54 protein-coding genes and 2 pseudogenes (2 of these 56 running past the window's edge) are annotated in these 55,767 nt (G+C 59.8%); 33 read left to right on the top strand and 23 right to left on the bottom strand.

Annotated features, from left to right (window positions below; genetic code table 11):
* Both NKH52_RS21080 and NKH52_RS21075 read left to right on the top strand, forming a co-directional pair.
* A protein-coding gene (locus NKH52_RS21080; protein ID WP_352733066.1) for a GNAT family N-acetyltransferase crosses the window boundary here: on the top strand, positions 1–465 show its 3' portion. The gene continues 111 nt to the left of window position 1, outside the view; 465 of the gene's 576 nt are visible here — the last part of the coding sequence; its start codon lies off the left edge, out of view; the stop codon is at positions 463–465.
* Positions 466–565: 100 nt separating this feature from the next.
* Complete coding sequence (locus tag NKH52_RS21075; RefSeq protein ID WP_352733063.1) at positions 566–2,089, top strand: hypothetical protein; 1,524 nt, start codon at positions 566–568, stop codon at positions 2,087–2,089.
* A 17-nt stretch (positions 2,090–2,106) separates the two neighbouring features.
* Here NKH52_RS21075 and NKH52_RS21070 read toward each other — a convergent pair whose 3' ends face one another.
* The gene (locus NKH52_RS21070; RefSeq protein WP_127296143.1) at positions 2,107–2,760 is read right to left on the bottom strand and encodes a hypothetical protein; all 654 of its coding nucleotides are present in this window, start codon (positions 2,758–2,760) and stop codon (positions 2,107–2,109) included.
* Positions 2,757–3,056, bottom strand: a complete 300-nt coding sequence (locus NKH52_RS21065; protein ID WP_127296144.1) for a DUF3572 domain-containing protein — start codon at positions 3,054–3,056, stop codon at positions 2,757–2,759. Before NKH52_RS21065 ends, NKH52_RS21070 begins: the two co-directional genes overlap by 4 nt.
* Positions 3,057–3,281: 225 nt before the next feature.
* Between NKH52_RS21065 and NKH52_RS21060 the strand changes: the two genes are divergently transcribed.
* The 9 genes from NKH52_RS21060 to NKH52_RS21020 all read left to right on the top strand — a co-directional run bounded on the left by NKH52_RS21060 (position 3,282) and on the right by NKH52_RS21020 (position 13,459).
* Entirely contained in the window at positions 3,282–3,653 is a 372-nt protein-coding gene (locus NKH52_RS21060) for a response regulator (RefSeq protein WP_013531932.1), read from the top strand.
* 33 nt (positions 3,654–3,686) lie between these two features.
* Positions 3,687–5,060 carry a PleD family two-component system response regulator gene (locus tag NKH52_RS21055; RefSeq protein WP_023810534.1) on the top strand — a complete coding sequence of 458 codons (1,374 nt, stop codon included), beginning with the start codon at positions 3,687–3,689 and terminating at the stop codon, positions 5,058–5,060.
* A gap of 525 nt (positions 5,061–5,585) precedes the next feature.
* Positions 5,586–7,058, top strand: a complete 1,473-nt coding sequence (locus NKH52_RS21050) for an FAD-dependent monooxygenase (protein WP_352733060.1) — start codon at positions 5,586–5,588, stop codon at positions 7,056–7,058.
* Between the two features lie 118 nt (positions 7,059–7,176).
* Positions 7,177–7,911: a FadR/GntR family transcriptional regulator gene (locus tag NKH52_RS21045; RefSeq protein ID WP_352733057.1), complete on the top strand. Its 735-nt coding sequence runs from the start codon at positions 7,177–7,179 to the stop codon at positions 7,909–7,911.
* Positions 7,908–9,095, top strand: coding sequence for a PLP-dependent transferase (locus NKH52_RS21040; protein WP_127296147.1), 1,188 nt, complete (start codon positions 7,908–7,910; stop codon positions 9,093–9,095). Before NKH52_RS21045 ends, NKH52_RS21040 begins: the two co-directional genes overlap by 4 nt.
* Positions 9,096–9,124: 29 nt before the next feature.
* A complete protein-coding gene (locus NKH52_RS21035; RefSeq protein ID WP_127296148.1) occupies positions 9,125–10,402 on the top strand; it encodes an ABC transporter substrate-binding protein in 1,278 nt (425 codons plus the stop codon).
* 213 nt (positions 10,403–10,615) lie between these two features.
* Entirely contained in the window at positions 10,616–11,539 is a 924-nt protein-coding gene (locus NKH52_RS21030) for a carbohydrate ABC transporter permease (RefSeq protein ID WP_128303391.1), read from the top strand.
* Entirely contained in the window at positions 11,539–12,387 is an 849-nt protein-coding gene (locus NKH52_RS21025) for a carbohydrate ABC transporter permease (protein ID WP_027036797.1), read from the top strand. The genes NKH52_RS21030 and NKH52_RS21025 overlap by 1 nt, the downstream gene beginning before the upstream one ends.
* Before the next feature lie 4 nt (positions 12,388–12,391).
* A complete protein-coding gene (locus NKH52_RS21020; RefSeq protein WP_352733052.1) occupies positions 12,392–13,459 on the top strand; it encodes an ABC transporter ATP-binding protein in 1,068 nt (355 codons plus the stop codon).
* Between the two features lie 1,117 nt (positions 13,460–14,576).
* Here the strand turns inward: NKH52_RS21020 and rpmG are convergent.
* The 8 genes from rpmG to NKH52_RS20980 all read right to left on the bottom strand — a co-directional run bounded on the left by rpmG (position 14,577) and on the right by NKH52_RS20980 (position 23,672).
* Positions 14,577–14,744 (bottom strand): 50S ribosomal protein L33, encoded by a 168-nt coding sequence (rpmG, locus tag NKH52_RS21015; protein ID WP_006201775.1) that lies wholly within the window; start codon positions 14,742–14,744, stop codon positions 14,577–14,579.
* Between the two features lie 153 nt (positions 14,745–14,897).
* Positions 14,898–15,356 (bottom strand): YqfO family protein, encoded by a 459-nt coding sequence (locus NKH52_RS21010; RefSeq protein WP_352733050.1) that lies wholly within the window; start codon positions 15,354–15,356, stop codon positions 14,898–14,900.
* Between the two features lie 111 nt (positions 15,357–15,467).
* On the bottom strand, positions 15,468–16,646 hold the full coding sequence (locus tag NKH52_RS21005; protein WP_023810543.1) for an MFS transporter: 1,179 nt from the start codon (positions 16,644–16,646) through the stop codon (positions 15,468–15,470).
* A gap of 78 nt (positions 16,647–16,724) precedes the next feature.
* Positions 16,725–17,465 (bottom strand): NUDIX hydrolase, encoded by a 741-nt coding sequence (locus NKH52_RS21000; protein WP_352733047.1) that lies wholly within the window; start codon positions 17,463–17,465, stop codon positions 16,725–16,727.
* Positions 17,466–17,551: 86 nt separating this feature from the next.
* A complete protein-coding gene (locus NKH52_RS20995) occupies positions 17,552–17,986 on the bottom strand; it encodes a DUF983 domain-containing protein (RefSeq protein ID WP_352553077.1) in 435 nt (144 codons plus the stop codon).
* A gap of 11 nt (positions 17,987–17,997) precedes the next feature.
* Entirely contained in the window at positions 17,998–20,304 is a 2,307-nt protein-coding gene (gene rnr / locus NKH52_RS20990) for a ribonuclease R (protein WP_352733044.1), read from the bottom strand.
* Positions 20,305–20,310: 6 nt separating this feature from the next.
* A complete protein-coding gene (topA, locus tag NKH52_RS20985; protein WP_352733041.1) occupies positions 20,311–22,944 on the bottom strand; it encodes a type I DNA topoisomerase in 2,634 nt (877 codons plus the stop codon).
* Positions 22,945–23,294: 350 nt separating this feature from the next.
* Positions 23,295–23,672: a COG4315 family predicted lipoprotein gene (locus NKH52_RS20980; RefSeq protein WP_352733038.1), complete on the bottom strand. Its 378-nt coding sequence runs from the start codon at positions 23,670–23,672 to the stop codon at positions 23,295–23,297.
* Positions 23,673–23,858: 186 nt separating this feature from the next.
* Between NKH52_RS20980 and NKH52_RS20975 the strand changes: the two genes are divergently transcribed.
* The gene (locus NKH52_RS20975) at positions 23,859–24,605 is read left to right on the top strand and encodes a cytochrome c biogenesis CcdA family protein (RefSeq protein WP_352733036.1); all 747 of its coding nucleotides are present in this window, start codon (positions 23,859–23,861) and stop codon (positions 24,603–24,605) included.
* Between the two features lie 62 nt (positions 24,606–24,667).
* Here NKH52_RS20975 and NKH52_RS20970 read toward each other — a convergent pair whose 3' ends face one another.
* Entirely contained in the window at positions 24,668–25,543 is an 876-nt protein-coding gene (locus tag NKH52_RS20970) for a trypsin-like peptidase domain-containing protein (RefSeq protein ID WP_352733033.1), read from the bottom strand.
* Between the two features lie 272 nt (positions 25,544–25,815).
* On the opposite strand from NKH52_RS20970, the gene glmU reads away from it, so the two are divergent.
* The gene (gene glmU, locus NKH52_RS20965) at positions 25,816–27,183 is read left to right on the top strand and encodes a bifunctional UDP-N-acetylglucosamine diphosphorylase/glucosamine-1-phosphate N-acetyltransferase GlmU (protein ID WP_352733030.1); all 1,368 of its coding nucleotides are present in this window, start codon (positions 25,816–25,818) and stop codon (positions 27,181–27,183) included.
* Positions 27,184–27,189: 6 nt separating this feature from the next.
* On the opposite strand, the gene NKH52_RS20960 is transcribed toward glmU, so the two are convergent.
* Positions 27,190–27,564 (bottom strand): ADP-ribosylation/crystallin J1, encoded by a 375-nt coding sequence (locus tag NKH52_RS20960; protein WP_127296180.1) that lies wholly within the window; start codon positions 27,562–27,564, stop codon positions 27,190–27,192.
* Between the two features lie 223 nt (positions 27,565–27,787).
* Between NKH52_RS20960 and glmS the strand changes: the two genes are divergently transcribed.
* The 4 genes from glmS to NKH52_RS20940 all read left to right on the top strand — a co-directional run bounded on the left by glmS (position 27,788) and on the right by NKH52_RS20940 (position 31,183).
* Positions 27,788–29,611 carry a glutamine--fructose-6-phosphate transaminase (isomerizing) gene (gene glmS, locus NKH52_RS20955; RefSeq protein WP_127296161.1) on the top strand — a complete coding sequence of 608 codons (1,824 nt, stop codon included), beginning with the start codon at positions 27,788–27,790 and terminating at the stop codon, positions 29,609–29,611.
* Between the two features lie 118 nt (positions 29,612–29,729).
* A complete protein-coding gene (locus NKH52_RS20950; RefSeq protein ID WP_352552951.1) occupies positions 29,730–30,011 on the top strand; it encodes a type II toxin-antitoxin system RelE/ParE family toxin in 282 nt (93 codons plus the stop codon).
* A gap of 37 nt (positions 30,012–30,048) precedes the next feature.
* Positions 30,049–30,348, top strand: coding sequence for a HigA family addiction module antitoxin (locus NKH52_RS20945; protein ID WP_352552953.1), 300 nt, complete (start codon positions 30,049–30,051; stop codon positions 30,346–30,348).
* A gap of 79 nt (positions 30,349–30,427) precedes the next feature.
* Positions 30,428–31,183 carry a DUF502 domain-containing protein gene (locus NKH52_RS20940; protein WP_027036784.1) on the top strand — a complete coding sequence of 252 codons (756 nt, stop codon included), beginning with the start codon at positions 30,428–30,430 and terminating at the stop codon, positions 31,181–31,183.
* On the opposite strand, the gene recG is transcribed toward NKH52_RS20940, so the two are convergent.
* Positions 31,135–33,243 carry an ATP-dependent DNA helicase RecG gene (gene recG / locus NKH52_RS20935; protein WP_352733025.1) on the bottom strand — a complete coding sequence of 703 codons (2,109 nt, stop codon included), beginning with the start codon at positions 33,241–33,243 and terminating at the stop codon, positions 31,135–31,137. The genes NKH52_RS20940 and recG overlap by 49 nt on opposite strands.
* A gap of 310 nt (positions 33,244–33,553) precedes the next feature.
* Here recG and NKH52_RS20930 point away from each other — a divergent pair, with 310 nt between their 5' ends.
* The 3 genes from NKH52_RS20930 to NKH52_RS20920 all read left to right on the top strand — a co-directional run bounded on the left by NKH52_RS20930 (position 33,554) and on the right by NKH52_RS20920 (position 38,919).
* Positions 33,554–33,841 (top strand): succinate dehydrogenase assembly factor 2, encoded by a 288-nt coding sequence (locus NKH52_RS20930; protein WP_352733023.1) that lies wholly within the window; start codon positions 33,554–33,556, stop codon positions 33,839–33,841.
* Positions 33,842–33,913: 72 nt separating this feature from the next.
* Positions 33,914–37,411 carry a transcription-repair coupling factor gene (gene mfd, locus NKH52_RS20925; RefSeq protein WP_352967731.1) on the top strand — a complete coding sequence of 1,166 codons (3,498 nt, stop codon included), beginning with the start codon at positions 33,914–33,916 and terminating at the stop codon, positions 37,409–37,411.
* Between the two features lie 134 nt (positions 37,412–37,545).
* The gene (locus tag NKH52_RS20920; protein ID WP_352733018.1) at positions 37,546–38,919 is read left to right on the top strand and encodes a class II 3-deoxy-7-phosphoheptulonate synthase; all 1,374 of its coding nucleotides are present in this window, start codon (positions 37,546–37,548) and stop codon (positions 38,917–38,919) included.
* 67 nt (positions 38,920–38,986) lie between these two features.
* On the opposite strand, the gene NKH52_RS20915 is transcribed toward NKH52_RS20920, so the two are convergent.
* The 3 genes from NKH52_RS20915 to NKH52_RS20905 form a co-directional block, all read right to left on the bottom strand.
* Positions 38,987–39,754: an RES family NAD+ phosphorylase gene (locus NKH52_RS20915; RefSeq protein ID WP_352733015.1), complete on the bottom strand. Its 768-nt coding sequence runs from the start codon at positions 39,752–39,754 to the stop codon at positions 38,987–38,989.
* Complete coding sequence (locus tag NKH52_RS20910; RefSeq protein WP_352733013.1) at positions 39,714–40,088, bottom strand: MbcA/ParS/Xre antitoxin family protein; 375 nt, start codon at positions 40,086–40,088, stop codon at positions 39,714–39,716. Before NKH52_RS20910 ends, NKH52_RS20915 begins: the two co-directional genes overlap by 41 nt.
* A 99-nt stretch (positions 40,089–40,187) precedes the next feature.
* Entirely contained in the window at positions 40,188–41,258 is a 1,071-nt protein-coding gene (locus tag NKH52_RS20905) for a GGDEF domain-containing protein (protein WP_352733010.1), read from the bottom strand.
* A 408-nt stretch (positions 41,259–41,666) separates the two neighbouring features.
* On the opposite strand from NKH52_RS20905, the gene NKH52_RS20900 reads away from it, so the two are divergent.
* From NKH52_RS20900 to NKH52_RS20890, 3 genes are all read left to right on the top strand, one after another.
* Positions 41,667–42,083: a GFA family protein gene (locus NKH52_RS20900; protein ID WP_027036778.1), complete on the top strand. Its 417-nt coding sequence runs from the start codon at positions 41,667–41,669 to the stop codon at positions 42,081–42,083.
* Positions 42,084–42,164: 81 nt separating this feature from the next.
* Complete coding sequence (locus tag NKH52_RS20895; RefSeq protein ID WP_352733007.1) at positions 42,165–42,524, top strand: diacylglycerol kinase; 360 nt, start codon at positions 42,165–42,167, stop codon at positions 42,522–42,524.
* A gap of 40 nt (positions 42,525–42,564) precedes the next feature.
* The gene (locus NKH52_RS20890; protein WP_127296166.1) at positions 42,565–43,152 is read left to right on the top strand and encodes a hemerythrin domain-containing protein; all 588 of its coding nucleotides are present in this window, start codon (positions 42,565–42,567) and stop codon (positions 43,150–43,152) included.
* A gap of 3 nt (positions 43,153–43,155) precedes the next feature.
* On the opposite strand, the gene NKH52_RS20885 is transcribed toward NKH52_RS20890, so the two are convergent.
* Both NKH52_RS20885 and NKH52_RS20880 read right to left on the bottom strand, forming a co-directional pair.
* Positions 43,156–43,743 (bottom strand): DedA family protein, encoded by a 588-nt coding sequence (locus tag NKH52_RS20885; protein WP_352733004.1) that lies wholly within the window; start codon positions 43,741–43,743, stop codon positions 43,156–43,158.
* Positions 43,740–44,303 (bottom strand): DUF1003 domain-containing protein, encoded by a 564-nt coding sequence (locus tag NKH52_RS20880; protein ID WP_023810564.1) that lies wholly within the window; start codon positions 44,301–44,303, stop codon positions 43,740–43,742. The genes NKH52_RS20885 and NKH52_RS20880 overlap by 4 nt, the downstream gene beginning before the upstream one ends.
* A gap of 92 nt (positions 44,304–44,395) precedes the next feature.
* On the opposite strand from NKH52_RS20880, the pseudogene NKH52_RS20875 reads away from it, so the two are divergent.
* The 5 genes and pseudogenes from NKH52_RS20875 to NKH52_RS20855 form a co-directional block, all read left to right on the top strand.
* Positions 44,396–44,572: pseudogene (locus NKH52_RS20875) on the top strand (DNA-3-methyladenine glycosylase I); the annotation flags it as partial.
* An 81-nt stretch (positions 44,573–44,653) separates the two neighbouring features.
* On the top strand, positions 44,654–46,621 hold the full coding sequence (locus NKH52_RS20870; RefSeq protein WP_352605368.1) for a recombinase family protein: 1,968 nt from the start codon (positions 44,654–44,656) through the stop codon (positions 46,619–46,621).
* Entirely contained in the window at positions 46,537–46,737 is a 201-nt protein-coding gene (locus tag NKH52_RS20865; protein ID WP_352733084.1) for a recombinase family protein, read from the top strand. Before NKH52_RS20870 ends, NKH52_RS20865 begins: the two co-directional genes overlap by 85 nt.
* Entirely contained in the window at positions 46,707–46,835 is a 129-nt protein-coding gene (locus NKH52_RS20860; RefSeq protein ID WP_352733000.1) for a recombinase family protein, read from the top strand. Before NKH52_RS20865 ends, NKH52_RS20860 begins: the two co-directional genes overlap by 31 nt.
* A 285-nt stretch (positions 46,836–47,120) precedes the next feature.
* Positions 47,121–47,909: a hypothetical protein gene (locus tag NKH52_RS20855; protein WP_352732998.1), complete on the top strand. Its 789-nt coding sequence runs from the start codon at positions 47,121–47,123 to the stop codon at positions 47,907–47,909.
* Positions 47,910–47,914: 5 nt separating this feature from the next.
* On the opposite strand, the gene NKH52_RS20850 is transcribed toward NKH52_RS20855, so the two are convergent.
* The 4 genes from NKH52_RS20850 to NKH52_RS20835 all read right to left on the bottom strand — a co-directional run bounded on the left by NKH52_RS20850 (position 47,915) and on the right by NKH52_RS20835 (position 50,471).
* Positions 47,915–48,148, bottom strand: coding sequence for a hypothetical protein (locus NKH52_RS20850; RefSeq protein ID WP_352732995.1), 234 nt, complete (start codon positions 48,146–48,148; stop codon positions 47,915–47,917).
* A gap of 98 nt (positions 48,149–48,246) precedes the next feature.
* Positions 48,247–48,906 (bottom strand): YlcI/YnfO family protein, encoded by a 660-nt coding sequence (locus NKH52_RS20845; RefSeq protein WP_352732992.1) that lies wholly within the window; start codon positions 48,904–48,906, stop codon positions 48,247–48,249.
* Positions 48,907–49,452: 546 nt separating this feature from the next.
* Positions 49,453–49,812, bottom strand: a complete 360-nt coding sequence (locus NKH52_RS20840; protein ID WP_352605378.1) for a hypothetical protein — start codon at positions 49,810–49,812, stop codon at positions 49,453–49,455.
* Between the two features lie 104 nt (positions 49,813–49,916).
* On the bottom strand, positions 49,917–50,471 hold the full coding sequence (locus NKH52_RS20835) for a recombinase family protein (RefSeq protein ID WP_352605381.1): 555 nt from the start codon (positions 50,469–50,471) through the stop codon (positions 49,917–49,919).
* A gap of 149 nt (positions 50,472–50,620) precedes the next feature.
* Between NKH52_RS20835 and NKH52_RS20830 the strand changes: the two genes are divergently transcribed.
* Genes NKH52_RS20830 through NKH52_RS20820 form a run of 3 tightly spaced genes read left to right on the top strand, consistent with a single transcriptional unit; the run spans position 50,621 to position 53,773 of the window.
* Complete coding sequence (locus NKH52_RS20830) at positions 50,621–51,976, top strand: SIR2 family protein (protein ID WP_352732990.1); 1,356 nt, start codon at positions 50,621–50,623, stop codon at positions 51,974–51,976.
* 56 nt (positions 51,977–52,032) lie between these two features.
* A complete protein-coding gene (locus NKH52_RS20825; protein ID WP_352732989.1) occupies positions 52,033–53,085 on the top strand; it encodes a hypothetical protein in 1,053 nt (350 codons plus the stop codon).
* Between the two features lie 52 nt (positions 53,086–53,137).
* Entirely contained in the window at positions 53,138–53,773 is a 636-nt protein-coding gene (locus NKH52_RS20820) for a hypothetical protein (RefSeq protein ID WP_352605387.1), read from the top strand.
* A 30-nt stretch (positions 53,774–53,803) separates the two neighbouring features.
* Here the strand turns inward: NKH52_RS20820 and NKH52_RS20815 are convergent, their stop codons facing one another.
* A complete protein-coding gene (locus NKH52_RS20815) occupies positions 53,804–54,148 on the bottom strand; it encodes a helix-turn-helix domain-containing protein (RefSeq protein WP_352605389.1) in 345 nt (114 codons plus the stop codon).
* A 155-nt stretch (positions 54,149–54,303) separates the two neighbouring features.
* On the opposite strand from NKH52_RS20815, the gene NKH52_RS20810 reads away from it, so the two are divergent.
* Together NKH52_RS20810 and NKH52_RS20805 are read left to right on the top strand one after the other, a co-directional pair.
* Positions 54,304–55,287, top strand: coding sequence for a hypothetical protein (locus tag NKH52_RS20810; protein WP_352732985.1), 984 nt, complete (start codon positions 54,304–54,306; stop codon positions 55,285–55,287).
* A gap of 212 nt (positions 55,288–55,499) precedes the next feature.
* Positions 55,500–55,767 (top strand): annotated as a pseudogene (locus tag NKH52_RS20805) (DNA-3-methyladenine glycosylase I); its annotated part runs 275 nt beyond the window's last position; the annotation flags it as partial.

Raw genomic sequence — 55,767 nt, 5'->3', positions numbered from 1 at the left:
CCGGCGGTACGGCGCGAGAGCAGCCGGGAACGCAACAAGGACCACATCAAGGCGCGTATCGAGGCCGGCCCGCCGCCCGGACTGCTGGCATTCGAGGATGGCCAGGCGGTCGGCTGGATGCAGATCGGCCCGCGCGCCGACGTGCCCGAATGGAACAATCAGGGCAGGGGGTCGGCACCGGTCGATCCTGCCGACGCCGCGGATCCGGCCGTCTGGGCAATCTCCTGCTTCTTCATCCGCACCAAGGCGCGCGGCAGGGGCATCACGCATCGCCTCGTCGAAGGCGGCATCGATTTCGCCCGCCAGAACGGTGCACGGCTGCTCGAGGCTTGTCCGATTGATTTGTCTCGCGATTCGCGCTCGATCGGCCTGTTCGTCGGTTCGTCGCGGGTCTTCGAGAAGGCGGGTTTCGAGCGGCTGGTGGAACGCAAGGCCGGTCGCCCGCTGATGCGGCTGGTGCTTTGATGAGGTCCGCTCGTGGCTTGGTGATCTCACCTTGCGGTTGCAGCGGTAATTTCATACCAGACGGACAAAGTCTCTCTTCTAGGTCAAACGGAGAATTCGCGTGAACCGTGCCCTGCCATTCGTGTTCCTTCTTGCGTTGAGTGCCCCTGCTTTCGGCCAGACCGTCGACAATCAGGGTGCGAAGCAATTGTCCGACGACTTGTCCCGCTATGTCGGCAAGCAGGCCATCGACAAAGGCATTTTAAAGGTTTCGCTTGAAGGTGGCGCCTACAAGATCCTGTTCGATTTCAAGGCACTTGCCGCATCGTTTCCGGACCAGAAACTGCTGAAGTTCGACTTCGCGCCCTATGCCCTGATGGTCAAGCCGCGCAGCGACGGGTCCTGGGATGTCTCCATGGATTTCTCCCAAACCGCCTCCTTCGAGTTCAACGGACCCGAGGGGCTGCAAAGCACTCAGTTTTCGATCAAGGACGGCAAGGGTTCGGGCGTCTACGATCCAAATCTGGCGGCCTTTACCAGCGGCACCAGCTCGATGGCCGGCATGACGATGGCATCGAAGGATGCCAAGCAGCACATGGAAGCCAGCACGGGCGCCGGCATCGCGACCGTTGCCGCGACCAAGTCGACGACCGGGGGCGTCGATTTCACAACCTCGCAGAAGGTGTCGAGTTTTATCGAAGCGATCAATTTCGATGACCCCGAGAGCGGGCTGAAACTCCCGGTCACCGTCAGGTCGCCTGAACTGTCGGTCGAAGCCAACGGCAAGGGCGTGCGGACCAAGCCATTGCTCGATCTCCTGGCATTTGCGGTGGCCAACGAGGACGAGGCGAGGCTGAAGGCCAACCAGGCGCAGCTCAAATCGCTTCTGCTCGCCGCCTTGCCGCTTTGGCAGCGTATCGACGGGACCTACGGTTTCAAGGATTTCGCGGTGGAAAGCCCGGTCGGCAATTTCGGCGCCACCCAGCTCAGCACCGTGTTCGGTACCGATGGCGTGGCCCAGAACGGCACGATCACGTACGGCATCAAGGCATCGGGGCTGACCGTGCCGACCCAGCTTCTGCCGAGCTGGAGCGTGGGGTTGTTGCCCACCGATGTCGATTTGAACTTTGGCGGCGCCAATATCGATCTCGACAGCATGGCGAAGAAGGCGATCGAAGCCTTTGATCTCAATAAGAATCCGCCGCTGTCGGCCGAATTCGGCGAGCAACTTAAAGTCGACTTCATGGCCAGGATGCCGAAGGTCGTGCTTGGCCACAGCACCGTGAAGAACAAGGACACGGAGATCGCGCTGGAAGGCGAGATGACATTCCCAGGCGAAAAGCCCGAAGGAAGCGTAACCGTCGATGTCGCCGGCTTCGACAAGCTTGTCGAAGGCCTGCAGCAAGCGGCAAAGTCGGAACCGGAGGTTGGCCAATACGTGCCAGTCGCTCTCATGGCGAAGGGCTTTGGCAAGACGCTGCCCGATGGCCGGCTGGAATGGATCGTCAATGCCAAGGCCGATGGCTCGGTCACCGTCAATGGCGTCATGCTGAAGCCCGCCGATCCGGCCGTGGACGACAGCGTGGATGATGGTGACGGCGCCGATGACAGCGGAGACGACAGCGGCGGCGCAGGTGCGAACTGAACCCCTGAAGCTGGAGTTCAGAGCCCCAGCGCGCTTTGAATCTTGGGCGCTGCCTCGTGCCAGTCCTGGACGACGACCACATCGTCCGTCACCGGCGGCAGGAATGCGCGCAGCGAATTGTCGGCCATCAGGTGGAACAATTCGGCGTCGGCGACCGATTCCCGCACCGACGCCAGATTGTGCGGCTGATCGTCGACGAAGACCACCGGGCGGCCGGCCTTGCCGCGAAGCTTGGCCACTGCCGGTCCTTTGGCCATTTCAGTGGTCAGAAGCGGGTAGCTCAGCCCAAGCGCGTCGAGATGGACGCGACGCACGGCACGGTGCTTGTGCGGCATGGCCGTCAGCAAGATGATTTCCGCGCGGTCGCCAAACCCTGCCAGGGCTTCTGCAGCGCCGTCAGTAATGTTTTGCCAATCGGCTTGCGCGTCAAAGAAATCGGCCAGCAGTGCCGTGACTTCGGGCTGTTCGATCAGGCGGCCGCTAGCGGTCTCTGCTATGTTGCCGGTCAGCCGAAACGAGGCCAGCGTCAGGCCATAGCCGCGCGCCTTGAGGAAATTCGGAAACGGTCGGATGAATTCGAGCACGACATCGTCGACATCGAGGACAAGCAAGGGTCGGTCGTCGGCTGCCAGTTCTTCAATCTGGCGCGCGGTTTCCGGATCATCGCTCATATGGAATGCTCGTGGTTGTCGTCGCCCAGCGGCAGCGACCGCAAGGCCTTGCCGACAGCCGCCGGCGGGGTGCCGGTTTCCTCGGCAAAGCGCATCAGAGTCGGCTCGTGGGCAAGAATGAACTGCAGCACACCGGCCATGAATCCCGGTTCGCTGGCGGCTTTGCGGATCGAATGCGCCTCTATGCCGGTGATCGCCAGAAAGCGCGGCAGCAGCTCGGGATCGGAGGCGACGAAGCCCAGGGCCTTCACGGCAATCGATTCCGCTTCTTCACGCATTGACGCTGCGTTTGCCATCACTACCTTCGGTGTGTGGAATGAGTCTCTCCCGCAATAATGGCAAGAGTTGCTGGCGGCAAGCGGTTAGAGCGGCGCCCGAGGTGGAATCCAAACAGCTTTTCGCACGGTGGATTTCCGTTTCGTCAATCATATTGCCGTAAAGTGAAGCAGGGTTTGGTGCGTTCAGACATGGGCGCATGACGGTCGCCTTCGAAGCGGAAGGACTGCCGGGACGGGATATCGATGCCGAAGAAGGTTATGATCGTCGAAGACAATGAGCTCAACATGAAGCTCTTTCGGGACCTCATCGAGGCGAGCGGTTACGAGACCGTGCGCACCCGCAACGGTCTGGAAGCGCTCGATCTGGCGCGCCAGCATCGGCCGGATCTGATCCTGATGGATATCCAGTTGCCTGAAGTGTCGGGGCTTGAAGTGACCAAATGGCTGAAGGAGGACGACGAGCTGCACGTCATCCCGGTCATTGCGGTGACCGCCTTCGCCATGAAGGGCGACGAGGAACGCATCCGCCAGGGCGGCTGCGAGGCTTATATTTCGAAGCCGATCTCGGTGCCGCGTTTCATCGAAACCATCAAATCCTATCTGGGCGATGCGTGATGTGCCCCTTCAGCCGAGCCGGAGCGTTGTGAAATGACTGCGCGGATCCTCGTCGTCGACGATATCCCTGCCAATGTGCGGCTGCTGGAAGTGCGGCTGCTGGCCGAATATTTCGAAGTACTGACCGCCACCAACGGGCCGGATGCGATCGAGACCTGCGAGAACGGCAAGGTCGATGTCGTGCTGCTCGACGTGATGATGCCTGACATGGACGGGTTCGAGGTCTGTCGGCGGCTGAAGAGCGATCCGGCGACATCGCACATTCCGGTGGTGATGATCACCGCGCTCGACCAGGTTTCCGACCGCGTCCGCGGGCTCGAGGCCGGCGCCGACGACTTCCTGACCAAGCCGGTCAACGACCTGCAGCTTATGACGCGCGTCAAGAGCCTGGTTCGCCTGAAGTCGCTGACCGACGAGTTGCGGCTGCGCGCCTCGACGACGCGCAACATCGGCATCGAGGAGTTGCTCAGCCGCAATTTCGCATCCGAGGACACGACGCCCAAAGTGCTTTTGATCGACGAACGCAAATCATCCGTCGAGCGCATCCAGAAGATGCTGCGCGACCGGGCCGATCTCGACGTCACACATGATCCGCATGCCGGTTTCTTCCAGGCCGCCGAGACGTCCTATGAATGCGTGATGATCTCGACCGCGTTCGCCGATTTCGATCCGCTGAGGCTCTGTTCGCAGTTGCGCTCGCTCGATCGCACCCGTTTCGTGCCGATCATCCTGCTGGCGGAGGAGGGCGAGGAGGAACGCATCATTCGCGGCCTCGAACTCGGCATCAATGATTATCTGATGCGGCCGATCGACCAGCAGGAACTGACGGCGCGGCTGCGCACCCAGGTGCGCCGCAAGCGCTACAACGACCAGCTGCGCGCCAGCGTCACCCAGACCATCGAAATGGCGGTAACCGATGGACTGACCGGGCTGCACAACCGCCGCTATCTGGACAGCCATCTGCAGACGCTGTTCGATCGCGCCGTGGCGCGGCGCCGGCCGCTGTCGGTGATGATCACCGACCTCGACCGCTTCAAGGCGATCAACGACGCGCACGGTCATGACGGCGGCGACGAGGTTCTGCGGGAATTCGCACGGCGGCTGCGCAAGAACGTCAGGGGTATCGACCTTGCCTGCCGTTTTGGCGGGGAGGAGTTCGTCGTGGTGATGCCGGACACCGAGGGCGCGGTGGCCGAGAAGGTAGCCGAGCGCATTCGCGCCGAAATCGCCCAGGCAGCTTTTGCCATCGGCCAGGACGGCAAGGCGATCGAAGTCACGGTCAGCGTCGGCGTGTCGTCGGTGCTGAAAGGCGTGGACACGGTGGCGGCGCTGATGAAGCGTGCCGATCTCGCGCTCTACGAAGCCAAGAGCGGCGGCCGCAACCGGGTTGTTGCCAAAGCCGCATAACCGGCCAAGGCTCCGAATATCCAGTCAACCCGACAGGGTTACCCGTTTACCTTAATCGAAGCGATTCGCGAGCCTTGGTTAAGAAACTGTTGATTTTCATAAGCTCTTGCGCAACTGTGCAGGCCAAGACGAAGCCGGCACGAGGATAGAAAGCCGGCTCCGATCCCTGGGAATACCCCATGATGCTCAGGTCCGCCGCATCTCCTGGGTCCGTGGGGTCGGCCGGCCGGCGCTGGCACATAGTGGCCTCCTCGTACCGCTGCCAAACGCCGACCGGCCCCCTTCTCTCCAAAAGAACATCAGAACTCCGTGCTAAAGCACGGAGGAATCTGCGTTTCTGCATGTGAAATCGGAACACCCGTTCTAGCCGTTCCTACACAGTTTCGCTGTGAGGGCAGCCAACGATGAGGGGAAGAACACCCCTTCCATTTCATACATATGGCGCACAAGAGGCTTGCGGCAAGACCCGGCTCCTCCCGTAAAACCGCGACCCAAGCCAGGGTGCGGAAAACGGGAGTTATGATAATGATTTCAGATCATGCGGTTGTGATCGCCGGGGGTGGTCCGACGGGATTGATGCTGGCAGGCGAACTGGCGCTGGCAGGCGTGGACGTTGCCATTGTCGAAAGGCGACCGGATCAGAAACTGGCAGGATTGCGCGCTGGCGGCCTGCATGCGCGCACTCTTGAGGTGCTCGACCAGCGCGGAATTGCGGATCGGTTTCTTTCACAGGGACAGATATCGCCGTCCGTGGGCTTCCACATGATCCGGTTAGACATCAGCGATTTTCCCACGCGCCACAATTATCTGCTGGCGCTGCGGCAAAACCACATCGAGCGCATCCTGGCCGACTGGGTCGGCGAGTTCAAGGTGCCGATCTATCGCGGACACGAGGTTGCGGGGTTTACCCAGGACGACAGCGGCGTCGATGTCGAACTGTCCACCGGTCACCGCCTGAGGGCCGCATATCTGGTCGGCTGCGACGGAGGCCGCAGCACCATTCGCAAGGCGACCGGTATCGAGTTCGCCGGATGGGATCCGACGATGAGCTGGATGATTGCCGAGGTCGAAATGTCGGAAGAACCGGCATGGGGCTTCCGCAGCAACGCCTCCGGAATTCATGCCCTGGGCAAGATCGAGGACGGCAAGAAGGTTGGCGTCGTGCTGACGGAGCCATGCCTGGAGGCGCGCGGCGACCCGACCCTGCGCGAGCTCAGCGAGGCGCTGACTGCCATCTACGGCACCGACTTCGGGGTCCACAGCCCGACCTGGCTCTCCCGCTTCACCGACATGACGCGCCAGGCTGCCGCATACCGCGACAGGCGCGTGCTGCTGGCGGGTGATGCCGCGCACATCCATCCTCCGATGGGCGGACAGGGCCTCAATATCGGCGTGCAGGATGCGGTGAACCTTGGATGGAAGCTGGCCCAGGTCATCAAGGGGACATCGCCGCAAAGCCTGCTCGACAGCTATCACGCCGAGCGTCATCCGGTCGCCGCCCGCGTGTTGCGCAATACGATGGCACAGGTCGCGCTTCGCCGCACGGATGACCGTAGCAAGGCCGTGGCCGACACCGTTGCCGAGTTTCTCGGCATGGATGAACCCCGCAAGAAAATCGCCGCGGAGATGTCTGGTTTGGGTGTCCATTACGACCTTGGCGAGGGGCATCCACTGCTTGGGCGGCGAATGCCCGATCTCGATCTGACCACCGCCGGCGGGCCGTTGCGGGTCTTCACCTTGCTGCACGACGCGCGGCCCGTGCTGCTCAACTTCGGTGAGCAAGGCAGGCTGGACATCGCGCCCTGGGCTGATCGGGTCCGGCAGATCGACGCCTTGTATGCCGGTGCCTGGGACCTCCCGGTGCTCGGGAGGGTGGCCGCGCCCAGCGCCGTCTTGATCCGGCCCGATGGTTATGTGGCTTGGGCCGGGGCGGGAACCCCACAGGGGCTGGTGGACGCGCTGACCACCTGGTTCGGGTCGCCTGCTGCCTCAGATTAGCAGATACGATCGAAGCGCGATCGCGCGACCGCCCTCTGACAGTGCTCCTGACAGTTGGTTGACAGGAGCTTCCTTCTGTGCAGAAATTGGTTGGACCATTGGACCACTTGGAGGAAATGTGGACCAGAACAGCCTGCCACCCATTCAGACCACGGCGCGCGACGACGCCGTGTTGAAGGCGTTGGTGGGATTTGTTCGCGCCGAAGCCCTGCAGCCGGGTGAGAGACTTCCAACCGAACGCATTCTGGCCGAGCGGCTGAAGGTCAGCCGCAACACCGTGCGCGAGGCACTGACGCGCTGGGAAGGGCTCGGCCTCGTCGAGAGGCGCCAGGGCAGCGGCACCTATCTCAAGGCGGCTGTTTCACACGATATGCTGCACATGCCGCTGACGCTGGCGGGCGGCAATGATTTCACCAGCCTGATGCAGACGATGGAGATCCGCCGCGCACTGGAGGCGGAGGCCGCAGCTCTTTGCGCCGAACGCGCCAGCCAGGCAGATATCGCCGAAATCGCACGCAAGCTCGACATCATGGAGCAGGCGTTCCGCACACGCGACGGCATGTCGTCGGAAGAGGATTGGGAGTTCCACCAGGCGATCTACCGGGCCTCGGGCAATCCACTGTTCGAGCAGATCATCGCCGCCATGTACGAATTGTTCCACCGCTTCTGGGAGCATCCGCTCGGCGTGCGCGATTTCGGCCACGCCAGCTTTCCCTATCACCGCACCATCTACGAACGCATCGCCGCGCGCGACCCGCAGGGCGCCCGCGCCGAGGCGCTCAAGCTGATCGCCACCGTCGAGGACGACCTCAAGCGCGGTGCCGCCAAACTCAAACTTTCGAGCCAGACATGAACGAGCATCCATCCGGTTTCGATCACGACTATCTCGCCGAGGCGGCGACACTCTTGGCGCATGACGAACCGTTCCCTGGCGGTGCGGTGGTGCCGCCGATCTACCAGACCTCGCTGTTCACCTTCGCCAGCTATGCCGAGATGGCCGATACCTTTGCTGGCAAACGAAAGCAGCCGATCTATTCGCGCGGCGACAATCCGACGGTGATGGAGTTCGAGGCGCGCGTGGCAGCGCTTGAGGGCGCAGAAGCCGCGCGCGGCTTTTCCAGCGGCATGGCGGCGATCAGTGCCACGGTGCTTGCGTTCGTTGGGGCAGGCGAGCGCATCGTGGCGGTGCGCAATTGCTATGGCGATGCCTACCGGCTGTTCGAGCGGCTGTTGCCTCGGCTCAACATCAAGGTCGATTATGTCGACGGCTCCGACCCGGATGCGGTCGCGGCGGCACTTCCCGGCGCCAAGCTGCTCTATCTGGAAAGCCCGACCTCGATGATGTTCGAGCTGCAGGACATCGCGCATCTGACACGGCTGGCCAAGGAACAGGGCATCGTCACCACCATCGACAATTCCTGGGCGACGCCGGTGTTCCAGAAGCCGATCGCGCATGGCGTCGACCTGGTGCTGCATTCGGCCTCGAAATACCTTGGCGGCCACAGCGACACCGTCGCTGGCGTCGTGGCGGGTTCGGCCGCTCATATCAAGCACATCAACGAGCAGACCTATTCCTATCTCGGCGGCAAGCTGTCGCCATTCGAAGCCTGGCTGTTGCTGCGCGGCTTGCGCACGCTGCCGCTGCGCCTGCCGCACCACATGAAGAGCGGCCTGACCATCGCCGAACGGCTGAAGGCGCATGCCAATGTCGAGCGCGTCAACCATCCCGTCTATTCGAACCATCCGGGCAAGGCGACACTGGCCGGCTATGCCGGTCTGTTCTCCTTCGAGGTGACGGACGAGATCGACATCCCCGTCTTCGTCGATGCGATGAAATATTTCCGCATCGGCGTCAGCTGGGGCGGGCATGAAAGCCTGGTCGTGCCGGCCAAGGCGTCGCTGGAGCAGACGCCTGGCCTGAATTCGATGGCGCGCTTCGGCGTCAGCCCCCGAACCATCCGCTTCAATGTCGGATTGGAGAGTGTCGAAGACCTGTGGGCGGATGTCGCCCAAGCCTTCGAAAAAGCCAGAAAATAACAAGCGGGTTCAAAATGGGAGTCTTGAACATGAAAAAACTGACCGTCATGCTTGCCACCGTTGCGGGACTGGCGATTTCCGCCGGAAATGCCGTGGCCGATTCGACCCTGAAAATGGTCGAAGTCATCACCAGCCCGCCACGCACCGAGTTCCTGAAAAAGCAGATCGCCGAGTTCGAAACAGCCAATCCGGGCATCAAGGTCGAGCTGATCTCGCTGCCCTGGGGCCAGGCCTTCGAGAAATTCCTGACCATGGTGCAGGCCGGCGATACGCCCGACATCGTCGAAATGCCGGAACGCTGGATGGGCCTCTATGCCAACAACGCCCAACTCGAGGATCTTGGCCCCTATATGGCCAAATGGGACGACGCCAAAACGCTGGGCGACCGCGCCAAGCAGTTCGGCTCGACCGTCAACAACACCCAGTTCATGATCCCTTATGGCTACTATGTGAACGCGCTGTTCTGGAACAAGAAACTGTTCAAGGAAGCCGGCCTCGATGGTCCGCCGGCGACGCTCGATGATTTCATCGCCGACGCCAAGAAAATCTCTGCGTTGCCGGGCAAATATGGCTACTGCCTGCGCGGCGGGCCGGGCGCTTTCAACGGCATGCACATGTTCATGAACATCGCCGCCGGCAAGGGCGGCTACTTCAACGAGGATGGCACTTCGACGATCAACGAAGAAGGCTCGGTCAAGGGCCTGCAGATGCTGGCCGACATGTACAAGGACGGACTGGCGCCGAAGGATGCGGTGAGTTGGGGTTTCAACGAAACGGTCACCGGCTTCTATTCCGGCACCTGCGCCATGCTCAACCAGGATCCGGACGCGCTGCTCGGCATCGCCGACAAGATGAGCGCCGACGACTTCGCGGTGGCGCCACTGCCGGTCGGGCCGAGCGGCAAGTCCTATCCGACGCTGGGTTATGCCGGCTGGGCGATGTTTGCCAATTCGCAGCACAAGGACGACGCCTGGAAGCTGATGGCGACGCTGCTGTCGCCGAAGGACAATCTGGAATGGGCCAAGGAAGTCGGCGTCGTCCCGATCCACAACGGCGCCGACCAGGATCCCCATTTCAAGACCGAGCAGTTCAAGGGCTGGTTCACGGAGCTCAGCGACAGCTCAAAATATGAAATGGTGACGCCGCCGACGCATCTGGAGAACCTCGGCAATTTCGTCGACCAGGTGGCGATCAAGAATTTTCAGGAAGTGCTGCTTGGCCAGAAGACGGCCAAGGACGTCGCCGACCAGTGGGCTGCCTTCCTGACCAAGGAACAGCAGGATTGGCTGGCGAAGAACAAGAAGTAGTTTTTCTTCCCTTCTCCCCGTTCACGGGGAGAAGGTGTCACGAAGTGACGGATGAGGGGCGGCGCCACGCCTCGACAGGTTCGCGCTGCCCCTCATCTGCCTGCCCGTCCTCCGTAGCAGCTGCGGAGGGTGGACCGGCATCTTCTCCCCGTATAGCGACGGGGAGAAGGACGCTGTCCCCGACGCCGCTCCAGGGAGCTAGATCCACACCCAATGACCTACGCCGTGTCCGAAATACGATCCGCCGGCAAGCCGCGTCGCAAGCGGCTATCCCATGCCGCAATCGAGCCATGGCTCTATCTCAGCCCGGCGATCATCCTGCTGATCGTGGTGCTCTTGGTGCCGCTGGTCGTGGGCATCAGCTACTCCTTCCGCAAATTCTCCGCATTCAAGTCCGAATATGTCGGGCTCGGCCAGTATCAGGCGATGCTGTCGGATCAGGTGCTGGGGCAGGCGCTGGTCAACACGTTGTGGTGGACGGTCGCCAGCCTTTTCTTCCAGTTCTTCCTCGGCCTTGGCCTGGCGCTTCTGCTCGACAAGCCGTTTCGCGGCCGCAAGGCAGTACAAGCCCTGGTCTTCCTGCCTTGGGCAGTGCCGTCCTTCCTGTCAGGCCTGACCTGGGCCTGGCTGTTCAATCCGATCATCGGCCCTTTGCCGCACTGGCTGTTTGCACTGGGACTGAAGGCCGAGCCGACCAATGTGCTGTCCGATCCGTCAACCGCCATGTGGGGGCCGATCGTCGCCAATATCTGGTTCGGCATTCCGTTCTTCGCCATCACGCTCTTGGCGGCGCTGAAATCCATTCCGTCGGAACTGCATGAGGCAGCGGCTATCGATGGAGCCTCGCCCTGGCAGCGCTTCACCAAGGTGACGCTGCCGTTCCTGGCGCCGACCATCGCTATCACCGTGATGTTGCGCACCATCTGGATCGCCACCTTCGCCGACCTGATCTTCGTCATGACGGAGGGCGGGCCAGCCGGCTCGACCAACACGGTGCCGGTCTACATCTATGTCAGCGCATTCAAGTCTCTGGACAAGGGCTATGCCTCGGCGGTGGCGGTGCTGCTGCTCGTCCTGCTCATTGCTTATGCGATTGCGCTGATCGGTATCCGCCGCACCCTGGTGAGGCACGTCTGATGATTGCAGGACGCTCAACCTCGCAGCGCTTCTTCGGCGGCATCGGCCTCTACGCGGCAATCGCGGCCTACGTGCTCTTTGCCCTGTTCCCGATCTACTGGACGCTGAAGATCTCGGTCACGCCGGAGCGGCTGCTCTATTCCGAAGGCATCACCTTCTGGCCGTCGCACATGACGCTGCAGAACTTCGTCACCGTGCTCGAGGCGACCGATTTCCCGCGCTATTTCCTCAACAGCGTCATCGTCTCGGTCTCGACGGCGGCACTGGTGACAATCATCGCCACGCTCGCCGGCTATGCCATGTCGCGCTTCACCTTTCGCGGCAAGGCAGCACTGGCGCTGATGTTGCTTTTGACCCAGACCTTTCCGCTGGTGATGGTCATTCCGCCGATCTACCGCGTGATGGGTCAGATCGGCCTGATCAACAGCCTGACCGGGCTGATCATCATCTACACCGCCTTCAACACGGCGTTTGCCACCTTCCTGATGCAGTCCTTCTTCGACGGCATTCCAAAGGACCTGGAGGAGGCGGCGATGATTGACGGCTGCACCCGCGCGCAGGCGATGCGCAAGGTGATCGTGCCGCTGACGTTGCCCGGCATGGGCGCCACCCTCGGCTTCGTCTTCACTGCAGCCTGGAGCGAGCTTCTGTTCGCGCTGATGCTGATTTCCAGTGATGACCAGAAGACCTTCGCTGTCGGCCTGCTCACCTTCATCGGCAAGTTCGCCGTCGACTGGGGACAGATGATGGCGGCGTCAATCCTGGCGCTGATCCCGGTCTGCATCTTCTTCGCCTTCCTGCAACGCTATCTCGTCACCGGCCTGACCGCCGGCGCCGTCAAAGGATAGATCGATGGCCTCTGTTACGCTCGAAAAGGTCCGCAAGGACTATGGCGCCGTCCGCGTCCTGCACGCGGTCGACCTTGAAATCGCCGATGGCGAGTTCGTCGTCCTGGTCGGCCCGTCAGGCTGCGGCAAGTCCACGCTTTTGCGCATGATCGCCGGGCTGGAGGAGGCTTCCGGCGGCGAGATCCGCATCGGCGAGCGGCTGGTCAATGACGTGGCACCGAAGGACCGCGACATCGCCATGGTGTTCCAGTCCTATGCGCTCTATCCGCATATGGACGTGTCGAAGAACATGGGCTTCAGCCTGCTCCTGAAGAAGGCGCAGAAGACGACGATCGATGCCCGGGTGGACGGCGCGGCCAGGCGGCTCGGGCTCGACACATTCCTGCAGCGCCTGCCGCGCCAACTGTCCGGCGGCCAGCGCCAGCGCGTCGCCATGGGCCGCGCCATCGTGCGCGATCCCAAGGTCTTCCTGTTCGACGAGCCGCTGTCGAACCTCGACGCCAAGCTGCGCGTCCACATGCGCGCCGAGATCAAGGCGCTGCATCAGCAGCTGAAGACGACATCGGTTTATGTCACGCACGACCAGATCGAGGCGATGACCATGGCCGACCGGATCGTCGTCATGCATGACGGGCTGATCCAGCAGGTCGGTGCGCCGCTCGATCTCTATGACCGGCCAGCCAACATGTTCGTCGCCGGTTTCATCGGTTCACCCGGCATGAATTTCCTGCCGGCGACGGTCCGCAAGGGCGGTGCGTCGCAGGCCGTGCTGACCGATGGCCAGGCGCTGAGGCTGCCGGAAGGCCTGCCGCTCAAGGATGGTGACGCCATCACCATCGGTTTGCGGCCTGAGCATATCAAATCGGCGGATGACGGCGCGTTGAAGGGCGAGGTGAGGGTGGTCGAGCCGCTCGGGCTTTCGACGCAGTTCTACGTCAAGCTGGCCAGCCAGCAGCTTTGCGTCTTTGCCATGGGCCGTGCCGGCGTGAAGCCCGGCGACGAGGTACGGTTGGCGGCCGAACCACACCAGCTGCATCTATTCGATCCGAAGAGCGGTGAGCGCATCAGCTGAGGGGGACTCAGCCAGGGCGGATGCGGGCAGGATCAGGCGCCGCTATCGGGCGAGAATACACGGTAACGCTACATTTCAATTGGATAAAATAGCGGAACGTCCAAGAGACATTTCCGGAACCTAACAAGACCGCTTGGACCTTTGCGTGTAGAGCACAAGACCTTAGTCCCGCCGTCTTCTCAAAAGAACGGAGGTTATTTCGCCACGAACTAGGCCGCCGTCGGAGCTAGTCAACACCGACGGCGGCACCTGCAATATGGGTGAGTGGGTTGTGTGCGGATATGGTGTGATCGCGGAAGGTGATTGTAGACCGCTAACCGCGAGGGCTTCTTCTAGACAGCGGCGAGCTGTCCAACGGGTTCTCAGCCGACTTGGCCGATCGCCGCTCCTTCAGCCACAGGGACTTCTTTCTCCTTGCCAGGTTCTCGTCTCGAACGCTGTCTTCGGCGGTCACTCCGCCATGCATCGCGGCAATCACGTAGTCGGCTCTGTTGGTTCGAAAGTCGCCTTTTTGTACGGACATCGTTTTCTCCCAGTGCGAGGCATTTCCCCCCTTTTTGCCTGACGCTGAAACTAACTGCCTATCCGTGGTGCAAGTCTACCAATCGGCGATTGTATTAAAACGATACACTCAGCAGGTATGGTGATGGCGCGATCGCACGAGAGGAGCCCATTCTGGCTGGGCTTCTTCATTGACCCGGTTGTGATCCTTGCGGGGGTGCCGCGGCGGGAGGGGTCGGAGCCTGCGGTGCGGGTTCCGTGGAAGGTGGGGCGGGGCTGTCAGGCTGAGGCGCAGGCTGTGCGGCCTCTTCCTCGGTCAGAACCTGGTCAGTCCTGGCCTTGATCTCATCGGCCGTCTGCTGGCTTATCAGCCCGTTGCTGACGGCGAAGCCAGCAGCCAGAGCGACAAGGGCTGCAATGATTGCAGCTTTCAACTTCTTCGACATCCATAGGCGCCTTGTTCGTGACACCCAACCCAGGGCCAAGGGTGCCGCAACCATGGCGAAGGGTCAATCCTTTGGCTGGAGTCCTGCTCGGATGCAACGAAATCAATTGGCTACAAACGAAAAACGCCGCCCATTGGGCGGCGTTTCGGCATTGCAGCGGGAAAGCCAGATTACTTGATCTTGGTTTCCTTGAATTCGACGTGCTTCTTGGCGACCGGGTCGTACTTGCGGAACGACAGCTTGTCGGTCTTGGTGCGGCTGTTCTTGCTGGTCACGTAGAAGAAACCGGTGTCGGCGGTCGACAGAAGCTTGATCTTGATGTTTGCGGCTTTGGCCATGATATCAGTCCGTTTGTTCGTGGGGTTTTGGCCGCTGGAGCACGGGGAAACACCCGGACGCGGGAAACTTGGCGCGACACATAAAGAACGCGCCCGGAAAGTCAAGCCCGGCAAGCCTCGTGCGATCCGCCTGAGCCTGCTGGTGAACGGAAATCATGCGGTTTCTGTCGCCGGTGCAGCAACCTTCTTCCAGTCTCCGGTCGTGTTCCACCAGCGATTCGGATTGGCGCGGTCGTCCAGCCCCTTGGAACGGCTGGTGAGAATCGGTTGAATGCGGATCACCGGTTCCTGATAGGAATGTGCCTGGAAAATCGCCTCGACGACACGAGCGGCCAGCGCCTGATCGTCCGGCAGTTCGAAGGAAACCTCGACCGTGCCGGGCCGCCGCCTCAATTCGGTTTCCGCGCCGGCGGCCGCACCGTCAAGCGGCCTGTAGCGTTCGATGCCGTGCGCCGACTGATAGGCATTGCGGTCGTATTTGCCCATGGCCAGCGGCACAATCGCCACCACGGCATCCATGATGCGGTCGACGTCGGTGGCCGGAGCCTGAAACGTTACGAGCAGAAGCAGTGTCATTCTTAGCGATGTGGTTTCAAAGCCGCTGTCGATCATGGAAGTGTCCTCAAGTGTTTTGGGACGCCTTTTTAGCCCTGTGCTCCTGACACGGTTCTGTCAGCAGCCTGTCACCGTGCCGTGCCAAATGCATGGCTGGCCGCGGTCGCGCTACAGCAGGATCTTGCGAACCAACCTGACGGCGACCAAAGCGATATAGGCCGCGAAGAACAGGCCGAGCGACCAGCCGAAGCCGGACGGGCCGAACGCATCCATGCCGATGCCGATCGCCTGCGGGCCGAGCACCATGCCGACGCCGTAGCACAGCACGAAGGCGGCGTTGGCCGACGCCAGTTCATGGCCGGAAAGCTGCGAGCCGAGATGGGCAAGGCCGATCGTGTACATGGCAGCGACAACGCCGCCCCAGACGAACAGAAGCGCGGCCATCAAATGCCAATTCTGGGCGAAGAAGGGCATGAAGACGGTGCCGATCAGACCGACCGTGGCGCAGGCAATCAGCAGGTAGCGGCGATCGCTGACGCGGTCGCTGATCATGCCGATCGGGATCTGCAACAACACATTGCCGAGGCCGATCATGGTCAGCAGAAGGGCCGCATCGGCCTCGGAATAGCCGATTCGGCTGCCATAGATCGGGAACAGCGCAAAGCCGCCGGTTTCCACCGCGCCGAACACCAGCACGGCAGCGGTCGCCGACGGCACCAGCCAGATGTAGCGCAGGAAATTGCTGGTTTCGCCATCCGAGGCGATCGACGGGCTCTCGTTGCGTGCTGCCAGCACGGGTATGGCCGCCAGCGTCACCAACGCGATGATGACGCCGAACGGCCTGAAGCCGGAACTGCCGAGATGGGCGAACAGCCACGGTCCGGCGGCAAAGCCGAGCGACAGGACAGTGGCGTAAATGCCGAGGACAAGGCCGCGTCGGTGCGGCGGCGCCGAGGTGCTGATCCAGAATTCGGACAGGATGAACAGCACCGTCAGCGCAATGTGCAGCACGATGCGCAGCGGAAACCACATCCAGAAATCGGGTGCGAAATGGAAGCCGACAAAGGCCAGAGCGCCGGCGGCGATCATGGCGATCATGGTCCAGGCAACGCCGAAGCGCATGGCGAGCGGGGTCGCCAGAGGCGCACCGGCGATCGAGGCGAGGCCGGCAACGGCGGTGTTGAGGCCGATCATCGAAGCCGAATGGCCGCGCGTTTCAAGGATGACGCTGAGCAGCGGCATACCGAGGCCGATGGCGATGCCGACGACGCTGATCGACGAGATCGCCGCCACCATCGGCAGCCAGTGTACGCGTTCGTCGCCCTGTGGTTGGGTATCGACCGTCATGGGATGCTGAATACTCTGTCTTTTTGATCTTACGCAATTCCGGGCGGAAAACCGCGTCACACTTTTCCTGGAATTGCTCTAGAGAAGTTCGCGGGTGAAGCGGTTGCGAACAAGCCGGTAGAAGGGCACGGGACCGCCAGGACGCAACAGCGGATCATGGGCGAGGCGCTTTTCCAGCTCGTCCAGGATCATTCGGGTGATGTCGGGTATGTCGGCTTCCCTGGCCTTGGCGAGCGGCAGCCAGACCAGCTCTTCGAGCTCGTTGGTGGGACCGCCACCGGGCAGTTCGACGGCGACGTCGTCACGCCAGGCGCTGAAAAAGCGGGTGTCGAAGCGGCGTACCCGGTTGGGCGGCGTGATGGCGCGCGCGACGAAGCGCAGCATGTCGAGAGAGGGTTGCACGCCGTGTTCGGCAAAGCCTTGCCAATCGGGCCTGAGGGTTGCGAAAGCACCCTTGCGGCCGATCAGCAGCCCGGCTTCCTCATAGGTTTCGCGGATGGCCGACAGGGCGATGGCGCGGGCTCGTGCGGCGCTTGTGCGGCCTGGCCCGGCGATCAGCCTGGCTTCCTGCTCCGGGTGCAAGGCGGCGACGACCGGTATGCGGCTGTCGGCCGGATCGGTGCGGCCGCCGGGAAAGACGAACTTGCCCGGCATGAAGGCGTGGCCGGCATGACGGCGACCCATCAGAACCAACACGTCATCGTCCTTGCGGTCGAGCAGGATGAGGGTTGCCGCGTCGCGCGGGCGGATCGGCCGGTCGCTATGAGCGATCATGCTCCGCTCGATCCTGTCGACTTCCGCCTTGGTCATACCGTCCATGCGCAGGACCTAGCGGAAACTTCTGGCAAGCGAAAGTGGCCTTTCACGGTCGGTATGTTGCACCAGGCAGCATTCTTGGCTGCGGCCTAGGCTCCGGGATGCGGCTCGATCACGTCGTGCTCGCCGCCGAAGCCGTGCATATAGAAGGCCCATTGCAGTCCGATGACGGCACCCTTGATCGGCTGCAGCAGCGCAACCGACAAAAGGATGGTCAGCGGCACCCAGATGGCGATGTGCTGCCATGTGGACAGCGTCGACGTCGCCTCAACGCCCATGAAGGCGCCCAGCACGATATGGCCGACGATGACGATGACGAGATAGGCGGGCAGGTCGTCGGCCCGGTGGTGATGCAATTCCTCGCCACAGACACTGCATGTGTCGACGGTCTTGGTGAAAGCGCGAAACAGCTTGCCTTCGCCGCAATGCGGGCAGCGGCCGAGCAGGCCGCGCTTCATCGCCGTCCACAGCGGGCGCGCGGTCCGGCCCGAGTGATGTTCTCCGCCGAAAACCTGTTCTTCCATGGCTGTTGTCATCATCGTCTCCTGCCGCGCGAACCCGGTCGCGATTGCGACGCGCGGGCGCGGCCCTTGGCCTTGTGAAACGACCGCTTGGAGCCCGGCAGAGGCTTCGGGTCGGTCAACATCTCGAAGCGCATCGCCCCGGCCATCGGCGCCACCTCGATGAGTCGGACCTCGACACGGTCCGCGAGCTGATAACCTTTGCCCGAGCGTTCTCCGAACAGGGAGCGGGCCGTTTCATCGTATATATAATAATCGCCGCCCAGAGTTGACACCGGGATGAAACCATCCGCGCCGTACTGCGGCAATTGGACAAATAGTCCTGACTTGGTGACGCCGGAGATGCGGGCATCGAACCGGTCGTCGACGCGTTCGGCGAGATAGCTGGCGATCAGACGGTCGACCGTGTCCCGCTCGGCCGCCATTGCGCGGCGTTCCGTGCCGGAGATCAGCACGGCGACATCTTCGAGCCGTGCCGCTTCGTCCTGCGTCAGCCCGCCCGAACCCAATCCGAGTGCGGCAATAAGTCCGCGATGCACGATCAAATCGGCATAGCGGCGGATCGGCGAGGTGAAATGGGCGTAGCGGCGGAGGTTGAGACCGAAATGGCCGATGTTCTTTGGCGAGTATTCGGCTTGGCTCTGCGAGCGCAGAACCACTTCGTTGACCAGGCCTTCATTGTCGGCGCCGCGCACGCGCTCCAAAATGCCGTTGAACTGGCTTGGCTGCATCTGCGCGCCGCGCGCAAGTGACAGGCCCAATGTCTGCAGGAACTCGCGCAGCGATTCCTGTTTGGCCAGCGATGGCGCGTCATGGACGCGATAGACCAGTTCCTGTTTCTTCGCCTCGAGCGTTTCGGCCGCCGCGACATTGGCCTGGATCATGAATTCTTCGATAAGCTTGTGGGCATCGAGCCGGTCCGGCACGATGACGCGATCGACGGTGCCGTCCGGCTTTAGCACGATCTTGCGCTCCGGCAGGTCGAGTTCGAGCGGCTGGCGGCCATCGCGGCCGCGCTTCAGGATCGCATAGGCGTCCCACAGTGGCTTCAGCACCGTTTCGAGGATTGGGCCTGTCTTGTCGTCCGGCGCGCCGTCGATCGCCGCCTGAGCCTGTTGGTAGGCGAGCTTTGCCGCCGACTTCATCATGACGCGATGGAAGGAGTGCCTGAGCTTGCGGCCCTCGGCCGAAAAGATCATGCGCACTGCCAATGCCGGACGGTCCTGACCCTCGCGCAGCGAGCAGAGATCGTTGGAGATGCGCTCGGGCAGCATCGGCACGACACGATCCGGGAAATAGACCGAATTGCCGCGCTTCAGCGCTTCGCGGTCGAGCGCCGTGCCGTAGCGCACATAGGCGGCGACGTCGGCGATGGCGACGGTGGCAACCACGCCGCCGGGGTTCTTCTCGTCGAGATCCGGCGTGGCGAAGACGGCGTCGTCATGATCCTTGGCGTCGGCCGGATCGATGGTGATCAACGGCAGGTCGCGCCAATCCTCGCGGTGGTCCAGCGTCGCCGGTTTGACCGCTTCGGATTCTGCGATGACGCCGGCTGGAAAGATGTGCGGAATGTCGTGTGCGTGGATGGCGATCATCGAGACCGCCTTTTCGCTGGTCAGAGAGCCCAGCACGTTGAGCACCTTGGCCCTCGGCAGCCCATAGCGGGAAGCCCGCGCCGGCTCGACCTCCACCAGGTCACCGTTCTTGGCGCCGTTCTGGAATTCCTTGTCGACGATCAGTTCGGGCTGGCGCCGTTCCACCGGCTCGATGCGGAAGGTGCCGTCCTGCAAGATGCGAAAGACGCCGAGCACGGCATCGGTGCGCTTCTCGAAAATCTTCATCACCCGCCCGGTGTAGGCGGGGCCGGTCGCTTCGTTGGTCGGAAAGGTCTTGGCCAGCACGCGGTCGCCGATGCCCGGCGCCGGGCCGTTGCCGCCACGCGACACGCGGATCGAGACGACGGGCGGTTCGCCCGTTCCCACGGCCTCGGCCGGGTGCGCCAGCAAAATGCCATCGCCGTCGCGGCCAAAAATGTCGAGCACGGCGACATGGGGCAGGGCGCCGACGCGGGCCAGTTGCTTGCGCTCCTTGGTCAGGACGCCTTCGTCCTGCAGGTCGCGCAAAATGTCCTTCAGCCAGATGCGGTCGTCGCCGCGCAGCGCGAACGCCTTGGCGATGTCGCGTTTGCCGGCGCGATCGGGATTTTCGGCGATGTAGCGCAGGATTTCGTCACGCGACGGCCGATAGTCGCCCTTGACCTTGGCCCTGGTGTCGGCGGTGCGCGGATCGCCGTGGGTTCTGCCGGTGATCTTGCGCGCCACGCTGTCCTACCCTTTTTTCTTCACGGCCGGCTTCTTCGCAGCCGGCTTCTTGGCGGCTACTTTCTTGGTTGCCGGAGCTTTGGCCGCGGCCGCCTTGCGGAACGGCTTCTTGCCGCCGCCCTTGGCTTCCTTCTCGGCAATCAGCGCCAGCGCATCCTCGATCGTCACCGACTGCGGATCCCTGCCCTTGGGCAGGGTGGCGTTGACCTTGCCGAAATTCACGTATGGCCCGTATTTGCCGTCGCGCACGACGATCTTGCCGCCGCCGTCGGGATGGTCGCCAAGCTCCTTCAGCGCTGCGGCCGTGCCGCCATTGCGGCCGCCCTTGCCCTTCAACTGCTTCTCGGCGATCACCGATACGGCGCGGTTGAGGCCGATCGAGAACACGTCCTCGATGCTCTCGAGATTGGCATAGGTGCCGTCATGCAGCACGAACGGACCGTAGCGGCCGAGCCCGGCCGAGATCATCTTGGCCGTTTCCGGATGCTGGCCGACATCGCGCGGCAGCGACAGCAGCGCGAGCGCCTTCTCGTGATCGATCGACTCGGCCGTCCAGCCCTTGGGCAGGCTGGAGCGCTTGGCCTCCTTGCCGTCGCCACGCTGCAGATAGGGACCGAAACGGCCGCTGCGCAGCGTGATTTCCTCTGACGTGTAAGGATCCTTGCCGATGACCTTGGTGCCGTCCTCGCCGCCGCCATTCTCGCCATTCGGATTGGCGGCGTCGCCGAGTTGGCGGGTGAAGGAGCATTCGGGATAGTTGGAGCAGCCGACGAAAGCGCCGAACTTGCCGAGCTTCAGCGACAGATTGCCGGTCCCGCATTTCGGGCAGATGCGCGGATTGGAGCCGTCCTCCCGCGCGGGGAACACCAGCGGCGCCAGCTCTTCATTCAGCGCGTCCAGCACGTCGGTGACGCGCAGTTCCTTGATGTCTGCGACGGCACCGGAAAAATCCTTCCAGAAATCGCGCAGCACGTCCTTCCAGGCGAGCTTGCCGTCGGAAATCTCGTCGAGCTTCTCTTCCAGAGATGCCGTGAAGTCGTACTCGACGTAGCGCTTGAAGAAGCTTTCGAGGAAGGCCGACAGCAGCCGGCCCTTGGCCTGCGGCACCAGCCGGCGCTTGTCGATGGTGACATAGTCGCGGTCTTCGAGCGTCTTCAGGATCGCCGTATAGGTGGAAGGCCGACCGATGCCGAGTTCTTCCAGCTTCTTGATCAGCGAAGCTTCCGAGTAACGCGGCGGCGGTTCGGTGGTGTGCTGGGTCGCGTTGATCGCCTGGCGGGCAAGCTGCTCGCCGGCACGGATTTCGGGCAGCCGACGATTTTCCTCGTCTTCCGCATCGTCGTCCTTCTGATCGGTGTAGGCGGCGATGAAGCCGTCGAAGCGAACGACCGAACCGATGGCACGCAGCTCGGCGGTGCGCGATCCGTTGACCGCCTCGATCTCGGCGGTGGTGCGCTCGATCTCGGCGGACTGCATCTGGCTGGCGATGGCGCGCTTCCAGATCAGCTCATAGAGCCGCATCTGGTCGGAATCGAGATATTGCCTGACCGATGCCGGCGTGCGCATGAAATCCGTCGGGCGGATCGCCTCGTGCGCTTCCTGGGCGTTCTTGGCTTTGGCCGTATACTGGCGCGGCTTTTCCGGCAGGTATTTTGCGCCGAATTCCTTGGCAATGGCGTCGCGTGCGGCGTCGATCGCCTCGGGTGCCATCTGCACGCCGTCGGTTCGCATATAGGTGATGAGACCTGTGGTCTCGCCGCCGATCTCCATGCCTTCATAGAGACGTTGCGCCACCTGCATGGTGCGGCTGGCCGAGAAGCCGAGGCCCGATGAGGCGGCCTGCTGCAGCGTCGACGTGGTGAAGGGCGGGCCGGGATTGCGCTTGGTCGGCTTGGCTTCGACCGACACCGCCTTGAAGGTCGCGCCTTCGAGCATCGACTTGATGTCGTCGGCCTGCGCCTTGTTGGAAATGTCGAGCTTTTGCAGCTTCTTGCGGTCGAAGGCGGTCAGCCGCGCTTCGAAATTCTCGTTGCGCGGCGTGCCCAGCAGGGCGGCGATCTGCCAGTATTCCTCGCGGATGAAGCGCTCGATCTCGGATTCGCGGTCGCAGACGAGACGCAACGCAACCGACTGGACGCGGCCGGCCGAGCGGGCGCCCGGCAGCTTGCGCCACAGCACCGGCGACAGCGTGAAGCCGACGAGATAATCCAGCGCCCGGCGGGCGAGATAGGCATCGACCAGCGGCGCATCGATCTGGCGCGGATTGGCCATCGCCTCCAGCACCGACGATTTGGTGATGGCGTTGAAGACGACGCGGCTGACCGGCTTGTCCTTCAGCGCGCGCTTCTGCTTCAGCACTTCCAGGACGTGCCATGAGATGGCTTCGCCCTCTCGATCCGGATCGGTGGCGAGGATCAGGCCGTCGGCGTCCTTGACCGCCTTGGCGATGTCGGCGAGGCGCTTGCCAGAGGCGGTGTCGACCGCCCAGGACATGGCGAAATCCTCATCCGGACGCACCGAGCCATCCTTGGCCGGCAAATCCCTGATATGGCCGAACGAGGCCAGAACCTTGTAGTTCTTGCCGAGGTATTTGTTGATTGTCTTCGCCTTGGCCGGCGATTCGACGACGACGACGTCCATGAGGTCTCATATCAGCTGTGGTGCGGCAGAAGAATTCCGCTGCGCGCGACGAAATCTCGTTCTATTTGTCGCTCACATGGCCGCGCTTTTGCATCCGGTCAAGGGGAAGCGCCCAAATTGCGCGGCGGTCGCCAGCAATACACTCTTAGAGTGTATGGAGAAAATCACAGAATTTGGGAAAGGGAGACCGTGGTCCCGAGTCAGCGGAAACGACCCGATTCATTTTTCGGCCGAGTCGTTGAAATGCTGCCCAAACCGGGACGGGCGACGGGCTGTTCGATGCCGGCCGCCGGGTGCATGGAGATGCCCGGCGACCAGCTCTTGTCCCGCCAGCAGCGGGATTGGCGTGGTTAGTCGGCCTTGACGATATGCCAGACTTCGCCGACGCCGTCGCCGGTCACGTCGCCGGGCTTCTTGTCCTTTATGAAGGTGTAGACCGGCTTGCCGTCATAGGCCCACATCTTGGTGCCGTCGGTGCGATCGACAACGCTCCATTCGTCGTCCGCCTTGGCGCCGGCCTCGGCTTTCAGCGGCGGCCAGTTGGTGGCGCATTTGTCGTAGCAATTGGTCTTGCCCTTCTCGTCCTTGTCATAGGTGTAAAGCGTCATGCCGTTGGCGTCGGTGTAGATCTTTGTGCCGTTGACCTCGGCTTCCTTCCACGCGTCGGCGGCGAAGGATGCGGCGGTGCTGAGCAAAAGCGCGGCCAGCCCTGCGGTTATGGTTTTCATGGAAATCTCCCTGACTGATGTCCGGAGACGCGCGGGAAATCGCGGCCTCACAGCATCAACGCCTGCGGGCTGTCGTTTCTTCCTGGCAAGTGCGTCGGGCAATAGATGATCTTGCCAACACAATGGTGATTGGTGGACAAGGCTGCGCGTCGCTATATCGGCGTCACGGCATTGGAGTTCTTGGAAATGGCATTGGACATCGGCTATGTCAGCGCGATCGGGGCGGGAGCTATCTCGTTCCTGTCGCCTTGCGTGCTGCCGCTGGTGCCGCCTTATCTCTGTTATATGGCCGGCGTGTCGGTCGACGATTTCCGCGGCAATGCCGGTGCGACAGCGCGTGAAGGCGCACGCGGCGCGCTGCTCTTTTCCTCGATCGCCTTCGTGCTCGGCTTCTCGACCGTCTTTGTCGCGCTGGGCGCCGGCGCCTCGACCATCGGCCGGCTGCTGCGCGTCTGGCAGGAGCCGCTGGCAATGGGCGCCGGTGTGCTGATCATCCTGATGGGCCTGAATTTCCTCGGCATCCTGCGCATTCCGCTGCTGTCGCGCGAGGCGCGCTTCCAGTCGCAGGGCAAGCCGGCAAGTGCCGTCGCGGCCTATGTCATGGGACTGGCCTTCGCCTTCGGCTGGACGCCCTGCATCGGCCCGGTGCTGGGGCCGATCCTGACGCTGGCAGGTGGCCGCGAAACGGTGGGCGAGGGCGCGCTGCTGCTCGCCGCCTATTCGCTCGGGCTGGGCATCCCATTCCTGATCGCCGCACTGTTTTCCGGCGCCTTCATGCGCTTCCTCGGCAAATTCCGCGTCCATCTCGGCCGCGTCGAAAAGGCGATCGGCGCGCTGCTGGTCGTCGCCGGTGTGTTTTTCCTCACCGGTGGCGTGCAGACCGTTTCCTACTGGCTGCTGGAGAATTTCCCGCTGTTGGGGCGGCTGGGGTAAGACTCACGCCGGCCCGTGGCGCGGATTTCCGCGCCCTCGGAGCGCTGTACGCATCGAGCGAACTATGCCTGTGGGGTCACGTCGGCGGAAGTCATATCCACGTTGTGCTTTGTCAAAAACGCTTCGATCGTTTCAACGACCGTGCGTGCTTTGAACACAATGCCAAGATCGATCATTTCTTGCTGCTGAGCCATTGGCTGCACCTGCGTCGGTATTGGCACGGGAATTATTTGATTGAGATGAGTGCGAAAAAAGACGGCCGCAACTACTCCTACGAAGAGGAGGCGTGAGCCGATGGTCATGCCACCATCCTTTGTTGCCCATGAACCGTGATTGAGAATAAATACTGGGCTGCCGCTCGAACCCCCAAAGACGGATGCGTCTATTAGAAAACGCGGTGTACCTTCAAAATCGACCTCAATCGGACTTGCGGTGGTGCCGCGCCGGACTACGGGCAAGAGGTTTTTGCTGTCCCAAACCCCATTCGGGTATCCGACGAACGTCACCGATTCAAGCGCATCTAACTCGGCGATCTGCTGTTCACTCGGAACTAACCTGGAATCGACGGACCTGAAGAACAATTCGGTATTGTGCTGTTGTTTCGCGAACTCAATCAGAGGGACGAGCGGACAAATCGCAATATCTACGTCCTGATCCGGATGGCCAAACCACATATCAACCCAATTCCTTGGATCAAGGTGAAGGTTGAATCCATCGCCAAGGGTAGGCATTCCGTCGTTCTGCTTCAAAAACGAAAAGCGCCCTTCGCGCATACCCATCACCACATGCTTGTTCGTGACCACGAACAATGCGTTTTTGTCTCCAAACTTATGAGCAAAAAAGAAGCCCGTCCCAGAACCCTGCGCGCCTGTCACCGTAACGGTATCGATCCGCACTGTGGTGAAGAAGAGCTGCTCAGCGATGGTTTTGACTTGCATGCGGCTTCCCGCTTCAGTTCAGTGTTAGATTGACGAAAGAGTTGGATTTCTTCCAGCTATCACATTTCGATGCGAGTCTAGTAAAATGCTGGCACGCTCGCGCGAATCACCACGCGCACAGCTTAGCAAGCCTCGCACGGAATCGAGCCACGAAGCCGCTGATTAAGAGTCAGCTGCTCCGCCATCTCACCGGAATTTAACCGCATTGGTGCAGCATGGCGCCACTGCTAGCATGCTTTGATTCCCAACCCTTTTCATATGGTTGTCCATCCATGAGCCAGAGATCCTGCCTTTCCGTCATCCTCGCCGCCGGCGAAGGCACGCGCATGAAGAGTGCGCTGCCGAAGGTGCTGCACCAGATCGCCGGGCTGCCGATGGTCGCCCATGTGGTGAGGGCGGCCGAAGCTGCCGGCGCCGGCAGCCAAGCGTTGGTGATTGGCCATGGCGCGGAAGAGATGCGCAAGGCGGCGGCGAAATTCGCTCCGAAGGCCGAGACCTTCGTGCAGGACAAGCGCCTCGGCACCGCGCATGCCGTGCTCGCCGCGCGCGATGCGATATCAAAGGGTTATGACGATATCCTGGTGATGTTCGGCGACACGCCGCTGATCGACGCGGATGCGCTGACCGTGGCGCGGCTGAAACTGGCGGAAGGTGCGGCCGTCGTCGTGGTTGGCTTCCGTCCGCCCAGCCCGACGGGCTATGGCCGGCTGATCGAAAAGGACGGCAAGCTGGTCGCCATCCGCGAGGAAAAGGATTGCTCCGAGGAGGAGAAAAAAATCGGCTTCTGCAATGCCGGGATGATGGCGGTAGCCGGCGCCCATGCGCTGAAGCTGCTCGATCAGGTCGGCAACAAGAATGCCAAGGGCGAGTACTACCTAACCGACATTGTCGAGATCGCCGGCGCGCGAGGCCTCGATGTCGTTGCCACCGAAGCCAGCTTCGAGAGCGCGCTCGGCATCAACAATCGCGCCGAACTGGCGCAGGCCGAGGGCATCTGGCAGGCGCGCCGCCGCCATGAGGCAATGCTGTCGGGCGTGACGCTGATCGCGCCGGAGACCGTGTACTTCTCGCACGACACCGAGATCGGCACTGACACGATCGTCGAGCCCAATGTCTGGTTCGGTCCGGGCGTGAAGATCGCCACGGGCGCCAAGATCCATGCCTTCAGCCATGTCGAAGGCGCCACCATTGCGTCCAATTGCGATGTCGGGCCGTACGCACGGCTGCGGCCGGGTGCGGATCTTCGGAACAAGGCCAAGGTCGGCAATTTCTGCGAGGTCAAGCAGGCGGTTATCGAAGAGGGCGCCAAGGTCAACCATCTGACCTATATCGGCGATGCCCGCGTCGGCGCGGGTGCCAATATCGGCGCCGGCACCATCACCTGCAATTATGACGGCTATTCGAAATTCTTCACCGACATCGGCGAGGGCGCGTTCATTGGCTCCAATTCGTCGCTGGTGGCGCCTGTCACCATCGGCAAGGGCGGCTACATCGCCTCGGGCAGCGTGATCACCGAAAGCGTGCCCGACGACGCGCTGGCCTTCGGCCGCGCCCGCCAGAAGACGATTCCAGGCAAGGGCAAGGAATTGCGCGAGCGCTTTGCTTCGGCGGCAGCGGCGAAGAAAAAGGCTGCTGGATAACGGGCGTTAGCCGGAAGTCTTCGCGTCCTTGCCGAAAGCGGCCGTGACTTCGATCTTGCCGACGATCGCCTTGTTGAATTCAGGGAGATCTTCGGCCGGAATCCAGTATTCCAGATGCGCCTTGCTGCCAGCGTGCTCGACCCGGTAGCGGTCGAGAAAGCTCTTGAGAACGTCGAACCGGGTGACGAACCCCGAGCCGCTGGCCGGCACGTTCCAGTCGCGTGCGATCTGCACCGCATAGGCTTCGGTCCTCACGGGATAGAAAATGGGCTGCTCGGGCAGGCGCGGCGGAAACGCCTGCATCCCCGAGGCCTCGATCAGTTTCAGTTCCCTGGGGCCGACAGGGCGCCAGAGGGTTACGGTGGGCTTGCTCTCGCTCATGGCAGGGCTATTAGCGAAATATCTCTCTGGTGAAAACCATCGTCTCAAAACCGAAGCCTGAAAAACCGAACGATTGCAGTAACCGGATTGCAAGAGCGGCCTGTCATGGTGCATCGACAGAATGAGCGTTCCGTTATACGGGACGAAATGCAATGTGACTTTCCACGGCAGGCCGGCCATCCCAAAATAGCGCTGGTTTTCCGGGGAATCGGGGGCTTTCTGCATGTGCGGTATCGTTGGAATCGTCGGCCACTCGCAGGTTGCGCCGCTCATCGTCGATGCGTTGAAGCGGTTGGAGTACCGCGGCTATGACTCGGCTGGCGTCGCCACCATCGAGCGTGGCGAACTCGCTCGCCGCCGCGCCGAAGGCAAGCTCATCAACCTGGAGCGCCGGCTCAAGGACGAGCCGCTCGATGGCACGATCGGCATCGGTCACACGCGCTGGGCGACGCATGGCGTGCCTAATGAAACCAATGCGCATCCGCATTTTTCCGATGGCGTCGCCATCGTCCACAACGGCATCATCGAGAATTTCGCCGAACTGCGCGACGAACTGGTCCGCGACGGCTATTCTTTTTCGTCGCAGACCGACACCGAGGTCGTGGCGCATCTGGTGGCGCGCGAACTCGCCAGGGGGCTGAAGCCGGTCGAGGCCGCGCACCAGGCGCTGAAGCGGCTAGAAGGCGCCTTCGCCCTGGCCATCATGTTCAAAGGCGACGAGGACCTGATCGTCGGCGCCCGCAACGGGCCGCCTCTGGCCGTCGGCCATGGCGATGGCGAGATGTTTCTGGGCTCCGACGCTATCGCGCTCGCCCCGTTCACCAATTCGATCACCTATCTCGAAGATGGCGACTGGGCGGTGGTGCGCCGCGACGGCGTCACCATCTTCGACATCGACGGCACAAAGGTCGACCGCAAGCGCCAGCAGTCGCTCTCGACCAGTTTCATGGTCGACAAGGGCAATAGACGCCACTTCATGGAGAAGGAAATCCATGAACAGCCCGAGGTCATCTCGCACACGCTGGCGAATTATCTGGATTTTGTCGGCGGCGTCTCCAAGCCGCTCGACCTGCCTTTCGATTTCGCCAAAATCGACCGGCTGGCGATTTCGGCCTGCGGCACCGCCTATCTCGCCGGCCTGATTGGCAAATACTGGTTCGAGCGCTACGCGCGACTACCGGTCGATATCGATGTCGCTTCGGAATTCCGTTACCGCGAAATGCCGCTGTCGAAGAACGATGCCGCCTTCTTCATCTCGCAATCGGGCGAGACCGCCGACACGCTGGCCTCGCTGCGCTACTGCCGCAAGGCGGGGATGAAGATCGGCGCCGTCGTCAATGTGCGGGAATCGACCATGGCGCGCGAATCCGACGTCGTGCTGCCGACGCTCGCCGGGCCGGAAATCGGCGTCGCCTCGACCAAGGCGTTCACCTGCCAGTTGTCGGTGCTGGCATCGCTTGCCGTGCGGGCTGGCGTGGCGCGCGGTACGATCTCGAAGGAGCAGGAAAAGACCTTTGTGCGCGAGCTTTCGGAAGCACCGCGCTATGCCAATCAGGTGCTGAAGCTCGACCATCAGATCGAAAAGACCGCGCGCGACCTCGCTCACTATAAGAACGTGCTCTATCTCGGCCGCGACACCAATTTCCCGCTGGCCATGGAAGGCGCGCTAAAGCTCAAGGAAATCTCCTATATCCACGCCGAAGGCTATGCAGCCGGCGAACTGAAGCACGGCCCGATCGCACTGATCGACGAGAACATGCCGGTCATCGTCATCGCGCCGCACGACCGCATTTTCGAAAAAACCGTGTCGAACATGCAGGAAGTGGCGGCGCGCGGCGGCAAGATCATCCTGATCACCGACAGCAAGGGTGCGGCACTGACGAGCGTCAAGACGATGGAGACGATCGTGCTGCCGGACGTGCCGGAAATCATCTCGCCGATCATCTACGCGCTGCCGATCCAGATGCTCGCCTATTTCACCGCCGTCTTTATGGGCACCGACGTCGACCAGCCGCGCAATCTGGCGAAATCGGTGACGGTGGAATAGCTATCGGCAACTCACCATTTGCCACCGATCAACCGGTGGTAAATTTGTATCGGCCGATGATACATTTGCTTGCGTGCTGGTCTGTATCAATGTATGATACAGTCCAGAGGGCGCGTTATTGATCGTTTCGTTCAAAGGCAAGGCGGTCGAAGCGGTTGCCGAAGGGAAGGCGCCAAAAGGCTTTCCGCCGGATTTGGTTGCCCGCGGCGAACGTCGCCTCCGCGCAATTGCCAACGCTGCCCAACTGAATGACCTTCGATCGCCGCCCGGAAATCACCTCGAAGCCCTGAAAGGGAGCCGCGCCGGACAGCATTCAATTCGCATCAACGACCAATGGCGCATCTGCTTCAAATGGACCGACGCTGGCGCTGAAGACGTGGAGATCGTCGATTACCATTGAGCAGGCATTTGCCCTGAACCCTTGAGGACCCTGAATTATGCTCAAGTTCGCACGTCCAGTTCATCCTGGAGAATTCCTGCGCGAAGAATATCTCGCCCCGCTCGGCATGAGTGCCGGCGCGCTGGCAAAAAAGCTCAATCTTCCGCGCACCCGTATCGAGCGCATTGCCAAGGAGGAGATCGGCTTGACCCCCGATACGGCCCTCCGCCTCGCCAGATTTTTCAACACCACACCCGAATTCTGGATGAATTTTCAACAGGCCTATGAGCTTGAAACCGAAGCCAGGAAACTGGCGCCGGAACTCGAGAAAATCGAACCGCTGGAAGTGGCGGCATAATCGGCGCTTTAAAAACTTCGCAGTTCCAATACGTCCTCTGGTTCACTATGTTGCGCTGCAACCCGCGCCCCGGTGAACCATGTCCGATGCTCCCAAGACCTCCGGCGTGACCCGGCTGAGGAACTATTTCCTCACGGGCTTCATTGTCTGCGCGCCGCTGGCGATCACCGCCTACATTGCATGGTCTTTCATCGGCTGGGTCGATTCCTGGGTGAAACCCTATATTCCGGCCCGCTACAGCCCTGACACCTATTTGTCGTTTCCGGTGCCGGGGTTCGGGCTGATCGTGGCGCTGATCCTGATCACGCTGATCGGCTTCCTGACAGCCAACATTGTCGGCCGTGCCATCGTCAACTTCGGCGAGCGGCTGCTTGGCCGCATGCCGCTGGTGCGCGGCATCTATGGCTCGCTGAAACAGATTTTCGAGACCGTGCTGTCGAACAAGGGTGACATGTTCCGCCAGGTCGGGCTGGTCGAATATCCGCGCAAGGGTGTGTGGTCGCTGGTGTTCGTCGCCAGCGAGAAGGAAACCGAGATCAACCAGAAGCTCGACCAGGAAGGCGATCCGCTGATTGCCGTGTTCATGCCGTGCACGCCGAACCCGACCACCGGATTCCTGATGTATGTGCCGAAGTCGGACATCGTGCTGCTCGACATGACGATCGAGGACGGCGCCAAGCTGATCGTCTCGGCCGGGCTGGTGGCGCCCGAGGTCAAGCAAATGGTTGTCGTGAATGGCGAGCCGATCGAGGGGATGCTCGCCAACCCGTCGGTTGCCGCCCTGGCTCAGCCGGCGCGCAGGAGCCGCACGGCCTCGTCGCGGCCGAACAAATAAAGCAGCAGGCGCAACGCCTCGCCACGCTGCGATTGCAGCTCCGGGTCGCGCGACAGGATCAGCCTGGCATCGTCGCGGGCGGCCTCCAGAAGGTCGGCATGCGCCTCGATGCGAGCCACTTGGAAACCTGGCGTGCCGGACTGGCGGGTGCCCAGCAATTCGCCTTCGCCGCGCAGCTTCAGGTCCTCTTCGGCGATCAGGAACCCGTCCTCGGTCTCGCGCATCACCGACAGTCGGCGTTTTGCGGTCTCGCCGAGCGGGTCCTTATAGAGCAGCACGCAGGAGGAGGGCTTGTCGCCACGCCCGACCCGGCCGCGCAACTGATGCAATTGGGCGAGGCCGAAGCGCTCGGCATGCTCGATGACCATGACGGTGGCGTCCGGTACGTCGACGCCGACCTCGATGACCGTGGTGGCGATCAGGATGCGTGTCTCGCCCTGCTTGAAGGCGCGCATCGCCTCGTCCTTGTCGGCGCCTTTCATGCGGCCGTGAACGAGCCCGATACGGTCGCCGAACAATGGTTTCAGCGAGACGAAGCGGTCCTCGGCCGACATCAGCTTGATTTCTTCGGATTCCTCGATCAGCGGACAGATCCAGTAGATCTTCTGGCCGCCGGCGATGGCGTCCACCATGCGGTCGACCAGTTCGTCGAGCCGCTCGAGTGGCAGCGTAACGGTACGGATCGGCTGGCGGCCGGCCGGTTTTTCCGTCAGTTTCGACACGTCCATGTCGCCGAAAGCGGTCAGCACCAGCGTGCGCGGGATGGGAGTGGCCGTCATCACCAGCATGTCTGGCGCATCGCCCTTGGCGGTGATGGCAAGCCGCTGATGGACGCCGAAACGGTGCTGCTCGTCGATCACGGCGAAGACCAGGTCGTGGAACATGACCGTCTCCTGGAACAGCGCATGGGTGCCGACGACGATGTCGATCTCGCCGCTTGCCAGGCCGGCCAGCGTATCAGCGCGTTCGCGGCCCTTCTCGCGGCCCGTGAGGATGGCGATGCGCAGCCCGACCTTGGCGGCAAGCGGCGTGATGGTCGCCAGATGCTGGCGCGCCAGGATTTCGGTCGGTGCCATCAAGGCTGCCTGGCCGCCGGCCTCGACGGCGCGTGCCATGGCCAGCAGCGCGACGACCGTCTTGCCGGAGCCGACATCGCCCTGCAGAAGCCGCAGCATGCGCTCGGGATCGGCGAGGTCGGCATTGATTTCGGCCAGCGCAAACTCCTGGCTCGATGTCAGCGAATAGGGCAGTGCGGCCCGCAGTTTTTCGACGATGCGGCCGTCGCCGACCAGGGGACGCCCGGACAGCCTGCGGACTTTTGCCCGCACCAGCGCCAGCGACACCTGGCCCGCCAGCAACTCGTCATAGGCGAGCCGCCGCCACGCGGCGCCGTCGATGGAGACGTCAATCGGGTCGGCCGGATTGTGGATGCGGGCGAGCGCATCGGCAAAGGCCGCAAAGGTGTGCCGGCGCATGAAGGCGCCGTCCTGCCATTCAGGAAATTCGGGCACGCGCGCCAGCGCCTGGCCGATCGCCCGGCGCAGCACCTTGCCCGAGAGCCCGGCCGTCAGCGGATAGACCGGTTCTACCAGCGGCAGGTTTTCCGCCTCGCTGGCCAGCGCAATATGGTCGGGGTGGACCATGCTCGGGCGGCCATTGAACCATTCCATGCGGCCCGAGACCACGACATGCTCGCCCTCGGGCATCGCCTTTTCGAGGTAGGAAGCGTGAACATGGAAGAAGGTCAGCGCGATCTCGCCGGTGTCGTCATGGGCGAAGACCCGGTAAGGCACCGACCTGTTGCCGCGCGGCGGCGGCTGGTGGCGGTCGATGCGCACCTCCAGCGTCACGATCTGGCCCTCCGCGGATCCTGCGATGCCCGGCCGGCTGCGGCGGTCGATGACGGTGTGCGGCAGCACGAACAGAAGGTCGCCCGCGCGGGCGACGCGATCACCCAGATCGGCGGCGACGACTTTCTCGATCAGCGCGCCGACTTTCGGTCCAACGCCTGCAAGCGACGTGATCGGGACAAACAAGGGATCGAGGATGGAAGGTCTCATCTGAGAGAAACCATGCGGTGTCTGCGCTCATCCCCCTCTGGCCTGCCGGCCATCTCCCCCTCAAGGGGGGAGATTAGCAGTTCTGACCTCGCCGCCCGCCTTGCGCAGTTGGAAATTGGCGAAAGCAGTCGTGCCATACGATCTCCCTCCTTGAGGGGGAGATGTCCGGCAGGACAGAGGGGGGTGCTAGCGCCGATACTGTCAGGAATGTTCGTCACACCGAGATGTTAGACGCCAACCGGGCCGTTGCAAGGCTGACAGCCCCTTCTATCCACGCTATATGCGCCGCAGCAAGCAAGGATGCGGCACGATGACCGGAACGACGAGATCAAGCGAGGGGCTCGACGTCCATCGCCGCAAGCTTCTGTTTCGCTCCTGGCATCGCGGCATGCGCGAGATGGACCTTATCCTCGGCACTTTCGCCGACGCTGAGATCGGCGCCTTGACGGCTGAGGAAATCGACCAATATGAGAGGCTCCTCGACATTCCCGATACCGAATTCCTGCCCATGGTCACCGGCGAACGCCCGGTGCCGGCCGACATCGATTGTGCCGTCCTGCAAAAGATCCTGGCTTTCCGCCATTCTCTGACATTCTGAACACAAGCAATTCCAGGAAAAGTACGAAGCGGTTTTCCCTGGGGAATTGCGATAAAACAAGACCGTGATTTGATGAGCCTCATTCCCACCATCGGTTTGCCGAAAGACCGCGCCGGTCAGTTCATCGTCGACGGCGTCGCCGATGGCTACGAAGCCTTTGCGCTGGTGCAGGCAGCACTCGAGATCGCGCCCGACAAGCCGGTACTGTTCGTCGCGCGCGACGGTCAGCGCCTGCCGGCGATCGTTGAGGCGCTGTCTTTCACGGCCCCCGGCCTGCCGGTGCTGGAACTGCCGGCTTGGGATTGCTTGCCCTACGACCGCGTCTCGCCCGGCTCGGATGCGGCCGCCAAGCGCCTCGATGCACTGACCGCCATGATCGCGCTGGCGAAGAAGCCGCACCGCGCCGTCATTCTCACCACCGCCAATGCGCTGCTGCAGCGCATTCCGCCGGCGGATCTCGTCGAGGCACAGACCTTCCACGCCAGGCCCGGCAACCAGATCGACATGAACGTACTGGTGTCGCGACTGGAAACGTCCGGTTTCGAGCGCGTGCCGACCGTGCGCGGCATCGGTGAATTCGCCGTCCGCGGCGGCATTCTCGACCTGTTCGCACCCGGCTGGACCGAAGCGCTCAGGCTCGACTTCTTCGGCGACACGCTGGAATCGATCCGTGTGTTCGACGCCGCCACGCAGCGCACCACCGGCCAGCGCAAGTCGATGGCGCTGCAGGCAATGAGCGAAGTGGCGCTGACGCCGGAAACCATCAGCCGCTTCCGCCGCTCCTATATCGAAGCCTTTGGCGCGCCGCAGCGCGATGACGGGCTCTATGCGGCGGTCAGCGAAGGGCGTCGCTTCGCCGGCATGGAGCACTGGCTGCCGTTCTTTTACGAACGGCTGGAGACGGTGTTCGACTATCTGCCTCACACGCCTGTCATCTTCGACCATCTGGCGCATGAGGCGCTGGCCGAGCGCCACACGCTGATCCTCGACCATTACGAGGCGCGCAAGAAGCAGGCGGACGGTGCCTTGAAGGACGCCGTGCCCTACAAGCCGGTCGCACCGGACCTGCTCTATCTCTCCCCGGAAAACCTGATCGCCTCGCTAGGGCCGCGTGAAGCGATCGACTTCACCCCATTCGACGCGCCCGACGTTGGCGCCAAGAAGGTCTATCACGCCGGCTCGCGCCACGGCCGCAGCTTCGTCGAGGAGCGCGCCGATCCGAACGCCAACGTGTTCGATGTCGTCGTCAAACACATCGCCGACGAGCGCGCGGCGCGCCGCCGCATTGTCATTGCCGGCTGGACCGAAGGCTCGCTCGACCGGCTTGGCCAGATCCTTGCCGAACACCATCTCGGCAACCTCAAGCAGGTGGCGACGCTGGCGGAAGCCGAAAAGCTCGAGCCGGGGCAGGCGGCCCTGGCCGTGCTGCCGCTCGAATCCGGCTTCGAGACCGAAAAACTGGTCGTCGTCGCCGAACAGGACATTTTGGGCGACCGGCTGATCCGGCGCTCGAAACGCAAGAAGCGTCCCTCGGATTTCATTGCCGAGGCCTCGGCGCTGTCGGCCGGTGACATTGTCGTCCACGCCGACCACGGCATTGGCCGTTTTATTGGCCTGCGCACCATCGAAGCGGTCGGCGCACCGCATGACTGCCTGGAAATCCACTATGCCGGTGACGACCGGCTGTTCCTGCCGGTGGAAAACATCGAACTCCTGTCGCGCTACGGTTCTGACACGGCCGAGGCGACGCTGGACAAGCTTGGCGGCGGCGCCTGGCAATCGCGCAAGGCGCGGCTGAAGAAACGTCTGCTCGACATGGCCGGTCAATTGATCCGCATCGCCGCCGAGCGGCAGATGCGCTCTGCACCGCCACTGGTGCCGGCAGAAGGCCTCTATGGCGAGTTCGCGGCCCGCTTCCCCTATGAAGAGACCGACGACCAGCAGACGGCCATCGATTCGGTGCGCGACGATCTTGCTGCCGGCAAGCCGATGGACCGGCTGATCTGCGGCGATGTCGGCTTCGGCAAGACCGAAGTGGCGCTGCGCGCCGCCTTCATCGCGGCGATGGAAGGTTTTCAGGTGGCGGTGGTGGTGCCGACGACTTTGTTGTCGCGCCAGCATTTCAAGACCTTTTCGCAGCGTTTCTCCGGCCTGCCGATTCGTGTCGGCCAAGCGTCGCGGCTGGTCGGCGCCAAGGAACTGGCCGAAACCAAGAAGGGCATCGCCGAAGGGCAGGTCGACATCGTCATCGGCACGCACGCGCTGCTTGGTTCCGCGATCTCGTTCAAGAACCTTGGCCTGCTGATCATCGACGAGGAGCAGCACTTTGGCGTCAAGCACAAGGAGCGGCTGAAGGATTTGAAGACCGACGTGCACGTGCTGACGCTGTCGGCGACGCCGATCCCGCGCACGCTGCAACTGGCGTTGACCGGGGTGCGCGAGCTGTCGCTGATCGCCACGCCGCCAGTCGACCGTATGGCGGTGCGCACCTTCATCTCGCCGTTCGATCCCCTGGTCATCCGCGAGACGCTGCTGCGCGAGCGATATCGCGGCGGCCATTCCTTCTATGTGGTGCCGCGCATCAGCGATCTCTCGGAAATCCATGATTTCCTGAAGGAATCCGTGCCGGAGTTGAAGGTGGCGGTGGCACATGGCCAGATGCCGCCGGGCGAACTCGACGACATCATGAATGCCTTCTATGACGGCCAGTACGACGTGCTGTTATCGACGACCATCGTCGAATCCGGTCTCGACATCCCGACCGCCAACACGCTGATCATCCATCGCGCCGACATGTTCGGCCTGTCGCAGCTTTACCAGTTACGCGGTCGCGTCGGTCGCTCGAAGGTGCGCGCCTATGCGTTGTTCACGTTGCCGGCCAACCGCAAGCTCACCGACACCGCCGAGCGCCGGCTGAAGGTGCTGCAATCGCTGGATACGCTGGGCGCCGGATTCCAGCTCGCCAGCCACGATCTCGACATCCGTGGCGCCGGCAATCTTCTGGGCGAAGAGCAGTCCGGCCATATCAAGGAGGTCGGCTTCGAGCTCTACCAGCAGATGCTGGAAGAGGCTGTCGCCGAGGTGAAGGATTCCGGCGAGGTCCAGGATGGCGGCTGGTCGCCGCAGATTGCTGTCGGCACGGCGGTGATGATCCCGGAAAGCTATGTTCCGGACCTGCAACTCAGGCTGGCGCTTTATCGCCGTCTCGGCGATCTCGAGAACACCGAGGAAATCGACGCTTTCGGCGCCGAGCTGATCGATCGCTTCGGCCCGCTGCCGGAAGAGGTGAAGCATCTGCTCAAGATCGTCTTCATCAAGGCGCTCTGTCGCAAAGCCAATGTCGAGAAGCTCGACGCCGGGCCGAAGGGCGTCGTCATCCATTTCCGCAAGCGCGAATTCTCCAACCCGGTCGGGCTCGTCCGGTTCATCGGCGAGCAGGGCTCGCTGGCCAAGATCCGGCCGGACCACAGCGTCGTCTTCGTGCGCGATTGGCCAACCCCCGAGAAGCGATTGGCGGGCTCCGCGGTCGTCATGACGCAGTTGGCGCGGCTGGTGGAGAAGGCGGCATAGCCCGCCCCGGACCATTCGCCAGCGCTTGAATTCCGGTCTAGAATAGGAAAACGGCTTCGTGTATGGAGCCGCCATCCCATATAGGGGCTGGAGTGGGGGCGAGGGTGCTCGCCGGAAAGAGTGTTGGTGCAGCGATGACGAAATGGTCGCCGAATTCGTGGAGAGCAAAGCCGATCAAGCAGGTTCCTGCCTATCCGGACCTTGCCGCGCTGAAGAACACGGAGGCCCAGCTCGCAACCTTTCCGCCGCTGGTTTTTGCCGGCGAGGCGCGCAAGCTGAAGAAGCAGCTCGCTTCTGTCGCCGCCGGTGACGCATTCCTCCTGCAGGGCGGCGATTGCGCCGAGAGCTTCGCCGAGCATGGCGCGGACAACATCCGCGACTTCTTCCGCGTCTTCCTGCAGATGTCCGTGGTGCTCACCTTCGCCGGCGCGCAGCCGGTGGTGAAGGTCGGCCGCGTTGCCGGGCAGTTTGCCAAGCCGCGCTCATCCGACAACGAGACCAAGGGCGAGGTGACGCTGCCCAGCTATCGCGGCGATATCATCAACGGCATCGAATTCGACCCCAAGTCGCGCATTCCGGACCCCGCTCGCCAGGAGATGGCGTATCGCCAGTCGGCGGCGACGCTCAACCTTTTGCGCGCCTTCGCGCAAGGCGGCTATGCCAGCCTGGAGAATGTGCACCGCTGGATGCTCGGCTTCGTGTCCGACAGTCCGCAGGGCGAGAAATACGAGTCTCTTGCCAACCGCATCACCGAGACGATGGACTTCATGAAGGCCGTCGGCATCACCTCGGAAACCAACTACGCGCTGCGCGAGACCGATTTCTACACCAGCCACGAGGCGCTGCTGCTCGGCTATGAGGAGGCACTGACGCGTGTCGATTCGACCTCCGGCGACTGGTACGCCACCTCGGGTCACATGATCTGGATCGGAGACCGCACCCGCCAGCCCGACCATGCGCATGTCGAATATTGCCGCGGCATCAAGAACCCGCTGGGGCTGAAATGCGGCCCGTCGCTCACGCCGGACGGCTTGCTGGAGCTGATCGACCTGCTTAATCCTGAAAACGAACCCGGCCGGCTGACACTGATTGCACGTTTCGGTTCCGACAAGGTCGCCGACCATCTGCCGAAGCTGGTTCGCGCGGTGCAGAAGGAAGGCCGCTCCGTGGTGTGGTCGTCGGATCCGATGCACGGCAACACGATCGAGGCCGCCGGTTACAAGACGCGGCCGTTCGACCGCATCCTGAAGGAGGTGCAGACCTTCTTCGAGGTGCACCGCGCCGAAGGCACGCATCCGGGCGGAATCCATGTCGAGATGACCGGCAAGAACGTCACCGAATGCACCGGTGGCGCGCGCGCCATCACTGCCGAGGAATTGCAGGACCGCTACCACACCCATTGCGACCCGCGCCTCAACGCCGATCAGGCGATCGAACTGGCCTTCCTGGTCTCGGATCTGTTGAAGAAGAGCCACCCGGTGCGGCACAAGCAGGCGGTCAACGGCTAAGCTTGTTTTCGGCCTGAACGTTGATGAAAGAGCGCTGGAGAAATCCGGCGCTTTTCTTTTGGTTGATTCAGCGCCCGCGTTCCCAGCGCAAGTCGGTTAGACGGGGATCGGCAAAGGCGGTTCTGGCAAATTCGATCCGTTTTTCCGGAAATTCGCAGATCGCCTGCACGCCGAACGCGCCGAGGCGGATCCGCCAGGTCTGCGGCTCCATCGGCTTGGCCTTGGCAAAGCCGCGGCAGGTCAGCAGCGCAATGTTGGCGCCCTTGGGGTCACGCGCCGAGCGGTAGCGGATCGCCTCCAGCCCGGCTTCGCGGGCAGTATCGGCAATGGTTTGGCAAGCGGCATAGTCGGTCGGATGCGCCCAGGCAGCGACGTCACGATCGAGCGGCGGCCGGGTGAGATCGATTGCTCCAGCGCATTTGATCGCGGCGGCAAAGGCCGTGTATTCGGCGGCGTCGCTTGGCCATGGTGTTCCGGGCGACTCGGCAAAGAACAGCAGCCGGTAGAAGGCCATTTCGGCAACCGCGGTCATCATGGTCTCGGCCGCATAGTAGACGCCCTTGGTCCTGCCGGCGCGGCGGAAGCGCGAACCGTGCGGATAGACCGAGCCGTAGCGGAAGGGCGTCGCCAGGAGATAGTGGAGATGGCGGCATTCAATTGGGATTTGCGGTTTGGTTTCCTCGATCAGGTCTTCCAGCATCGCCTGCTCGTCGAGCGTGTCGACGATTTTCAGCGTCGAGACATGGTGCTGCGCTTCGACCATGCGCCAGTATTTGCCGTCGATGCCGACGGTCTCAGACGAGAGCGCGTCGGGAGTCCAGATATGCAATGACATCGACGAGCCCGGTGATGGTGAGGATTTTTTCAAGCGGAGCGGCGTCGAACGCCGTGTTGGCGTTCTTCAGCCATGCCCGGGCGACGAGCGCGTCGCCGCCGACAATGGCGTCGAGCGAGCGGAACAGCCTGACGAACAACACGGCAAGCTCGAATGGCTTGGTGCCGCGCTCGAGCAGGAATTCGTCCCTGCGCATGCGCGAAACCGTGGCCTCCGAAACACCGATCACCGAGGCCAGCATCCTGGCGGTGATGTCCAGCAGATCGGCCGCGCGCAGCGTGGCCTTGGTCAGGACTGCGTTTTCGGCTGTCTTGGCAGCGGTTTGAGGTTGCATGGCAGCGCTTTCCTATTTCTGTGGAAAATATAGTTCACAAAAATTCATATGGAAAGGGCGAATGCAAAACAATCCGCGGAAGCGGTCGACGGGAGAAGCTCAGTCCTTCTTGTAGAGCAACCAGCTCTTGCCGGCCCGGCTTGCCATCTTCGAGTGCTTGGTGACCCGGTTGCGCCCGCTGACTTTGGAGCGATAGAGCGCCCGGTCGGCCTTGGTGTAGAGATCTTCGGGTCCTTCGGCTTCGGACGCCATGCAGATACCCATCGAGACGGTGACGGTGCCGTAATTCGTACCAGTCTGGCTGCTGGTGAACGGCGTCTGCTCGATCAGGGCACGAATACGCTCTGCGACGTCATAGGTGGCGTCCTCGCTGGCGCCCTCGATGATGAGCGCGAACTCCTCGCCGCCGGTGCGGGCGACGAACATGTCGCCGCGAATGCTGGTCTGGAAAATACCGGCGATGCTCTGGATGATCTTGTCGCCGACCGGGTGGCCATAGCGGTCGTTGATATCCTTGAAGCGGTCGATGTCGACAAGAACCAGGGCGTTGAACAGGATACCCCTGTTGCTGTTGTAGATCCTGGTGATCTCCTTGTCGAAGGCGCGCCGATTCCAGATATGGGTCAACGGATCGGTGTCGGCCAGCCGCTTGTACTCCTCAAGTTTCGACTTGACGCTCTCGAGTTCGGCCGTCTTGTCGCCGAGCGTAGAGGCCACCTGCCGGCCGTGATCGATCGTCGAATTGGTGGCAACCGCCATGGCGTTGGCGATCTTCTGCAGGAGATCCTGAGAGAGAAGGCTGCGGCCGCTGAGGCCGCTCGATGTCTCATCGAGGATCCTGCCGTATTTCTCGATGTGGCTGCGCTCGCTCCGCAGCAGCGAAGCAACCTCCTCGAGCTCCCTGGCAATGACGTCTCTGGCATGCTCGACGATGCCAGGACCATGGTTGTGGGCAAAGAAAGTGCGCCCGATCTGATCCAGTTCATCCTGTGTCGGCCGGCTGGTCAGCGAAACGACGGCCAGGCTGAGTTCGCGATTGGTGCCGCTCAGGGCCTCATAGAAGATCTCGTAATTGCGCGGCAGGCCGAGCACGCCCAATTGGCGCATTGTCGCGACAACATTGGCTGCCATGTCGGTGCTTCGTTCGGTCGGGACAGCTGCCGGCTGCATCTTGGTTCTTCCCCTCGGATGTTCCGCGGAATTCACGGATACCCTTTGTCGCCGAGCCCTGGGGAATGCGACCGACGCTTCGGAACAACTTGCGAAAGGATGCGTCCCCACCCACGGCCTTCGCTTGCAGGTGACCATAAATGCGCTGTCGCTAAAGTTTCCTTAACTGACAGAGGTTCAGCGGGTTTTCTCTGTCTGCGGGCTGTAAAAGCCTTAGTCCGTGCGTCCAACAGTTGGAAACAACGCCGGTGCGGCGGCTTGAATTCGCGATTCGGGCATCGCACTCTTGAAAATGAAACCGAATTTCGGATTCTCCACGCCAGTACATGTCGCATTTGCTTGCGTGCGTGGGCCGCAAAGCTGGAATCCTGAAGGCGATGCCAGGCACTTTTCTTCAAGGAGGTCGACGTGAGTGATGGTCACCAGGGATCGTGTCTGTGCGGAGCCGTCCGCTTCAGAACGAACGGAGCGCTGCGTGGCGTCGTCTATTGCCATTGCTCGCAATGCCGCAAGCAGAGCGGACATTTCTATGCCGCGACCAATGTTGCCAACGCCGACATTGTGATCGAGGGCACGGAAAGTATCACCTGGTACGAAGCCTCTACCTTCGCCAGGCGTGGGTTCTGCAAGGCATGCGGATCGGTGCTGTTCTGGAAGCCGCGAGACCAGGACTACGTTTCGGTCATGGCCGGATCGTTCGACAAGCCGACAGGCCTTGAGGGGGAATGCCATATCTTCGTCGGTGACAAGGGCGACTATTATTCGATCGACGACGGGCTGCCACAGTTTGAAAAGTCGACACCGTCCATACCGGTTGCTGAATGAATCTTGGACAAGTCACCTTATTCCATTGATCTGGCCAGCCATTGCATTATCCCGTGCCGGTGATTCGCAAAGGGGTTTGGCATGCAGCGGCTGATCGATGCTTATTTCAATTCGGTGCGCGCGTTTCGCAAGCTGGCCACCAGCGAGAAGGCTTTCCAGCAGGAACTGACGCTGCTTGCGCTGGCACTGCCGCTCGGCTGGTTCGTTTCGATCTCGTGGCGCGGCTATGCCTTGCTGATCGGCGCCGTGCTGCTCTTGATCATGGTCGAAGTGCTGAACACCGGCATCGAGGCGGCATGCGACGCTTTCAGCCGCGAGTTCAATGTCGATATCCAGTTGGCCAAGGATTGCGGTTCGCTGGCGGTGCTGATTTCGGTGCTCATCGTCGCCGGCGTCTGGGGCATCGCCATTATCGAGCGGATTACGGGACTACCGATCTAGCCTTTCGATGCCTACATGCCAGTCACCAAAGGAGACTGTCATGTCCGAAGCCACGAGCTTTCTGCTTCTTGAGCGTGCTGGCCTGCCAGACGATCTGCGCTGGCTCGTCGAAAAATACCCGCGTGAAAACTGGCAAGACCATGCCAACATCCATGGCATCGCCAATATGTGGCTGCAGCGGCACGACATGTTCCGCGAACTTGGCGGTATGCTGGCCAACGGTATTGGAGACTACCGTGAGGGACGGCTGACGGCGCCTGATTTCGCGCGCTGGTTCGCGCCGCGCCTCAATCATTTTCTTGGGCATCTCGACGGTCACCACAATGTCGAGGATTATCAATATTTTCCGGTCTTCGCCAAGGCAGAGCCCCGTTTGAAGCACGGTTTCGAGATTCTCGATGCCGACCATCACACCATCCATGAAGGGCTGGAGCGCAATGCCGAGGCGGCCAACGCGTTCATCAAGACGCTTCAGGAGAGCGAAGACAGACAGCGCTTCGCCGCCGACGCCTATGCCGACGAAAACAGCCGGCTGATCGCCATGCTGACAAGGCATCTTGCCGACGAGGAAGACCTGATCATCCCGCTTATCCTCGATCGGGGGGATCAGGCGCTCGGCGTGGATTGACGATCAGTCCTCCCTGGCGCGTTCCTTCCTGGCGATGTGACGGGCGACGAGCCATGCCAGAACGGCCACGGTCAGCCCGATGCCAAGCCCGATCAGCAACCGTTCGTGATGCATCAACGCCTGGCCGATGACGCGCTCGGCGCCAAGTCCAAAGACATAACCGATCGTGCCGAACAGCACCGCCCAGACCGCCGATGAAAGCGCGTTGAGGATGACGAAGCGTGGCGCGGCGATGTTGGAAAGCCCGGCCGCAATGCCGCCGACGAGGCGCATGCCGTAGATATAGCGGTTGGACAGCACGAAAATGTCGGGATGGGTGTTGAGCAGCCGAAAGGCGCGGCGGAAGCCGGGCCGTTTGCGCAATCTGACGACATAGGGGTGGTCGGCGAAGCTTCGTCCGAGGATGAAGAAGAAAGTATCGCCGACGAAGGCGCCGAGCGCGGCCGCAAGAACCGCGTGCCACAGGACGAAGACCTGCTGGTGGGCGAAGAAGCCGCCAAGGATGGCGGCACTTTCGCCCTCCGCGACGCAACCGATAAAGACCGCGAGCAGCCCGTATTGTTCGATGAAATGATGGATTGCGTCGGTCATGAAGCCGACTGCTGCGAAGACAGCCTTTCGTCGATCCGCTTGACCATTTCGGTCAGCTGCACGATCTCGTCGCGCATACCGAGAATCTGGCCGTGGCGCAGTTCATCCAGCTTTTCATGCAGCGCCATGATCTCGATCTCGGCTTTCAGGTTGACCTCGTAATCGTGGGCGGCGTCGATGCGGTCGCGTTCGGTCTGGCGGTTCTGCGCCATCATGATCACCGGCGCCTGCAAGGCGGCGACCATCGACAGAACGAGATTGAGGAAGATGAACGGGTAGGGATCGAAGGCGTCACGCGACAGCAGCCAGACATTGCCTGATGTCCACAGGATCAGAAAGGCGATGAAGGTCAGGATAAAAGACCATGACCCACCGATGCGGGCGATCGTGTCGGCGAGCCGGTCGCCGAAGGTCTGGTGGAAGGCGACGGCCTTGTTGGTGTCGCGCGAGATGGTGGTCCGTTCGAGCGTCGATTGCAGCACCCGGCTTTCGAGCTGGCTGAGGCCGTCCGGCCGCCGCTTGAGCCAGCGGTTCGCCAGGTCGTCGATCGTCTTGTTCATGGCCATCTCCAGGGTCATTGGCTTGCCGTAAGAGGTAGAGGCTGCCGGCTCACACGGGAAGTGTTAGATTGATTCCAGTTGCCGAGGGACCAATGGCCGATTTCAAGAAAATTCGCGCACGCGCCGCAAAACGCAAAGGCGGCGAAGAGGAACTGACGTCGCTGCTGGGTCCGGCGCCTGACAATGCCGCCGTGGCTGACATCGCCGACAATCGCATTCTCTCTGTTATGGCCGAACGCGTCTTCGCCGCTGGTTTCGTCTGGCGCGTCACGTCTTAAACGTTTGGACATCGGGTAGCCCTTGAAACCGTTTTGGGGCACGCCCACATGTGTCCGAACGGAGCTAACCATATGAAAACAAATGACAAATCTATAGTGCCTACGGATCAAAACTTTGAATCTATCGTGGCCAAATCACTGAACTTTGAATCTATCAAGCCGGATTTGGTGGCTGAAACGGCATTGGCCTACACCGGACCTGTAGCCTACTCATACATTCGTTGGTCCACCGCTATCCAAGGTTCTGGCGATAGCTACAGACGCCAATTCGCATTGGCCGAAAAGTGGAGCATCGAAAACGGAATCCCGTTGGCTGATGATCGCATCATGACCGATGCAGGCTTGTCAGCATTCAAGGGCAGGAACCTTGAACAGGGTGCGCTAGGGGCATTCCTGAAAGCCGCAGAGGCAGGAAAAATCAAGCGTGGCTCTTACCTGTTGGTGGAGTCGATTGATCGCCTGTCACGTCAAGGCATGTTTGCCACCGCTGCCATCGTCCAAGAGATTTGGAAAGCTGGAATCATCATCGTCACCCTATCGCCAGAGAAGGAATATCGTCCCGATTGTGACGACATGGACGCACTGACTCTTGTGCTGGTGGCAATGCGGGCCAAGGAAGAGTCAGCCATGAAAGGGAAGCGAGTGAAGAACAGCTATATCAAGCGCAATGCGCTTGCCCAAAACACGGGCCAAGTGGTGTCTGGCAATCTGCCGGGTTGGCTGTTCAAAGACCCTGAAACCAAAAAGGCCAAGCTGGACGAAGACAAGGGAGAGATTGTCAGGCGAGTGTGTGACATGAGCTTGGCCGGTTGTGGCTTGCCCATGATTGCCAAAACCCTGAATGCCAATGGCATCAAACCGTTTGCCATGGATAAGCGTAGGAAGGGCAGGGCAGAATATTGGACGATAGCGAATGTCCATTACATCCTAAAATCCAAGGCGACATACGGGCTTTACGCTCCACCGAAGTCCGAACCGTGCATGATCTTTCCACAAGTCATCACGATAGAGGAATACAACCGCATTCAGGCAGGCATGGCGCAACGCCAGCGCACCGGGAGAGGCAGGAAGGGAAAGACATATTCCAACTTGTTCTCGGGCATCGCCAAGTGTGCATTCTGCAAAGAGCCCATGACCATCAGGAACCCAAAGCCGGGCAGAGCCATACAGTTCTACTGCAAGGGCTCTCTAACCGGGAAATGTCATGAAGCTGCACCATGGAACTACGAACGCTTTGAAGGTTCGTTCTTGTCGTTTGTCGCTGAAATCGATCTTCAAGAAATCATCCATGGCGGGACAGGATCAAGCCAAGAGACAATCACTGATAAAATTCAACAGTTGGATGGTGAGCGGCTAGGGCTGTTTAAGAACCAACAAAAGTACGTGAAAATGACGGAAGCCGATGACATCCTAGAGGAGTCATTCAGGAAACCCATGGTGAAGAATGCCAAGCGGATCAAGGCTATCAACGACGAGATGCAGGCATTGGAGATTGAGCGGAATAAAATCCAGTCAGAACGTGAGGCATCCATAGACGGCATCCGCATTCATTTCCCCAAGGTAGGAACTGGCAAAGGGGAAGTGACCATTGAACAGCTATACCAGCTAAGAGCCAAGGCGGCTGAACACATCAGGACCATTGTGGAGTCCATCGAACTGGACAGGAAGCATTGGGCAAAGGTGTACCGCAAAGCCGCCATGGAAGCTGACAACGAAGCTGGTAAGGAACTATGGCTGGGTGCTGCCGAAGGTGCTGCAAAGAAGTCTGCATTGGACTCCCGATACGTGATCAAGTTCAAAGGTGGTGCCACCAGAACCATCTATCCCGACAACCGGGACAAGGACGGCAGAGAAGCGTTTTTCGTCCTGAATTTGGGCTTTGGGGGTGACAAGACCAAGCTGCCAAAGGCCACCAGAACCAAGGAAGAATTTGCACTGGCTAGAGCCGGAAAGGTATCATTCGAGTCAGCACCGACGAACAAGCCAAGAATGGTGAATCACTGGAGACCCAGACCCGTGAGCTTGCAGGCTATGCGATGATGAAGGGCTGGACGGACACAGAGACGTTCGTTGAAGCTGGCGTGTCTGGTTCCATTCCACTGGCTGAACGTCCACAGGGGGCCGTATGGTGGCAGAAACAGGCAAAGGGGATGTGATCGTAGTCACCAAGCTAGATCGTATGGTTCGTTCAGCCCGTGATGGTCTGAACACCTCGGAAGACGTGAGGGATATGGTGTTCAGCTTCACATGCTGAACATCGGTGGCGATGTGACCGGCAATGGCATAGCCAAGCTGATGTTCACCATCCTGTCAGCCGTGGCAGAGCAAGAGCGGGACAGGACACCTTAGGAATTCGTCTGAATCGGAGACACAATTGGTGTGTTCTGCGTCCAGCTTTCCATGACTCTAAAAAATTATAGGAATCGGCTACAAACTAGGTTTGACGGACCCAATAAAACCCGTGGAAACCCCGGTAAGCTCCTGTAACCATAGGATTTGCCTGTTATACTGGTTCGATTTTCACTTAGGACGGCGGGCAATGAAAAACGTCTTTATCGCAACCATAAGTTCCATTTTGAGTGCGATTGTTGTTGCGACATTCAGCTATTATTTTCTGACAGATGGTCCGCAAACCCCAAATATTGCAGTTCATGAAACGATAGTTGGCATTCCCATGGAGGCCGGTAAAAAGCTGCTGGTTTCCGCAGACCCAAACTCCTATGCCGAACTGTATACGATTCAAAGGTTTGACATTCGTAACAATGGGAACCGGATTTACAAGGATGTTCTGGTTAGAGCTACGGAATATAAGAATGCATTGATTCAACATGACGGGATAATAGAGTCCCTTTCGGGTGATAAGCACTTCACCATGAACCCCGGTGACGTGATCACTGTTTCTGCCATATCAAGCGGCTATCGCCTGAGTAATGGAATTGAACCACAAGCCAAATTCTTTGTGGCCGTAGGGGACAGGCCCATATCGATTCAAAGCTCCCAAATCGATGAATTCAACATCATGTCACCAGTCATAAATTTTGCAATCGAATACCAATTCCTTTCATACATGATCATGTTTATTGGCGGAACAATCATCTGTCTTCTGTTCATAGCCATAGCTTTTTCCATAGTGGCTACGATCTGGCCGTCATTGGAGTTGAAACTATTTTCGAATGCGGATTACAGCCGCCAATTGGCCATTGTGAACTATCTGAAAAAGGCAAACCCACTTCGCTATGATGCAATAGTGAAGAAGGCCGAAAAGTTTCAGCGGGAGAAACTGCCGAAAGTGGAAGAACCCGCTGTAGCCATCAAAGCGGCAGATTGACCCAATTAGATTTTTTGTACCGGTCCCGTCGTGTACCACTGGATGAACCCGACTTCCTTGCCGGTGACATCTCGAACGGCTTTCAATAGAACCTCATGCAAGACACGGGTAGCTCGGTAGTGGTCGCAATGCGGCGATATGAACGGCTTCACGATGGCCTTGTGTAGCTCTTCCGCTGCCGCCACAAAGCGGTCGATTTCAGCCTGCGATAGCCGCTGTGAGGGTTTCGACCTAGCCATTGCGATCTCCGTGTGGAAACTTCAAGACTAGGATAATAATCCTATCAAGGAAAGTGCAGTCAGCAGGCTTGCCGACCATTTGATTGGCTTTGTTTCCGTCAACCGAGTACCCGGTCGAAACCCACCATGATGATGGAGTCGATTGGGTAATCGTCATTGACGTTTTTCAATGCATATCCGGCCACGGCTTCCTTGGAATTAGCTCGTTCTACCTTGCAAATGATGGGCGTGCCAAAGTGGCGATTTCCTATCTTTGTCCAGAAATCGGAGGTCGCCTCGACGAAACGGCCTTCCTCGGGCTCTGGGATGGCCAGCAGGCAGTGATAATGCAAGAAGGTGGCATCTATGCCGTTCTTTTTTATCGTCTCATAAACGCCCAATGCGGGCAGATTACCATCTGAGCCAAACTTCCTACGCATGGCCGAGAAGTAGGCTTTCACCAATCGCTCTCCTGTGGGGCGATCCCTTTCGAAAAGGGCAAATGGCTTTGCCGGCGTGATGGCGTGTTCGGCCTTTCCGGACAGTCGGCGGTAGGCAGCTTCCGGATCGCTTGCCTGTACGAATGGAATGGTGACGAACTGATTCAGATCGTGCTTATGCACCTCGTTTCGAATCAGCTCTTTAGCTACTTTCGTGGCGTGCTTAGCAAGGTAGTTGTTGATGATCTGGCGGACGAATGAACTGGCATTGAGCGAGGATCGCTTTGCTAGGATGCCCAGAGCGTCGTGTATTGGTTGATCGAGACGGACACTAAACATATTGCTTCGGGTCCAGATTTGCAGATTGCAGGATATATAGGATCGAGAGGTTCATCTCGACTAAAAGCTGTGATAGCTGAAAGTTTGCAATTTGGTATCTATCACCACTAACTGAAGTCATAAATTCCATATATATTACTCGATAATCTTCTCTAAAATTATCGATTATAGTCTGTATTGATTTTGGTGCTTTCTCTACATCCATTGATTGGAGAAATTCGTCTATATTCATTTCTTTTACTTTCTATTAGATACAATTATAACGTTGTTGGCGCAATGCCTTTTCAAAAATGCTCATGATAAATCGCTTGGCGATATGACAAAATGGAAATGCTGACCGACAATCCGCTTAGCGGATTGGAAGAATATTGATGCGTATTACATTATGTCAGACATATGTAGACAAAGACTTGTTGACTTTTGACGAAATAATATTGCTTTTTGATCTGTAGAACAGGTATAATATTTTGCCGTTTTCCGAATCGGCTCCGTAAGTACGGCAGTCAAACGGGCGATAAGCTGCTCGGCACGGATTGAGTGCAGAAACTATGGATTGGACCTGCGCACAAAGCAGAACAGGCAGCCGTCCCGATAGGATGTATACCGGTGAGCTATCGACCTGCCGTATCGTGCGACGAGGTATTCATAAATCCGGTGTTTTCTGTCGTCGGTCGCCTCGAAATGGAAGCTGTAGGGCTTTTCCCGCTGGACCCATTCTGCGGTCAACGCCACAACGTGCCGCAGAACGGGAAATCCATTTCGAAAGTAGCCGCCTTCCGTGAACTGGGCGACCTCGGCGTCCCATGCCAACCATGAGCCGCCTGCAAACGCTTTCAATGGGGTTGCCCCGCCGATGGTTCGGAATGTCACCGGGCCGCCGTTGATAGCGGCGAATTCGAACAGCAAGCCGTCAACCTTAAAGCGCCGGCGAAAATGGCGCTGTGTATCGATAGCGCCTGATGTTGAAGCTGCGCCCCGATTCCGCAATCGTGCCTATCCTCCGAGTCCCACTATGCTACTGCTGCCAAAATTCGGTAGACCGATGAGCGGCCCACGCCGAGTGCCTTGGCAATGTCGGTTGGCTTCTTTCCCGCCCGATGCATCGAGACGACATCAGATGTCTTGCGGCGGGCCGTGGGGGCACGTCCTCTGAACTTGTGTTCAGCTTTGGCCTTGGCAATGCCTTCCCGTTGACGGGCCAGCATAATCTCACGCTCAAACTGGGCGATAGAGCCCACGAGATTCATGAGAAGTCTGCCGGTTGCCGAGGACGTATCAATCGCCATGTCTAGTATCTTCAGCCCGACCTTCTTGGCCTCCAGCCTGCCAACAATCTGTTGCAGGTCGCCAACGGAGCGGGCGAGTCGATCAAGTCGGGTGACAACGAGAACATCGTTTTCTCGCACGAACTCGATTGCTCGCTCTAGTTCCGGGCGATGCGAATTTACGGAAGACACCTGCTCCCTGAAAACCTTGTCGCAACCCTGCGATTTGAGATCACGAAGCTGAGCCTCATAACCTGCTTGCTGCTCGACGGTGCTGGTTCTCGCATACCCCACAAACATCCCGAATCCTTCCCAATAGCCTCTAAGAAGTCATAGGATAAGATTCCTAAAATGTCAAACCGACTTGTGTGGGACGGGTAGCGGTGCTTACGGTTGGTCCCACTGGAGCAGGGCCTAAAGACACGGTCCTGCTAGAACCGGAAGGGGAGATGATGCCGCAGTCACCGTACGAGCGTTACCAAGAGCGAACGTCCTCGCTAATCAAGGAAACGCTCGAAGATTTGGAATGCCAACCAATTTTCTTCATCGGAACAGGTGTGTCAAAGCGATATTTCAATGCGCCGACATGGATGGAACTCCTGAAAGACGTGGCCAATTACATCGGTATGTCAGACCCCGACTTCCAATATTTGCGGCAAAAAACAAACCAAAGCACCATTGAGATAGGAACGATCCTCGAAGAAAAGGCGTTCGAATGGGCTTGGACAACGGGCAAAAACAGCTTTCCGGGCGAGTATTTCGAGGAAAACTCCGATAGGTCGTTGTTCCTAAAACATATCGTAGCCCAACAAATTTCTGGAGCCAGCCCGGCGGCAACTGAGATCGAGACGTTAGAATTCGCCGAAGAGATAAAGCTCCTTCGGAAAACCAACCCTCACGCAATCATAACAACGAACTACGACAGTTTTCTTGAGAGCATATTCGGCGACTATGAAGCTGTAGTGGGAGAGAAGGTCATTCGCCGGGACATGAATCTCATTGGCGAGATATTCAAAATTCACGGTTCGATGGAAGATCCGGCATCGTTGGTTATTACGGGTGAAGACTATAAGAATTACAGAACAAAGAAGAAGTATATTTCTGCAAAACTTCTAACATATCTTGCTGAGCATCCTGTTTTTATATTTGGTTATGGACTAGGAGACCCAAATGTTACTGAAATAATACAAGATATAGGTGAAATACTAGGAGGACCGGATAAATTAATAGAAAATATATTCTATGTAGAGTGGCGGCCAGATGCTGCCACCTTAACTGATTTCCGGGAGGAGTACGTCATTGGATCGGAAGATTCGCAACTTCGTGTTCGGGCTATTGTAACAGACAAGTTTGACTGGCTCTTTACGAGACTGTCTGAGCAAAGCCCTCTCAAGTGGGTAAATCCAAAATTGCTTCGAGCTATTTCAGCTCGTTTTTTCAAGCTACTGCGTACCGATATACCTAAAGGTGGATTGGAAATAAACTACGATCAACTTCAATCTGTTGCTGATTCAGATGATGAGCTTCCAAAATTATTGGGTATCGCCAAGTCCGACAGCCCAAATGCGAGCCACCCATTCACTCTAACGGCAGTTGGGAAACAACTCGGATATGGTAGATGGCACAGGCCTCGCAAGCTGATTGAGAGAATACGAGATGAGAAGGGGATTGATATCTGTTCGAGTGACAACCAGTATCACTATGCTGTTCCGTCCGGCAACGGATGTTTTAGGCGATATTCAAAGGAAGCCGTCGCCCTTTTGACTAAGGTGAGAGACGATGAGGAGTATACTGTTTCGGTGTAGCTTTATCGAAAGTTCATTGCCAAATGTAGAACCCAGTTGACACCGAAGGTTCAGCGATGTTCGCCGACAGAACGCTTTTGATCCTTGGGGCAGGGGCCAGCTACGAGGTTGGCTTGCCGCTAGGCGACGCATTGAAACGGGACATCTCGAACGCCTTACTAGTTTACAGCGACTCGCCGCTACAGCTAATCGAACGTGGAGTTGCGGACGGGGCGATCAACGAAGCCCTTTATGCGACCGGCAATGACCGCTCCGAATTGCTAAAAGCCTGCGAACGGATAAGTGCTGCGCTACCTTTAGCCCGCTCGATAGATAACTACCTTCACTCACATCGCAAATCAGAGTTCTTTGAGCTTTGCGGGAAACTCGGAATCGTACGCTGCATCTTGGCCGCAGAAGGCAATAGCAGGATGGCCCTGAAAACAGACAGTTCGGGATATCCGTTTAATTTCGGAAGTCTGAGCGACTCTTGGTATAACCGGTTCGCCAGCCTGCTCTTTGAGTCAGACTTTGACGAATTCCAGAGAAGGCTGACGAATCTCGACGTGATCACTTTCAACTATGATCGGTGTTTTGAGCACTTTATGTATCATGCCATCCAAACCTACTACGGAGTTTCGCCAGAAGAAGCGGCAGACGTGGTCAAATCGATGTCGATTTACCATCCCTATGGAACAGTCGGGAACTTGCCTTGGATGGGCGGGGTAGCGTTTGCAGATTTCGGCGCAGATATGCCCGGCTCCGCTCTTTTGTCTTTAGCTGGAAACATCAAGACCTACACAGAAGGTGTGGACAGAGAATCCAGCGAGATTCAAGCAATCCACACTGCCGTTCGCAGGGCTAGAACCGTGGTTATCCTCGGGTTCGGCTATATCCCTCTGAACATGCAATTGTTGAAGCCCACCGATAACCCGGAACACCCCGACAACTCCAAAAGGAAAACCTATTATGGCACGGTGAAGGGACTTTCGAGGGAGGACATGAGGATTGTTACCCATGATGTTCGGGCATTGGTTCAGACAGGCTTTATAGAATCGAAGCTAGACAATAACGAACTGACATGCGCCAAGCTGTTCAACGAATATGCATTCAGCCTTGGGGCATCTTGATGTAGTTTGGAACTCGACGGTGGGTTATTCCTTTCCTTAAGTGGAGTCTTGAATGTCAGTACTTGTGTCCGCCCTCGACCGATTCAACCGAAAAGAGCGATATTGGCTCCTAAGGGAGGCGGTTGGGCTTCAGCCACTCTCGCAAGTGTTCCGGGCCAAGCTTGATGCGATTTTTGGACCGGAAGCGGACGTCAGGGTCCCGGAGAACGCATGGTGGGCAATCGACTATCATGTTGATTGGTTGTTCGGTGCCTTATCGACCACATTGAAATCTGAAGAACCTTTCCCTCCATACCCAAATGGGTCGGGTCAGGTTAAGGGCACACAGGAGGATTTTGATCTCTTAGTCGCCTACGGACGGACCCTGATTATCGTCGAGGCGAAGGCGGGGCAGCACTGGGGGAATAGGCAGGTTAAAAGCAAGCTGACTAGGCTGACTGCGCTGGTGGAGTACAACAACGGTTTTCCGGACCCGCTCAGGCTTTTCTTCGTCCTAGCCTCGCCAAAACGGCCGACCAAACTGGATGAGTCCTCCTGTCCTCCCGCCCTCCAGACAAAAGACGGCGGAGTGCATTGGACAGAACTGGGCTACGGGTCGCCCGGCGTTAAGCACTTAGCTGTCACTCGGTGCGACCAAGGCGGGAAACGAAAGTCAAAGGCTGATCATTGGAGGGTGCGGGAAGTTTAGCTGCCAAAAGCGGGACTCGGGGATTTCTGCTTAAGAGGCCGATTTGGTTCTTTTTGCCAACGCCGTTAGCTGCTCCACTGCGACCTTCAAATCGCTGTCGGTAAGCCCTGAGAGTATCACGCTGGCCTGAATCTCCAGCATGGCACGTTGCTCAGATTGAGCCAGATCGCCGTCCTGAAAGAAAACTCTCACGGGGACATCCAGAGCCTTGCCGAGGCGCACAAGGGTTTCGAAATTTGGCCAGTACAAACCTCTTTCCCACTGGGAGACGGCGTCTACTGACCTCTCCGTCCGGAGCGCCAACTCCTCTTGCGTAAGCTCTCGCAAGTTGCGGAGTTCTCTCAGAATCGTGCCGAAGTTTTTGGTCGCTGACATAGGGCAGCATTGCGCTGCCAGTTTCAAACCGTGAACCGAACAACATCCGGTGAAACGCCTAGAAAGACGTAGTAAGTTACGGAATTCTCGTTGAAAATCCGACCACCATTGGCTATTGAGTTAGGTGGCGACGTACGGGTTTGGGGTGATTGGGAATGAGCGCAGAAATTGCCGATGAATTAATTCGTCTTTCGTCTCTCCGGGAGAGGGGGGTTATCTCCGCAAAAGGATACGAGAGTGCCAAGTCGCAGCTCGTCAGCGGCAAGCATCTCAGGATAGCCGAGGAAATCGACAAGCTGTACGGGTTGCTGTCGGACAAAACTCTGACCAAGAAGCAGTTCGAGAAGGCCGTGTCGGCTTTGATGTTTCCTTCGAATTCGAACACTGCGGATGCTCGGGCGACCGAGGGCAAATTTGGCACGAAATTTCTGGTCAGGTTCGTGGTTGGAGTTGGGGGGCTGTATTTGCTGCACCTTGCCATCAACCTCAATGGTAACTCGACGAAATTTGCGGTTGGGACCCAGACTGCCGCCAGCGCCGGCTACAGCAATGGAACCGACGCCGCAGGTGCCCAGCCTAATCCGGTTCAGAACGTTCAATCTGATCCGGTCATGCCTGATCAAGAAGCGAGGTTTTTAGCAATCAACGGCGAATTTCGGCAGAGATACAAGGGGTCAGAAAACGACCTGCTGAAATCCACGCTTGTACAGGAGAGGGGTAAAAAGCTCGAAGCGTTCAGCAAAGACGGTTCAGTCTCGAACTGGGTAGGGAAGGTGTCCAAAGTTGATCGGGTGAGTGGCCGTTGGGCGTCTCTTTCCGTTGAGATCGGCGACGAAATTAGAATTGGTTCGGGAGGCCTATTGGATAATCCGGATTCGATGGTGAGCGGAATTCTAAACCAGACCGCAGAAACACTTGGGTCGTCGGAAAGAACCAAGCCTGAGGACGGAAGTTTCATAACCGCTGACTCGAGCTTGTATCAAACTCTGTTGGGTTTAGAGGTCGGCCAAACAATTGTTTTCTCGGGGCATTTTTACCCGTCGGATGTCAGCGGGCTTGCGGACTCCAATCTGCTGGAGGAGTCCTCGATGGTGAGTCCGCTCTATAAATTCAAGTTTGATTCTGTCGTGGCGAGATAGGTGACACTAAATCCCGCTGCCGCATCGATAAGGAACAGAGGGAAGACCTCGCTGAGGAAATCGTCGGGGTTGTGCGAAGCGGGATCATGAACGAAGTGGTCCTGTTGCGGGCTCTTTCCAAGCGCCGCAGAGCCTAGCTGAGAAGGCGTCCTGCGGCCCGTCCCAACAGCGTACATCGTGGCGCAAGATCATGTTTAATTGACTCATCGGTAGTCATCGAGCAGAAATGGCCGGGCTTCGAGGAGGCGTTTCTGCGCTTCGAGCCGAAGCGGCTGTTGTTCCAGCCCGATGATTTCTGGCACGATCTGACGGCCGACCAGCGCATCGTGCGCAACCCGCAGAAGATCAGATCCGTGCGCAACAACGCTGCCTTCGTCGAGCGCGTGTCGAAGGAATATGGCGGTTTCGGCCAATTCCTCGCCAACTGGCCGGCTGACGACCAGGTCGGGCTGATGGCCTGGCTCGGCAAGCATGGCAGCC

The sequence above is a fragment of the Mesorhizobium sp. M1066 genome (genome assembly GCF_040318635.1).
In the GTDB taxonomy this organism is placed as follows: domain Bacteria; phylum Pseudomonadota; class Alphaproteobacteria; order Rhizobiales; family Rhizobiaceae; genus Mesorhizobium.
The sequence above is the reverse complement of the archived record's forward strand: the minus strand, read 5'-3'. Positions and strand labels throughout refer to the sequence as shown.

Excerpts from the sequence above, each read along its gene's own strand:
- NKH52_RS21070 (WP_127296143.1), bottom strand. The coding sequence starts at position 2,760 with ATGAGCGATGATCCGGAAACCGCGCGCCAGATTGAAGAACTGGCAGCC.
- NKH52_RS21065 (WP_127296144.1), bottom strand. The coding sequence starts at position 3,056 with ATGGCAAACGCAGCGTCAATGCGTGAAGAAGCGGAATCGATTGCCGTG.
- NKH52_RS21060 (WP_013531932.1), top strand. The coding sequence starts at position 3,282 with ATGCCGAAGAAGGTTATGATCGTCGAAGACAATGAGCTCAACATGAAG.
- NKH52_RS21055 (WP_023810534.1), top strand. The coding sequence starts at position 3,687 with ATGACTGCGCGGATCCTCGTCGTCGACGATATCCCTGCCAATGTGCGG.
- NKH52_RS21050 (WP_352733060.1), top strand. The coding sequence starts at position 5,586 with ATGATTTCAGATCATGCGGTTGTGATCGCCGGGGGTGGTCCGACGGGA.
- NKH52_RS21040 (WP_127296147.1), top strand. The coding sequence starts at position 7,908 with ATGAACGAGCATCCATCCGGTTTCGATCACGACTATCTCGCCGAGGCG.
- NKH52_RS21035 (WP_127296148.1), top strand. The coding sequence starts at position 9,125 with ATGAAAAAACTGACCGTCATGCTTGCCACCGTTGCGGGACTGGCGATT.
- NKH52_RS21030 (WP_128303391.1), top strand. The coding sequence starts at position 10,616 with ATGACCTACGCCGTGTCCGAAATACGATCCGCCGGCAAGCCGCGTCGC.
- NKH52_RS21025 (WP_027036797.1), top strand. The coding sequence starts at position 11,539 with ATGATTGCAGGACGCTCAACCTCGCAGCGCTTCTTCGGCGGCATCGGC.
- NKH52_RS21020 (WP_352733052.1), top strand. The coding sequence starts at position 12,392 with ATGGCCTCTGTTACGCTCGAAAAGGTCCGCAAGGACTATGGCGCCGTC.
- rpmG (WP_006201775.1), bottom strand. The coding sequence starts at position 14,744 with ATGGCCAAAGCCGCAAACATCAAGATCAAGCTTCTGTCGACCGCCGAC.
- NKH52_RS21010 (WP_352733050.1), bottom strand. The coding sequence starts at position 15,356 with ATGATCGACAGCGGCTTTGAAACCACATCGCTAAGAATGACACTGCTT.
- NKH52_RS21005 (WP_023810543.1), bottom strand. The coding sequence starts at position 16,646 with ATGACGGTCGATACCCAACCACAGGGCGACGAACGCGTACACTGGCTG.
- NKH52_RS21000 (WP_352733047.1), bottom strand. The coding sequence starts at position 17,465 with ATGGACGGTATGACCAAGGCGGAAGTCGACAGGATCGAGCGGAGCATG.
- NKH52_RS20995 (WP_352553077.1), bottom strand. The coding sequence starts at position 17,986 with ATGGAAGAACAGGTTTTCGGCGGAGAACATCACTCGGGCCGGACCGCG.
- topA (WP_352733041.1), bottom strand. The coding sequence starts at position 22,944 with ATGGACGTCGTCGTCGTCGAATCGCCGGCCAAGGCGAAGACAATCAAC.
- NKH52_RS20980 (WP_352733038.1), bottom strand. The coding sequence starts at position 23,672 with ATGAAAACCATAACCGCAGGGCTGGCCGCGCTTTTGCTCAGCACCGCC.
- NKH52_RS20975 (WP_352733036.1), top strand. The coding sequence starts at position 23,859 with ATGGCATTGGACATCGGCTATGTCAGCGCGATCGGGGCGGGAGCTATC.
- NKH52_RS20970 (WP_352733033.1), bottom strand. The coding sequence starts at position 25,543 with ATGCAAGTCAAAACCATCGCTGAGCAGCTCTTCTTCACCACAGTGCGG.
- glmU (WP_352733030.1), top strand. The coding sequence starts at position 25,816 with ATGAGCCAGAGATCCTGCCTTTCCGTCATCCTCGCCGCCGGCGAAGGC.
- NKH52_RS20960 (WP_127296180.1), bottom strand. The coding sequence starts at position 27,564 with ATGAGCGAGAGCAAGCCCACCGTAACCCTCTGGCGCCCTGTCGGCCCC.
- glmS (WP_127296161.1), top strand. The coding sequence starts at position 27,788 with ATGTGCGGTATCGTTGGAATCGTCGGCCACTCGCAGGTTGCGCCGCTC.
- NKH52_RS20945 (WP_352552953.1), top strand. The coding sequence starts at position 30,049 with ATGCTCAAGTTCGCACGTCCAGTTCATCCTGGAGAATTCCTGCGCGAA.
- NKH52_RS20940 (WP_027036784.1), top strand. The coding sequence starts at position 30,428 with ATGTCCGATGCTCCCAAGACCTCCGGCGTGACCCGGCTGAGGAACTAT.
- recG (WP_352733025.1), bottom strand. The coding sequence starts at position 33,243 with ATGAGACCTTCCATCCTCGATCCCTTGTTTGTCCCGATCACGTCGCTT.
- NKH52_RS20930 (WP_352733023.1), top strand. The coding sequence starts at position 33,554 with ATGACCGGAACGACGAGATCAAGCGAGGGGCTCGACGTCCATCGCCGC.
- mfd (WP_352967731.1), top strand. The coding sequence starts at position 33,914 with ATGAGCCTCATTCCCACCATCGGTTTGCCGAAAGACCGCGCCGGTCAG.
- NKH52_RS20920 (WP_352733018.1), top strand. The coding sequence starts at position 37,546 with ATGACGAAATGGTCGCCGAATTCGTGGAGAGCAAAGCCGATCAAGCAG.
- NKH52_RS20915 (WP_352733015.1), bottom strand. The coding sequence starts at position 39,754 with ATGTCATTGCATATCTGGACTCCCGACGCGCTCTCGTCTGAGACCGTC.
- NKH52_RS20910 (WP_352733013.1), bottom strand. The coding sequence starts at position 40,088 with ATGCAACCTCAAACCGCTGCCAAGACAGCCGAAAACGCAGTCCTGACC.
- NKH52_RS20905 (WP_352733010.1), bottom strand. The coding sequence starts at position 41,258 with ATGCAGCCGGCAGCTGTCCCGACCGAACGAAGCACCGACATGGCAGCC.
- NKH52_RS20895 (WP_352733007.1), top strand. The coding sequence starts at position 42,165 with ATGCAGCGGCTGATCGATGCTTATTTCAATTCGGTGCGCGCGTTTCGC.
- NKH52_RS20890 (WP_127296166.1), top strand. The coding sequence starts at position 42,565 with ATGTCCGAAGCCACGAGCTTTCTGCTTCTTGAGCGTGCTGGCCTGCCA.
- NKH52_RS20885 (WP_352733004.1), bottom strand. The coding sequence starts at position 43,743 with ATGACCGACGCAATCCATCATTTCATCGAACAATACGGGCTGCTCGCG.
- NKH52_RS20880 (WP_023810564.1), bottom strand. The coding sequence starts at position 44,303 with ATGAACAAGACGATCGACGACCTGGCGAACCGCTGGCTCAAGCGGCGG.
- NKH52_RS20870 (WP_352605368.1), top strand. The coding sequence starts at position 44,654 with ATGAAAACAAATGACAAATCTATAGTGCCTACGGATCAAAACTTTGAA.
- NKH52_RS20860 (WP_352733000.1), top strand. The coding sequence starts at position 46,707 with ATGGTGGCAGAAACAGGCAAAGGGGATGTGATCGTAGTCACCAAGCTA.
- NKH52_RS20855 (WP_352732998.1), top strand. The coding sequence starts at position 47,121 with ATGAAAAACGTCTTTATCGCAACCATAAGTTCCATTTTGAGTGCGATT.
- NKH52_RS20850 (WP_352732995.1), bottom strand. The coding sequence starts at position 48,148 with ATGGCTAGGTCGAAACCCTCACAGCGGCTATCGCAGGCTGAAATCGAC.
- NKH52_RS20845 (WP_352732992.1), bottom strand. The coding sequence starts at position 48,906 with ATGTTTAGTGTCCGTCTCGATCAACCAATACACGACGCTCTGGGCATC.
- NKH52_RS20835 (WP_352605381.1), bottom strand. The coding sequence starts at position 50,471 with ATGTTTGTGGGGTATGCGAGAACCAGCACCGTCGAGCAGCAAGCAGGT.
- NKH52_RS20830 (WP_352732990.1), top strand. The coding sequence starts at position 50,621 with ATGATGCCGCAGTCACCGTACGAGCGTTACCAAGAGCGAACGTCCTCG.
- NKH52_RS20825 (WP_352732989.1), top strand. The coding sequence starts at position 52,033 with ATGTTCGCCGACAGAACGCTTTTGATCCTTGGGGCAGGGGCCAGCTAC.
- NKH52_RS20820 (WP_352605387.1), top strand. The coding sequence starts at position 53,138 with ATGTCAGTACTTGTGTCCGCCCTCGACCGATTCAACCGAAAAGAGCGA.
- NKH52_RS20815 (WP_352605389.1), bottom strand. The coding sequence starts at position 54,148 with ATGTCAGCGACCAAAAACTTCGGCACGATTCTGAGAGAACTCCGCAAC.
- NKH52_RS20810 (WP_352732985.1), top strand. The coding sequence starts at position 54,304 with ATGAGCGCAGAAATTGCCGATGAATTAATTCGTCTTTCGTCTCTCCGG.